Raw genomic sequence first — 56,382 nt, forward strand, 5'->3', positions numbered from 1 at the left:
TTACTGTAATCCTCGTTTCAAAAACAAGGAAGAGGCTTACAATGCCATTTTTCAGTACATTGAATTTTACTACAACCGCAAACGAATGCACGGTGCGCTAGGGTATCTCTCTCCCGCTCGCTTTGCACAGCAATTTACTAAAAAATCCGTTGCGTGACTGTCCACTTTCTTGACAGAGGTCCATTTTTGCACTTAATTTCCATTAACCCTTAGCGGAAGAGGATTTAAGATACGATAATGTCGTTAATTACACTTCGAGACTTCTTCTTCTGACTTTTGCATGGTGATCCCATGAAAAAAAGCTTTTATATGTGTTAACGATTCTGAGCACAGCACAATCTCAGGGTAACGGCCCCCATAACGCTCGGGTCCAGGCAATCCGTAGTCCCGCACGCTCCATATTATTCTGGCTGACACTGCCATATGCAGCTTGTCCAGCTACCAGTTCACAGCCTGCCCTGTAGGCTTCATGCAAGCGTCTTTGCAGCAAAGCGCTCTGTAGCCCACGCCCCCGGAACGCTGGCAGTGTCGCAGCGAGTGCACAGGAAGCAACACCTTCATGAATATGCATTGCCGCTACAGCCGCAGCCTGGCCTTCCCAGTAGCCAAGGAATAGCTTCCAGCCAGAACGATGGAGCAGCCCGATATTATTGCTAATGAAATGCCCTTTAGCCTCCAAGGACATGCCGGAAGATAGACAATGTACCTCAGCATATGTGTCAAAGAGGTCCTCATCCACCACCTCAGCAACAGTGATATTCACGGGAAGCTGGGCTGGCTGCGCAAGCGGCAGTCCATATAACACGGATTGAAAACTGTGCTGGTACAGCCCGAGTGACGCTAATGTTCCCAGCAACGCCGGGCTGCTCTCCGGAGGATCAATTTCGATCTGAAAATTCCGCTCCCTGGCCCGGTAGAAATCTGCAATCGCTCCAAGCTCATCTTTCTCAGCGTCCGTGATCCCTTTGACTGAGTTAAAAAGCGCCCATGGCATCTCCTGTATGTAATAAGCTGTTGCTGCCCCGAAATGCCGAATCTCCACACCCATGGGGTTGCCAGATCGTTCGCCGATCGAAGTTATTCTTGAGGTGAAAAAGCCGATTTCTGCTTGCTGTAGCCGCTTGGCCAGTTCCTTGTTAACTACGGGTAAGCTCATGCTCATTCTCCTGTTCTTTTTCAATAATGCTTGCTATTCCACGTCAAAATCAAAATATTTCCCGGGGTAAGGTTCCTTCTTTAAAGTAAAATGCCACCATTCTTTGCTGTAGGGCTGGAAACCCTCCTTCACCATGGCATCCTTAAGGATTTTGCGGTTGACCATTTGTGTCTTGCTGATCAGCTTCGTATCGTAATATGAAATGGGACCGAAAAAATCATAAGGGCTACCCATGTCCACCACCGCACCGTTTTTTAGATAAGCCAATGTCAGATCCACCGTACTACCTCGTGAATGACCGGATTTACTGGAGATAAAGCCGAGTTTGAACAGATTCTTTTTATCGAGTGCGGGGTAATACTGCTGTTTCATCTTTATGTCTCTGGCGTCCTTCGACCATCGGATAAAATGATTAACCGCCTTTTGCGGTCGGTAGGTGTCATAGATTCTCAGAATATAGCCTTGGCGAGCCAGGTTCTCGCTGACTGCCTTAAGCGCATTAGCTGCGGGTTGTGCCATAATCGCTAGCGGCGCTTTATAGCCATCGATACGTTGTCCGACAAAGTTGTTGCTGCTGTAGTAGCGGATCTCATATTGCGCCGAAGGAATGATCTCGTCCAGGTAAACAAAACCCTGGGGTAGTTTATATTGCTTCTCCGGCGTAGACAACGGCTTGGATTGGTCGGCACTCTCGGAGTTGTGTATACTCCCGGAACTTACCTCAGCATACGCGGCTGAAGCATACCCTCCCAAACCCAAAGATGTCGTTAATAGCATGAGAGCTGCGCCTATACATGACAATCTTCTCAGCGCCTTTGTCTGCTGCTTCATGGTTACAATCTCCTCTTCCCTATCATTACGTTTACCTACTCTGTCGATCATTTTACTAGAAAAATACAATAAAATAACCCCCTAACTTCCGTTAAGGGGCGGAATTCATTATTTCACGTGTTTATCGAGGAACTGTTGCACCTCTGGTGTCAATTCTTCATTCGCACTATCCAGTAGTACCAATAGCTTCTCAATCGTCTGCAACAGCTCGCTACTACCCGGACCATTGATCAACACGGCCTCATACGCAGCACGAAGCTTTGGATTCAGCTTAGGAGTTTCTCCTACAGGTCCATCATAGGCGGGAGTATTGCTGGCACCAAAGAATACACGAGACAGCGACAGGTTCAGCTTTACAGCTTCCTTTCGGTTCGAAGCCGGGTATTTCTTAACAAAAGCTTCTTTGGAAAGCGCCCGTAAGATAACCTGATCCCAGCCAATAACGATCCCGCCATCACGGGTCATCGGCTGATTGGATTCGGCCGCCATAAGATCAATATACTCGGCAATATCCTTTTGAATAAAAGGCTTAAAGATCTTGAATCCTTCATAGTGCATAACCGGATAGTACATGCCTTCACTGCTATCCAGTTTGTAGCCTTTATCACGAGCTTCAATCAGTACAGCTCGAACACTGGGATCAGTAATTTTGCTCAGGAGGCCAGAGTAAGTCAGCTCCTTGGGGCGGGCAGCAGTTCTAATCGCCATCTGCACCTTCTCTCCATACATTTTCTCTGAGAAGATCGGGAGCTGCGCCACTTGGGCATTTTCCAGATGAAGTGTCATTACTGTAGCATACCAGACATCAACATCTTTAATGTGATTAATTAGATAATTGCGTGCTTGGGCCAAGCTGTCTGGGTTCTTCACATATTTTTCGAATTGCTTATACACAGTGTCCGTCTGCTGTGCAGCCGCAGCATGGGCCGCTTGAGGCTGAAATACAGCCGCTCCGGTTCCTGTCCCAAGCAGGACAGAGACTCCCAACAGAATGCTCCTGCTCCATACGCGCCCTACCTGATGATGTGGATTCATAAGTGCCCCCTCATGATAAATTCCAACTCATATTAATGTAGACGTTTTCCAGATATAGAAGGTTACACTTATTTTATTGGACGGATTGGAGCCTTAGGAATCATGTCTTTTCTCCGGTAGATACCGAGTAACAGCCCGACCGCAGCGAATTCGATAATGACATGACTTCCATAACTAAGAAACGGAAAAGCAATGCTGCTCAGTACCATCTTTCCACTCACAATAGACACCCCATAGAGTAGCCGTATAACGAGCATAATGCCGAGTGTCAGAACCAGTGCTCTGCCAAAAGGCTCTAGAATCAGATGTAGAGTCTTGAGCAGCCTGGCTGTAAACCATAACACCATCCCTAGTAGCAGCAGACCGCCTGCCCACCCAAAGCAATTGATGAGGTAAACGGGGAGCATGTCCGAGTGAATGAACCGAGTATTTTCCATAGTACTTCCAAACCCTTGTCCCCACCATCCGGCAGATGAAACTGCATTCTGAACCTGTAAATATAGATACCCATTCCCCTCTGCATAAGCTTGAGGCTGAAATGCACCTATGAGTCGGTCTTGAAGATAATCGGACCTCCAGATTTTCATACTGCCGAGCACCAGTAACGATCCTCCAGCTCCCAGTGCCCAGCGCCATTTTCCAGTACACCAGACATAAATAATCAAGGCAAGCAATGAATAGATGATTAGTTCAGCAAAGGAATGGGCAGCAGCCAATAAAGGAATCGGAAGCATTACTGCTACAAACTCCACCCAATGTTGAGTTAAGTTTGACCCGCCCTTGGGTTTTCGCTCCCCAGTCAATATTCCGGCTAACGCAATCCCCAATAGATATGGAATCCATGAAGTTAAATTAAAAATCCCGATACTTATGAATTGCAGCCTACCATTGATTGTGGAGCCTCCTGTTATAGAGGATATGATCATGGCGTTTAATAATATTAGGTACAATGGCCAAGAAAGCTTTTGCAGTTTGCGGAAATCAACAAAATACAATCCGGTCATGACCACAAGACCAATTACAACATAGACCGACTGATGATGGAACAGGCTTCTCCCCTGCATCGCACTGTCCGCACTGGCATCAGCGGATAACATTGCAATCAAGCTGACTACCGCAAACAACAACACAACTCCCAGCAGTCCCCAATTCATTCGCGGTTTATGTACACGGTTCAGCGTCTTGCCCAGCGACTGCGCATCGCCCATCTGGGCAACTGCCCAAGCCTCTGACTCCGCCAAGGAATAGCCATGTGCTTGTCGATCCTGAATTAACTCTTCCAGATGCCCGGCTAGCTCCTCCCGGATATCGTCATGCATGTCTTTGGCCCGTACCTCCCGGCACACCTGATCCAGAAAAAGCTTACGTTGACTCTCTTCGCTCATCATGCCCCTCCCTCCCCCAGCACGGTGTCTACAGCCCGTCGGAACAACAGCCACTCCGCTCTCTTCTCCTTAAGCTTCGCTCTTCCCTCATCCAGTATCCGATAATACTTGCGCTTCCGTCCATCTACTTCCATCCAGTAAGCTTCCACCCAACGTTCACTCTCCATCGTGTGCAGAATGGGATACAGCGTGCCTTCCTTAAGCGAAAATACACCTTGGGATCGGCTCTCCAGCTCTTTGATCATTTCATATCCGTACAGAGGCTTGTCTAGCAGCAGGGTCAGGATCAACGTCGCCGTACTTCCCTTCAGCATTTCTTTGCTGACTTTCATATGCTAACACTCCTTTCCATAACTGGTTGGCTAAAATAATACCTAGAATCACTATACATAGATTTACTATGTATATAATACACCAATATATGTAAAACGTAAAGACACAAGTAGAAACGGCTTTGCCGTCCTTTAAGGGACGGTATCCGTTTCAGCTAGAAATATAAGGATGATTTATAGCGTTGAACATATACATTCTTATAATTAGAAAAAACACACCCGCCGCAGCGAGTGTGTTTTATTTTTAATGAATATTAGTGCATTGGAGCTTGCGCTTTATGCTGAACAATAACACGTCTAATGAAGAATGCCAGTACCAATCCAACTACAGACATGATCAGACCGAATACAAATGCATTCTGTACACCCTGCGTGAATGCAGGAAGCAGATTGGCCGGATCGGCAGGATTGTCGACACCCTTCAGGTAGTTCTTCGAGCCTGCTGTCATGATGCTGACCGCAAGCGCCGTACCAATGGCACCCGCTACCTGTTGCAGAGTGTTCATGATAGCTGTACCGTCAGGATACAGCTCCATCGGCAACTGGTTGATACCATTTGTCTGTGCCGGCATGAAGATCATCGATACCCCGATCATCAAGGCGCTGTGCAGGACAATAATGAAAGCAACGGTCGAAGCCGCATTGATGCTGGAGAAGAACCACAGTGTAACTGCGACAATCACAAGACCTGGAATAACCAGCCATTTAGGACCGTACTTATCGAAGAGACGACCCATAATTGGCGACATCAGACCATTGATCAGACCGCCTGGCAGCAGCAGCAAACCTGCTTTGAAGGCTGTATAGCCTTGACCTTGTTGCAAATACATCGGCAGAATCAACATGGACGACAGGATAACCATCATACAGATGAAGACCATCGCCACACCGACAACGAACATCGGATATTTGAAAGCACGCAGGTTGATCATCGGCTTCTTCATTGTGTTTTGACGAATAACGAAGAGCAGCAAGGCAACCACACCTACGATGATAGACAAGATTACTTTCGGGCTGCCCCAGCCCTCGGCCTCACCAGCACTACTGAACCCGAAGACGATTCCGCCAAATCCTAGAGACGACAGGATGATGGACAATACGTCGATTTTCGGCTTGGTAACTTCGGTTACGTTCTGCATGTACACCATACCGAACAGCAGAGCAATGACCAGGAACGGCAGCGACAACCAGAAAATCCAGTGCCAGCTGAGGCTTTCGATCAACAGTCCCGCAATGGTAGGCCCAATCGCTGGGGCCACCATGATAACCAGACCGATCATCCCCATTGCAGCGCCTCTTTTTTCAGCCGGAATGATGACAAGGATCGTATTGAACATTAGCGGCAGCAGCAGCGACGTTCCCATCGCCTGTACCACTCTCGCCGTCAACAGAAACTCAAAGTTCGGCGAGATCGCCGCCAGGAAGGTTCCTATAATCGAAAAAATCACTGCAGCCGCGAACAACTGTCTCGTTGTGAACCATTGCAGAAGCATACCGGAAATCGGTACGAGAATACCTAGTGTAAGCAAGTAGGCCGTTGTCAGCCATTGTGCAGTTGACGGTGTAATTTGTAGTACATTCATCAGATCGCTTAACGCGACATTGAGTGCCGTCTCACTGAACATCCCGATAAAACCGCTGAGCAATAAGGAAATCAGAATCGGCATTGTCCTGATTTTTTTTTCTTCTGACTGTTGTTGCTTGTGTAAAGTTGTCTCCACTCTCTAATCCTCCTGAAAATCTGTATTATTCTCTCTCTGTTATGCCAAGCAAAGCCGGAACAATCTTGGCCGCTGCAAGCAGCGGTTGCTCATCCCGGTAAGTCAGCGCCTGAAGCAGTGATCCCTCTAGCAAGGACACCACTGCGGACGCCTGAGTCGTCGCCATTTCTTCTTCGGTACCTTCTGTCAGCAGACGTTCCATAATCACCTCCTGCCAGTCTTTAAATACAGATTGACACGCGGCTCGCAGCTCCTCGCTTATACAGGACGTTTCCACCGCCAACCAGAAGCTGAACGGAACTAAGCCTTCGAACGAAGTATCCACAGCATCCTTGGCCATTCCCAGAATAAAATCCTGTATCCCCCTCGCGGCAGTTTCCCCTGTCACCATATAATGTCTAAGCTTGCAGGCTACAATCTCACTGGTGCGGTTGATGCAATTTAAGGCCAATTCCTCCTTGCCATGGGGAAAATAATAATAGAGCGACCCCTTCGGCGATTCACTGTCCTTAATAATCTGGCTCAGACCCGTTGCATGATAGCCTTGCGTGAAAAATAGCCGCGAAGCAGTATCCAGTATGGCTTCACGTGCATTCGGCTTATTAGACAACCCGACACTTCCTTTGCATTATAACAATTGGTCTACATAATAAAACCACAGCTCAGGAGATGTGTCAATTTTTATTTTCTTAATGTTAAGACATTTTACACCAAGAACGATTTAACCATATCTTCCTCCATCCCCTTCTTTGTTTCGATTACACATCATTTACATAAAAAATACATTTATAAAAAAAAGAAGATGTCTTCCCAAACGTCAGAGCCACCGTTATACTATAATTATTCCAATATGATAGGTGTGATTAACGTGAGCAATGGTACCAAAGGTATTCCGCGACCACTTGTGAAAACCAACCAGAGCTTTATTGTTCTTTCTGTCCTTCTAACCTGGTTCACCGGGCAATACTGGATTCTTGCACTACCGCTCGCAGCCGGATTATCCGGCCTGATCTTCGGATATAACCCTGTTATCAAACTGGCTGCCCCTTTTCTTAGAAAAGAACGTTCCGCTTATGTCCTGGAAGATTGGGATCAGCAACAGTTCAACCAAAGTATCGCTGTGGGCTGCCTTACTGCCGGATTGCTCAGCTTCCTTGTGGGCTGGACCGTTGCCGCCTACATATTCACTGCACTGGTTGCTGTTGCCGCAACTGTAGCCATTCTCGGCTTCTGCATCGGCTGCTTCATCCACTATCAATGGAGAATGTATACCTACCGTCGCAAGCAAAGCAGCACACATTAAGACAGAACAAGAACCCCGGCCGGAGTTATGGACACGATTCCATATTTCTGAGCGGGGTTTATTTAATATATCAACAGGATCATTCGTCGGCTATATCCCAGCGATGGCGATACTTTTCCAGACGCGAATGGAGAAATGTCGGCGCTTCCGACAATAGCAGGCGAATCTTCACAATCCACTCTTCAAAAGAGGAGAATGAGGCGAACTGGTTCGCCATCTCTGGTGTCAGGTATAGAAAATACGGAGCCTTATATCTCTCCGTCAGATGACGAAGTGCAGAATCCAGTGGCGTATACTTCTTCCTCTTTCCTTCCCAGCCTTCAACCGTTATGAAGGATAATCCCTGTTCTCTTTTCCATTCATGCAGCCGATCCTCACGCTTGTAAAAAGATTGGACTGGCTCTTTGGACAAACGGCGCACGGTCTCTTCATGCAGCGGATAAAGCACCAGCTTCGTGAATTGGCGGTCAACAGCAGTCTTCGCCGCAACCGCAAGCTCCTGGTCTTTAATAAGCTCAAATGAATCGTAGAAAATCAGCGTACCTTTACGCTGCTCCACTGGCGGCTCGTAGCCGTAAGGGACGTGAACAATATCTCTTGGCATCATTTTCCTCCTATTTGATATGGTTATGTAGATATAAATGTATGAGTCACTCTTGTTCCAAACAAAAAGGAATGCGTTTACCGCATCCCCTATATATTTACTTCATCATCATTTGATTGTTGTAGTTTTGGATAAAATCGCGCATGCCTGCTCTAACTACATCCATGGAAACATCCGTTTCAGGAATAATCATCACACCTGAATTTGGACCTAAATATCTGGATGCACTAGCCCGTCGGCGTCTAAGGTAATATAATTTTGCCTGACTAGATGGACGTGTCTGTCGTGATACAGATACTACTCTCAACTTATCATTTATATTATGTCTAAGTCTTACTACCATGTAGATCACCGTCCTTATACATAGTATAACTCAATCAGTCGACGTGCTTCAAGGGTACCTATGGCCATTTGGCCCATCCCTGTATAAGCAGCATTAAATTCAGTTATGTAATATTTATCCAAATTACTTTTAGGCTTAAAACAAATAAAACCATCAAATCCAGCTTCGAAGCTTTTCCGGCAAGCTTCACCTAATAATATACTCGATACGTTAGTAAACGTTCTTGAAGGATTGTTGTGACGATTGGTAGGAGCGCTTTCAAGAAGTTCGACATAAACAAACCCCTCATCATATTTATAGGCGATTGCTCCCTGTATAGTTTTATTAGCATCTCCTAATACGAGGAGTTTATACGGTTTTGACAAACTTCCCTTTTGAAGATACTTACTCCAAGTGATTTTTCTTTCCCAGCCCAGACGCTTAAGAGATCGTGCCTCATCTAACTCCAAATCTAATATCTCTGAGTCGTAACTCTCACCGTCACTATGTTTCAAAACCCATTTCCCCATGAGTCCGCCTACTCCCATTAAATTTACTAATTGAGATTATATCACAGACATGGAGAGCTAAGGTGTGATCTTAGTGAAAGGCAACTAAAAAAGATACGATCAGAATATTCGAGGAATTCTTAAGAAATTTGCTAGAATAAACACAAAAAACCGGAACTTCCCTGCAAAGGGCAGCCCGGCAGTTAATCCTACAATTCTTTTTCCCTAAAAAGTTATGTTGTTCTATTCAGCATTGATTACCAGATTTACTTCTCACTGCATTGAGCCATCTGCCGTTCTTGAACAGGCGGTAAGCCCGTTCAATATCAACAGTCTGATTGCGGTCCTCCGACAGGAAAGGAATTTCGGAACGCAGCAGCTCATAGCCCGCCCCGGTACCCTCACCCAAGCGCAAGTCGCCACGAAGATCAATGGCCTGGGCAGCATGAATAGCTTCGATCGCCAGGATGTAAGTTAAGCGGTCAGCAATCTCTCGGAGCTTAGAGACGACATAAGGCGAGTTAGCTGCATGATCTTCAATATCTCCCGCCAGCGACATATAATCGGCAGAGACCGGATTGCTGAGATGACGGATCTCCGCATCTAGTGAAGTAGCTGTTTTCTGCACTGTGCAGAAGCCGACCGAACGGCTTGGATCAGCAGTCAGGAACCGGCTTAGGCCGGTAAAGCCAGGATCACCGAGCTTGATCATCCGGTAGCAGGAGCTTTTGGAGACATGATGCAGAGCACTGCCAAGCATCTCAAACCCCAACGTCCATGTCACAGGATCAAAGTTGGCACAAGACAAAATTCGCCGTTCTTCCGTTAGAACACAAGGATTATCGTCAGAGCTGTTGAGATGAAGCTCCAATTGCTGACGCGTGTAATCCAGAGCGTCCCGAGCGGCCCCGTGAATCTGGCAGGCATCCCGGAAGCTCAGCGGATCTTGCAGCGATTCCGGATTGAATCCGCTCCACAGATCGCTGTTCTTAAGGGCATCCCGAACCCGAGACAGACTTCCCAATTGGCCCGGGAACGGTCGCTTGCGATGCACCGATTCATCCAGCGGGCTGATATTCCCGCGAATGGCTTCCAGGGACAACGCGTAGACGTAATCTGCAGCCTCTAGCAGATTACGAATTTCGACCAGAGCCAAAGCCCCATGGCCTGCGGAGAGTGCATTGGAGCTTACGATGGCCAGCCCGTCCTTTGGACCGAGACTTAGTGGCGCCAGACCCGCTGCCGCCAGTGCTTCAAGAGCAGGCAATCGGCGACCGGCAACATCGACTTCTCCTTCGCCGATCATAGCCAGACCAATATGCGAAATAGTGGTGATATCCGCTGCGCCCACAGACCCGCGTAGCGGCAGAACCGGATGGATACCGAGATTCAGAAATTCTGCATAACGCTCGGCAATTTCCGGCTGGACGCCCGTCGCACCCGCCAGCAGGCTGTTGAGACGGGCCAGCATGACTGCCCGGACCACTTCCTCCGGTGCGTCCGGCTTTACACCCGCACTGTGCGATAGCAGCAAGTTGCGATTATAGGCTGCAAAATAATCAGAGTCGATTACCTTGTCCTTGTTCCAGCCCACTCCCCGATTCAATCCATAGACTGGCACACCTTCGGCGGCGAGTTCAAAAATCACCTTACGAGCCGCTTCCAACCGCTCCTGGGCCTCAGCGTCAATAACTACAGGTATGCGTTCCCGTGCTACACGGTCAACATCGCCAATGCTCAAGCTGTAGCCATCTAATATCAAGTGATTAATCCCATTAACTGAATGATTGGAAACTGCATGATCTCCTGTATCTACTGTTCCAAAGACTGCTGTGTCCTTAGGCATGAACCTCTATCTCCTTACTCTCCTTCTTCTCTTTACTCTCTTTACCTTCTTTCTTCTCTTTACTTTCTTTCTTTTCCTTGTCGAAAGCATAGCTTTGCAGATCAATACCGAGTGCTTCTTCGACTTCAGGATATACGCTAGGGTCTTTGACGCTGGAACTGAGCGGGAGCTTGGATTTATCGATGGAAAATACTGCAATCTCCATCCCCTCTCTTATATCACCTACGCTGACCGGCAATCCCGTCTCCAGATCGAACGTAGTAATAACATCCGGAAAGCTTGTCAAACGCTTGCCCTTCTGATCATCCACAGCCATATATTCATTCATGACATGAAGAATCAGCGTTTTCTTGGGGATTTCTACTTCAATGGTACCGATGTCAAAAGCTCCAGAATAACGCACTTTCTTAGCACTCACTGTGCCTCTGCCGAGGATTTTGCCCTTCGTCTTGCGAACGATCGCCTTCAGCACAGCCTCCGGTCCATCCGGCTCAGCCTTCAGGATCACTCTGCCGAGATCCAGAGCAATAGAAATGCCCCCGATTGCGGCATGCTCCTTGATATACTTGGCTGGCAGTGGATGTCTGGCGGCAGCAATGAAACCGCCTGCCATGTCCGAAGCCGTCCGCAAAATATTGGAAGTTCGAGCGGGTGTTCCTTTGACCACCAGCTCGATATAGCTGCCGTTCTCCGGATTGCCTCCAGCTACAGCCTGTATAGTCTCGTATTCAATGGAGGATGCAAGACCAAGCGAACCCATTTTGCCTGTAGGATGCGCGCGGATATCCCCAGTGGCATCAATGACTGCCAGGCCAAACGCAGCCGCAGGCAGCCAGCCGTTAATCGTACTGGACATGCCATTCTGCGGTGTCATAAATCCGGCTATCTTGCCGTCATATTGGTCAATCACAAGTTGTACTGCTTTGATGTAATCTTTGCCGAGCATTTGCCAATCCCGACCCGCCGGAGCACCTATGGCTGTACAGGTCAGAATGATTGCATTATCTGGCAGTTCATCTACGGACAACAGCTTGGGCCGCCCGAGACCAAGAGCGGCATGGCCGATCTCCAATCCGTGATCGACCCACCCGCCGCCACCGCTGGCGAATACGGAGCCCCCTTTAACCGCTGCTTCCACATCATCTCTTGTCAGTTCACGCATGTGTATTTCCCCCTTGTGTCAATTATGCATTTTCTGAGCTGGGACTTTAGGTTACGCACTGCGTTATTCCGCTGGAATGACCTCATAGCGCGTCGTATCTATCCGTGCGATGCCTTTGTCTTGGACTTCTTCCAGTGACTCGTCATATCCGGCATCCGCATACCGAAGGACTCCGAGGCCTGTATCGTTGTCAAGTGCGGTACGGAGGCGCAAATCACTTGCCTCCGATCCATCAGCCACAATGGTGACGCCTGCGCTGGTCATGTAGCCCGAATACCCGCCGCCACCGGAATGGATCGCCACCAGATCAGCCATAGACGAACAGTTCAGCATCGCGTTCAACAGCGGCCAATCGGAGATGGCATCACTACCATCCTTCATTCGCTCCGTCATAATGTTGGGATGCGTCATGGCTCCGGCATCCAAATGATCACGGGAGAATGCAATTGGACCAGCAAGCTTACCTTCACGAACCAACTGGTTAACCGCCAGTGCCAGCTTGCTGCGATCCTGATGGCCGAACCAGCCGATACGGGCTGGCAGGCCTTCGAACGGAACATACGTATTGGCAAGCTTGATCCAGTTGGAGACGATCTCATTGCCGCTGAATTCCTTCAGGATGTATTCATCAATAATTCGAATATCCTCAGCTTCACCGCTGAGCGCGACCCAGCGGAACGGCCCAATCGCTCTTGCAAACAGCGGGCGCAGAAAAGCTTCTGTAAAGATATCAATATCAAATGCGTTGTCAACGCCGTATTGCACCGCTTGGGAACGGATGTTGTTGCCGTTGTCGAAGACAACCGCCCCCCGTTCCTTGAACGCCAGCATCGCCCGGACTTCCTTGGCGATGGACGCTCCGGCCGCGGCTTGCAGCTCAGCCGGGCGCTCCTTGCGAGCCGCGGCAGCTGATGCCGGTGTATAGCCGCTTGGAATATAGCCGTACAGCAGGTCATGTGCGGACGTCTGGTCCGTCACAACATCAGGCTGTACGCCCCGGCGCAGCAGCTCGGGGTAGACATCGGCGGCATTGCCCAGCAGGCCGACCGATACACTCGTGCCATTGGTTACCGCCTCCTTAATCCAGAACAATGCCTCATCGAGGCTGTCTGTCTTCCGCTGCAGGTAACCGGCCGCGATCCGCTTGTCGATTCGCTCCTCCGCCACCTCTACACACAGGATTGCCGCATTCGCCATATTGCCAGCGAGCGGCTGCGCGCCGCCCATGCCGCCGAGCCCGGCGGTCAGAATGAAGCGTCCGCGCAGAACGCCGCCGAAATGCAGCCGGGCAATACTCTGAAAGATCTCATAGGTTCCCTGGATAACACCCTGTGAACCAATGTACTGCCAGGCAGCGGCGGTGAGCCCGCCCCAAATGATCAGCCCTTTGTCCTGCAACTCGTAGAAGTTCTCGCTGGTCGCCCAGCGGCCCACGAGATTGCAGTTCGCCATGACAACCAGTGGAGCCTGTGCATGTGTCTTGAAGATACCGATCGGCTTGCCGGACTGGATGACAAGTGTCTCATCCTCTTCCAATTGCTTCAGCGTCTCCACGATGGCCCGATACGAAGGCCAGTTCCGCGCCGCTTTTCCCAGCGAAGCGTACACAATCAGCTCCTTCTGATTCTCACCGTTCTCCAGCACATTCTCCAGCATACGCAAGAGCGCTTCTTGCCTCCAGCCCTTGCAGCGCAGTGTTCCGCCTCTCTTCGCAGTAATCCTTGTCACTGTCATCCCCGCTTTCTGTCTGCTATTCTGTCATTGAGGTATGACGGTTTCCGGCGCTTTGGCATACCGGCTTTCCGGCTTGCTGAGACCCAAATGTTCACGCAGTGTGTTACCTTCATATTCCCGGCGCAGCAGACCTCTCTCCTGAAGAATCGGTACTACCTTCTCCACGAAATCATCCAGTGATCCCGGCAAATGCGGGAAAGCGATATTGAAGCCGTCGGCAGCACCACCGTTGAACCAAGCTTCAATGTGATCGGCAACTTGCTCTGGTGTTCCGGCGAAGACTCGCTTGGTGGTGACCCGTTTCGCAAGTTGGATGAGTGTTAAATTCTCATTGATTAGAAGCTCACGAATGCTTTGCAGTCTAGATTTACTCTGATTGAATCCTTCTTCCTCCGGCAGAAACGGCAGCGGCTCATCCAGCGGATAACCCGATACGTCAACCCCAATGTAATGGGATAACAAATCCAGTGCCAGCCGATCAGGGGTCAGGTTCTCCACTTCAGCCAGCCGCTCCGCAGCCTCTTCCTCGGTGTCTCCGAGAATAGGCATCAGACCCGGCAAGATTTTGAGTTCATCCGGCGAACGGCCATATTTAGCCAATCTGCCCTTGATATCTGCGTACAATGCCTGACCCTCAGCGAGCGTGCCGCCAGGAGCGAACACGACTTCAGCTGTAGCAGCAGCCACTTCTTTTCCCGCCTCAGAGGCTCCGGCCTGAATCAGAACCGGATAGCCTTGCGGCGGACGGCTAACATTCAGCGGGCCTTTGACTTTAAAGTGCTTGCCCTCATGATCGAGATTATGAAGCTTATCTTTATCCGCGAAATAGCCGCTCTCCTTGTCGAATAGAAGCGCATCCTCGTCCCAGCTATCCCAGAGTCCTTGAGTGACATCTACAAACTCCTTAGCCCGTTCATACCGCAGCTCATGCTGCAAATGACTTTCCTTTCCGAAATTACGAGCCTCCTCGTCCGTCTGGGAAGTCACAATATTCCATGCAGCTCGCCCGCCGCTGAAATGATCCAGCGTTGCGAGCTTGCGCGCAATATGATACGGGTCGTTATAGGTCGTGGAGATCGTTGCAGCCAGTCCGATATGGCTCGTTACTGCCGCAAGCGCGGACAGCAGGGTGAATGGCTCCGGCCGAACACTGTTGGAATGGCTAACCCCTGACTCAAAACGGTCCCAGACATAGAGCTCATCTGCGTAGAAGAACAGATCGAATCGTCCACGCTCCGCCGTTTGCACAATTCTTTTATAATAATCAAAATTCAGAAGTCCCTCAGCCTCAGATCTTGGGTGTCTCCAGCTAGAAATATGCTCTCCCGCCGGAAAAAACAACATTGCCCCCAGCGCAAGCTGCCGTGTATTATTACTCATAACGTATATCCCCTCTCATTGGTTAATTGTTGGATTATGTCTTTGTCAAGCCGTCAATCGGTTATGAAAAAGCTTACTTGATTAGCCCCTGTGACTTCAGCCATTCACGGGCCACATCAATAGCCGGCTTCTGATCCTGCTCCACCTCAGCATTCAACTTCTGCATAGCACTTTCATCCAATTTCCCTGCCAATTTGTTAAGGGTTGCTTTCAGCTCAGGATGCTTATCCAGCGTCTGCTCACGCACAATCGGGAAAGCGTCATAAGGCACAAACACATGCTTGTCGTCTTGGAGGGCCACGAGATCGTTGGCCAAGATTTGGCTGTCCGTGGAATAAGCGAGCATCACATCGATGAGCTTTTGCTTGATCGCCTGGTACTGCAAGGAACTATTTTGAATGGACTTCGTTTCCTTGAACTTTGGCTTATAAATACTTTCTACGTATGGCCAAGCATCCGGACGGTTCAGGAACTCTTCACTTGCTCCAAAGACCAGTTCGCCTGATTTCTCGACAAGTTGTGATGTGTTCTTTAACCCGTACTTCTCAGCGGTTTCCCTACGTACGGAAAAGACATAGGTATTGTTAAAACCGAGCGGATCGAGCGCAATCAGCTTGTTTTTTTCCTTGAGCTGAGTTACGACGGTCTTAAATGCTTTTTCAGGATCAAATTCCGGCTGCTGCTTTAAAATATTGATCAGTGCCGTCCCGCTGTACTCCACATACGCGTCCACTTCCCCTGAGCCAATGGCATTCCAGAGTAACGTGTTATCCAGTGTCTTGACCTCTGTCTTCAGCTTCGTATCATTCTCGATCAGAAGTTTGAAGGCATTTGCCAAAATATCCGACTCAGCAAATCCTTTCGTGGCCAGGATAATCGTATCCTTGCCCTCCGAAGCCTTGGAATTGGAGCAACCCGCTGCAGTAAGCACAGTAGTGAGTACTAACCCTAGGGTGATAAGCAGCTTGCTTCCTTTTGTTACCGTCCATCTTTTCGGGTTTACAGTTGTCATGATTCATTCCACTCTCCCTGGGTAAGTTCTTAAAATTTATTCAAATGCCGCAGGCCTTTCGGGGTAAGCGCCCGATTTAGCAGCAGCAGTATGAAGTTAATAGAAATTACCAGCAGTGAGACGGGAATGGCCCCCTCCATAATGGTAACTGTGTTGATCATGGCAATGCCTCTGGTGATGATGTCTCCCAGCCCTCCGGCGGCAATATAGGTCGCAATCGTTGCAAGACTGATCGTCTGTACAGCAACCAGCCTAACTCCGGCCATGATGACACTACGCGCAATCGGAAGCTGAATCATTCTCATCATCTGCCATTTGGTCATACCCATTCCGGTTCCTGCCTCAAGAAGAGAAGGATGAACCCCATTGATGCCGACGTAGGTGTTCTGAAGCATCGGAAGCACAGCATATAAGGTCAACGCGATAATGGCGGGGGTAGTGCCGATACCTACCAGTGGAATCATGAACCCGAACAGCGCCAGACTCGGAATAGTCTGAATGGCGGAGACGACGGTAATGATCGTGTTCGCCATCCGCTTGCGGCTGGTCAGAAAAATCCCGAGGGGAACCGCAATAAATCCGGCAATGAGAACGGCAATGAGCGACAAATACATGTGCTCTCCAGTTTTGTGCAGTATCATCGGCCAGTCGGCGGCTAACGTGTCCCATATATGATTCATGCGCTGTGCTCCTCCCGCCCGGTTACAGTCAAAGCTTCGGCCCTTCCAGCTCTCAGTAGTTCAAGAGCTTCTTCGGTTGGAGCCTGATGGTCGATAGATAAACCGTCGATCATGATTTGATGGGCCGTTACTAGCGACAAGTCGTTCTGGAAACGCTCCGGGCCCAGGAATTCAACCACGAATCCATTAGCCGGGTGAGCCAGTAGTTCGGCTGGCGTACTATTCTGCACCACTTCTCCTTCATTGAGCAGAATAATCCGGTCAGCGATCTTCAGCGCTTCATCAATATCATGGGTGACGAAGACAATCGTCTTGTGCAGACGCTGGTTGAGATTAATCAGCTCTTTCTGGAGCTGGACCCGGCTGATCGGATCGAGGGCACTGAACGGCTCATCCATCAGAATGATTGCGGGATCAGAGGCCAGTGCCCGGGCCACCCCGATCCGCTGCTGTTGTCCGCCACTAAGCTCATGGGGATAACGGTTGCGGTACTGCTCCGGCGCAAGACCGATCAGTTGAAGAAGCTTAGTTACCTGCTCTCTGCGCTCCCCCTTGCTAGTGCCTTTGAGTCTCGGAACAATCCCGATATTCTCTTCGATGGTCATATGAGGAAAGAGACCGATTTGCTGAATGACATATCCGATATCCCGTCTCAGACTCACAGCATCCACAGATCCGATATCGTTCCCTTCAACAAGAACTTGTCCCTCACTAGGCTCCTCCAGCCGGTTGATCATTTTAAGCAGTGTAGTCTTACCGCAGCCGGAAGGTCCGATAATGGTTACTATCTGTCCTTTTGGTACCGTGAGGTTAAAATCACGCAGCACTTTTCCTGAACCATAATCCTTGCTTACATTTCTGAACTCAACCGCTACAGCTTCAGCCATACTGCTTCCTCTCCTCTCAAAATGTATTATTCTCATAAGCAAACTTGGTTTTTAGACAAAAACATACCCTGAAATAGCAGAAGAGGCCTTATTCTTCGTCTAAGACGAAAAACAAGACCTCCACAAGTATGGTCAGTCATATTATTGTTATGCGATAATCAACTACCGTAAGACAATAATATTAGTGTGGTACTCTTTTGTCAATCATAATTTAAACTATTCTAATCGGAATTAAAGGCTAATTTCCGCCCCCCATTCGACGTGACAGCTCCGCTGCCGCTTTGGTCACTGCTTCGATGTTTGTCTTGTCCTGCTCGTTGTTGCAGCGGAAGCTGGGTCCGGCTACGGCGAGACTTGCAATAACAGGACCTTGACCGTCCGTAATCGGTGCCGCTATAGCGTACACATCGGGGTCAACTTCACCTTTGGTAATGCTGTAGTTCTGGGCACGAATGGTCGCAAGTTCAGCAGTGAGCGCTTCTCGCTCCTTATCACTATTAAGCAGCTGCAAGATCCGCTCTGTTACCTTGGCGCTTTCGAAAGCCAAAATGCATTTGCCCGAAGCCCCCAAATGTAGCGGCAGAATCCGCCCGTTGTCGATGGAGAATTGAATCAGGCCACGGCTTTTCACATTCTGAATACATACGGCATTGTTGCCTGTTCGGACAAACAGAATCGAAGTTTCCTGTACCTTCTCCGTCAACTCCTCCATAATAGGGAGGGCCAGCGGCAGTAAATCACGTTGGAACTGCATGTTTAGACTCCGCGCCAAATCAAGGATACGCAGGCCGAGGCCAATCTGGTTTTTCCCCCTCCTCTCAATAATTCCATTCTGTTCCAAGGTCTGCAGAAAACGATAAGTTGTGCTCTCTGGAATGGAGACCTTCTGGGCGATTTCACTCACCGTCAGTGTTCCGCTCTCTTCCGCCAAAGCGAATAAGATATCCAGCGCACGGCTTAACGTCTGCGTCCCGTTCATTTTTTGCACTAGCCAACGACTCCTCTTTTATCCAATAGAAGACTTGTAATATTGTGATTTTAGCCTATTTCACGGCAAAATTACAGTTCACTCTGATTAAAAATCCAGCACGCTACGATTTATCTTTACATTCAATCGTAGGACTTTCAGCTGGCGGCTCTCTTCAAGCTTCTGGGCACTGACGCTCTATCTCCTTTGTTATCATTATTAGAGAAGCCTTTATTTTTTCACGATAATATCACGACTCCCTAATATTAACAACTAGTATTTTTATCGGATTAAATATAAATAAAGCGATTTCTCTCTTAAAAATGAATAATTATGCCATTGACATCTAGGGAATTCGACTTAGAATATAATTTATTAATCCTATATATACACTTGGATTTAATGATTCGTCTGTAGCTGTTGTTTCTGCTTAAGTGTCTTTACTTCAACAGCTCGCTATGTACAAAGGGGGAGTAGGGTTCATATTTTCATTGCACGTCTATCTGTAAAGTCACAAGACAAATTATGAATCCCTAGGAGGACAGCGTCATGAATCAAAAGACACTTGTAATCACACTGGGTGCGCTCGCGATTGCAATCAACGTCATCGCAGGCACCGTCGTCAGCAATCTGAAAATTCCTTTTCTTTTTCTTGATACTGTAGGTACCATCTTTATTGCAGCTGTATTCGGACCATTATGGGGCGCACTGGTCGGCTTGCTGACCAACCTTGTGCTCGGCGTCACCTCCGGCTATACCGCCATCCCCTTTGCGCTGGTAAATATTATTGTTGGACTTGTCGTAGGATACGCTGCACGCAAGAACGGCTTCCGTTTCTCTTCCGCATTAATCTCCGGTATCTTACTTGGTATTCTCTGCCCTGCAGTCGGCTCCGTGATCGCCATTGGTCTCTTCGGCGGTTTAACTGGAGGTGTGCAGGACGTTGCTGTACTTTGGTTGAAACAAGCGGGTTCTAGTCTCTTCGCGGCTGCTTTCCTGCCCCGGCTTGGCGAGAACCTGATCGATAAAATTCTGTCTGCACTGCTTGTCTACTATGTAGTTAAAAATCTGCCGCAATCACTAATCAAACGTCCATCTCTGAAAAAGAAAGCTTCCCGTGCAGCGTAGTAAACGTATCGTTGTCGCCTCCCACTGCGTCATTAACCAAAATGCCGTTGTGGAAGGCGAAGCCCGGAGTCCAGGCGTCATGAAAGCGGCAGTCGACTGGACCTACGAGCAAGGGTATGGAATGTTCCAATTACCTTGTCCTGAATTCACATTTCTGGGGCCTAAGCGGCCTCCAATGACCGTAGAAGAATATGACACCCCGGAGTTTCGCGCGCACAACCGCAAAATTCTGCTACCTGTGGTTGAGCAGCTCAAGACTTATCAGGACCATGGATATACGATTGTAGGCGGCCTTGGAATTTCAGGAAGTCCTTCCTGCGATCCTGGCAAAGGTGTGTTCATGCGCGATTTTCTGGAGCTGGCCGCCGAGGGCGGCGTGGAGATTGATTTCTTCTGGCAAATCCCGAACACGGCTGATGGCACCTTCAATCCTGATGATGCCAAAAGCGTATTCGGACCTGTAAATCAAGGCCATACCGAACGGAAGGCGGCCACCATCAATGATTGATATCCGGAACGCCACCTTCTATTACAATGAACCTGATGAAGACGAAGATAATGCCGGCCACAAGCCGGCATTATCTCATGTATCCCTTAAAATTCCCTTCGGCGAATTTGTCGCTTTTCTGGGGCGCAATGGCTCGGGCAAATCTTCCCTGTCCCGGCTGTTAAATGGCATAGAGCTGCCGACCGAAGGAACGGTACTGGTGGAAGGCCATACCACGTCTGAACGCTCTTCCCTACCAGCGATCCGCCGATCCGTCCAGATCGTGTTCCAAAATCCCGAGAACCAACAGGTGGGCATCACTGTCGGAGAAGACATCGCCTTTGGGCTCTCCAATATCGGCTGGCCCCAGGAGGATATCGCAAGCCGTATCGCCTGGGCCATTCAGCTTGTCGGGCTGGAAGCAGATGAGGAACGGCCAGTCAGCAACCTGTCCGGTGGCGAAAAGCAGAAGCTAGCCCTAGCCTCCGTTCTCGCTCTGGCACCGCGGTGTCTCATCCTGGATGAAGCCACCTCCATGCTCGATCCTGTAGCTCGCCGGCAGTTCGTTGAGACCTTGCACGAAGTCAGGAAACAGGTGCCTTTCACCCTTATCTACATTACACACCATCTGGAAGAGGTCACCGGTGCGGACCGCTGGGTGCTGTTCCGCAGCGGCGAGATCGTAGCTGAAGGTACACCCGCCGAACTGGAGCAGGACACCGTTTTACTGGAGAATTGCGGATTGGAGCTGCCTTATTACCACAGGCTTGCCGGGCTATTGCGCCAGCAGGGCGTCTCTGTTCCGGCTGATCTGAACGAACAGAAATTGAGGGATTTATTATGCAGATAAAGCTGAATAACGTTACCTTTACGTACAGCAAACGCCGCAGGAATAAGCCACTTACAGGTCCATTTGTACTGCAGCATCTGGGTCTGAGCGTGGACAGCGGAGAGATGCTCGCCATTGCCGGCAAATCCGGCTCTGGCAAGTCCACCTTTCTCCAGCTTCTTAAAGGATTCCTGGCTCCGTCAGAGGGCACGGTAGAACTGGACGCCACAGATCCGCATCTTGCCCGCCGACCACAGGTGTTTGACCGGGTCGGATTTATTTTTCAGTATCCAGAGCATCAGCTCTTCTCCACCACCGTGTTCGAGGACATCGCCTTTGGCCTCCAAAGCGCCAAGCTCACAACGGAAGAGAAAGACGCCAAAGTGCGTGCAGCCATGGAGGCTGTACAGTTGGATTACGAGCAGTTCAAGGACCGTAGTCCGTTCGAGCTGAGTGGTGGTGAGAAACGTAGGGTCGCCATTGCAGGTGTCGTCGTACTGGAACCAGAAGTGTTGATCCTTGACGAACCAACAGCTGGACTGGATCTTCAGTCCCGGACCGCCCTCTTCGATTTGTTGCATACGATGAACCGGCAACGAGGAATGACTGTGATGTGGGTAAGCCATCAGTTGGAGGAAATTCTGGAGCATGCCTCCCGGCTCATCGCCCTGAAGGAAGGACAATTCCTGGCCGACGGGCACCCCACCAACCTTTTGTCAGATCCGTTGCTACTGGAGGCCTTTGGATGGGAAGAACCGCCCGCTTTGGCTGTAACGCGGTTGCTGCGGGAGCTGGGGGCCGTCTCCAGCAATGAAATCCTCTCCCCGCAGGAAGCAGCAGATATCATCACCAAGCTGCTGAGCAGCCGACAATTATCAGTCTAAAGAAAATGAGGGAATAGTATGTCCGGAAAAAGCTTTTTACTCTATCAGAAACGCAATTCCTGGCTAGAGCGCTGGGACCCGCGGATGAAAATACTGGCAGTGCTGCTCTTCGGAGCGGCGCTTCTACTTACCCATAGCCCGGAGCTGAAAACAGCTCAGTTAATAATTCTAATTATTTTATGGGGAGTTGCCAAGCTGTCTTGGCGGGTATTGGCCTTTACCCTCTTGTCGCTATCGCTCTTCTTCGTTTCGACAATGATTTATCAAGCTTTACTGGTGACCAACGTTGGTGATGCAATGATCACATGGGGACCGCTTCACTTCTCTAAGCCAGGGGCCATCAAGGGGATTATGATGTGTGAACAGATTGCGGGGATCGTGCTGCTGCTCTCGCTACTGGTGCGGACGACTTCCCCCATTCTGCTCGCAGAGGGGCTGGAAATTTTGCTGAAGCCTTTGAAAAAATGGCGATTACCCGTACACGAAGCCGTAATGATGTTCTCCATCGCCCTGCGCTTCCTGCCCATCCTCATGGAGGAATTCGACAAAATTCGCAAGGCGCAGTTAGCTCGCGGAGGCGGTTTCCACCGAAAGGGACTCACCTCCCGCTTCAGCGGCGTGCTGCCGATGCTGATGCCCTTGTTCGTGATGTCCATTCTCCGTGCTAAGGATCTGGCGGTAGCGATGGAATCCCGCTGTTACCAGGGTGACGAAGGTCGTACACCGATCCGAATCTATCGATTCCGTCTCAGCGATTATGCCGTGTTCACCTTTTCACTGGCTAACCTGTTGTTTATTTTTGTGTGGTAATCGATATCTTATTTATAAAAGGGCAGAACCGGATGTTATTCTTTCGGATCTGCCCTTTTCGAGGTAGCTTATAATGTTAATTTTGATAGAGCGTGGTCCTGCATAATCAATGGTTTGTTGTAACAAATTTCTCATGAGCATATAGTGCTGCACCAACCGTACCCGCCCTACTCCCTAGCTCAGCCTGCATAATCCTGCATTTGCTTCCAGAAAGTTTAAGAGCACGGGAATTTACAGTGTCCCGCACACTGTTTAACAATCGGTCTCCAGCTGCCGCCATACCTCCGCCGACAATAATAATCTCAGGATTAAGCAGATTCACAACATTGGCCAGTCCATAGCCAAGCAAAGTTCCAGTTTCATGCATCACTTCAATTGCCAAAGGATCACCAAGATCATAAGCCTCGGAGATCATTAATGCCGTTATGCTTCCATATTCATTCCGAACCCAATTCTGAATGATACTGCTTGCTCCATTGTCCAGCTTATCTTTGAAAGTGTTTACCATACCTACCGCAGATACATATCTGCCTAGACAACCGGAACTTCCGCATTTACACTGTCGTCCATTCCGATACATATTCATATGACCGATTTCTCCTGCACTATAGCTTGTACCGTACATAACCTTTCCGTCATTTACAATTCCCGAGCCAAGGCCTGTCCCCAGAGTAAGCAAGACCAGGTTACGATACCCTCTTCCACTCCCTAGCCGCCACTCCCCATACAAATTCACGCGCACATCGTTGTCAATATAAATAGGAAAATCATAAAAAGGTTCCAGTTCATTCACAATATGAATCTGTTCCCAGTCCGGAAAATTTGGCGAGAAAATTGAGAGGCCCTCTTGCGGGTCCAAAAGGCCGGGAATACCGATTCCCAGGCATTGAATTGAATTAATTCTCACTCCACTATCAGTGGTTAGAATCGTAAGGGCATCCCGAATACGACTCAAGACATGCTGCGGACCTTTAGCTGCTTCGGTGGGTATTGATATTTCTTTTATTACATGATAATCAGTATCAAATATTCCTGCCTTGATGTTGGTTCCTCCCAGATCAATACCAGCTATGTATGGTTTCATCACAATCCTCCTCGAAATTAATACTATCAACTCCCCGATTATACAACGGGCTGACATAACGGTAAATTTAGTTGTCCTTATTGTTGTTCTTCTATTACCAGTCACGCATCGTTCTAAATCTACCAAATCCGAATCAACACCACATTCACAATGCATTCAGTTTGTTTCGCAGCATACTTCGTTGTTTTCGAGTAAATGTGACAAAAGTCATTTGAGTCGATTACTTTTTACACTTATTAATTATTCGGAATTCCTCCATACTAAGCACATACAAAAAACAGACGAGGTGTTCATCATGAATCTATTATCTCTAACAATCTCATTACTCATTATCGTACTTATTTTGCGGGGCGTTATCCAGGGCAGTAAGAAGCCATTGCACGAGTCTGGTCGGAGACTTTTGATTCCGGTTCTCTATATCTCTTCATCTTTGTTTGAATTGTTCGACCCTACGTTGGTGCTTACATCTGGCAGAATTATTAGCTCTATTGCTATAGGTGCGATTCTGTCGATCCCATTAATTCTGGTGACGCAATTTGAGCGTAAATCGGATGGCAAGATGTATTACAAAAGAAACGTATCTCTTTATGTTTTAATTATTGTTATCTTCTCGCTCCGCTTACTTGACTTCTTATTCATTTCTGGGATCGATCCCAAGACACTTGGTTTCCTGAATAATGTATTCACCCTAACCTATATTGCCATTTGGCGAATGGCCAGCTTCATCAAATTTCATAATGCAAAGTCTATCTCTAGCAAAAGGTGGAACAAAGCCGCTTAATCTTAGATTTCTCGTAGCCGGCTGTACCCTGCTTTGATCGACTTTAGTGCAAATTTAAAAAAACAGCTCGGAACCATAAGTTCCGAGCTGTTTCAAATTGGATAACAGGCTGCTATTTTACGAGCCAGCGCCTTTATAACGTCTTACCCCATAATTCCAGGCCATCAGACCAATGCCCAGGAATACCAAACCAACTACAGGCGTCAATAACGCCATGCTCTTCATCTCGTCACGCTGCAGGAAGAGCGCCGCCGGATAAATACCCACAAATGCAAACGGGATAATCCAGGTAAGCAGCACCTGAATCGCCCGGTTATAGATCGTCACCGGATAACGGCCGTACGACTGAATGTTGTACATCAGCGGAAGAATCCCGGTCGGTGCATCCGAGTAGAACGACAGCGAAGTTAAGGCGGTATAGATACCTGTATAGATCGCTACCGCGCTCAGTGTAAAGATGATAAGCACCGGTATTGTCCACCACTCAAACGGAAGGCCAAGATTGGACCCGCTGATGGCCATGATGATAAGGCCGATGAAGGAACCCACGAGCGCTGGCGGGTCGACATTTTCCAGGAAAATCTGAAACAGGTTATGCGCCGGACGCGTCAAAATACGGTCCATCTCACCCTTGACAATATAGCGCTCGCTGAAGCCCCACATGTTCACAAAACAGCTGAACACGCCGAACGGCACCATAAAGAAACCGTAGACGAATACCACTTCGTTCTGATTCCAGCCGCCAAGGCTGTTGGTATGCATGAATATAACAAGAATGAAAATAAAGTTCGTTGCCTGGAACAACAGATCCGATATAACCTCTACCCAAAAGTCGGCACGGTAGGTCAGCCGGGTCTTCATATAATTTTTAAGATACTCCATCACTAATCCAAAGTAATACAAGCTTCCTCAACCTCCCTGCACGAACAGACGCTTCCGCGCCGCATGGTATAGCCAGACAATTGGAATTAGAAGCAGCAGGAACCAAAGAACCTGTACTCCCAGTACATTCCATATTCCAACGCCCTGAACCCGTCCCGTGAATACGGAACCCGGCAGGTACGTGATTGCCTGAAACGGCAATACCTCAAGCACAGAGGACAGCCAGCCTGGGAACAAGCTGATCGGTACGATCAGACCCGAGAACAGATCGACGACAACACGTTTCATCCGCATCATGCCCTCATTATTTTCCACGAAGAAGGCTAGCAGACCGGTGATCACGTTAATCTGCGAGTTAATCAGGAAGCTGAAGAACAGCATAACCAGAAATCCGATCCAGGCAGACGGCTCTGTCGGCAGATTCACCGGGAACAGCAGCATGGCAATGGCCATGCCGGGGATCATGAACAGCATAAAGCGGAACATTCCCTCTCCGAGTCCCTGCATCATTTTGACCAGTACATAGTTATAAGGCCGTATGAATTGGATAGCGATGCTGCCATCCCGAATATCTGTCGAGATTTCCCTATCTAGGTTGTTAAAATAAAACGCACGCGCCATCCAGGAAACTGCAACATAGGTGGTCATCTGGGCAGCTGTAAAGCCACCAAGTGCCTGTCCGTCGCCGTAGATTGCTTTCCAGGTAAAATAATTGACCCCGATATTCAGCGTATAAATCAGGATACCCGAGTAGTAATTCACCCGGTAAGCCAGCATCGTCAGGAAACGGATGCGAATGAAATCCATATAGGCACCGAGCAGCAGCTTACGGCTGTTGCCCCCGGAATCGGGCCTGCGGGTGGAACCACCCGGGGATGAAGCGGCCACACCGAGCATTTTAGACATGAACAGCCTCTTTCCCGGCCTGCGCCCCTTGTGGTTTCTCGGCCGTGCCGGACTGGTAGATGCTGCGCACGATATCGTCCGTATTCGTCTCAATGATCTTGATGTCTGTGATGTCAGCCTGTCCGACCACGCGGCCCAGCACATCAGATACGTTCAGGTCCAGCGGAATCCACGCTTTGGCATTCAGGTCGTTCTCTGCAGACCAGGTCACCGGCATGCCATCCGTCCAATGGTTAAGCTGTCCGAGCTTGGTCGCCGTTCCGAATTGGAACAGCACTTCCCGGCCGGTCCCCCAGCGCTGCTTCAGCTCCTCCAGACCTCCGTCATAAATGATTCGTCCGTCGTCCAGCATAATGACCCGTGAGCACAATGCTTCAATATCCTGCAAGTCATGTGTCGTCAAGAGAATGGTCGTGCCATGCTCACGGTTCATATCCTTGAGGAAGTCGCGAATCTCCGATTTCACAACAATATCCAGTCCAATTGTCGGCTCATCGAGGAACAAGATCGAAGGATTATGCAGCAGCGCCGCCACAAGCTCACAGCGCATCCGTTGTCCCAGACTAAGCTTGCGCACCGGACGATTCAGCAGATCTTGCAGCGCAAGCCGTTCCACCAGCTCGTCCAGTCGCTTCTTGAAATCAGCTTCCGGTACACGGTACACCTTGCGCAGCAGTTGGAACGATTCGATGACGCCGATATCCCACCATAGCTGACTGCGCTGACCGAACACAACGCCGATATTACGTACAAACTTCTCGCGCTCCTCGTAAGGAATAAACCCTCCAACCGAAAGTACGCCGGAGGTCGGCACAAGAATGCCGGTTAGCATCTTGATCGTAGTGGATTTCCCCGCTCCGTTCTCCCCGATATATCCGCAGATTTCCCCTTCAGGAATCGTGAAGGAAATGTCCTTGACCGCAGTTACTTCGGTGTATTCCCTTTTAAATAAATCAGCGAAGGCCCCTTTGAGGCCCTCGCGGTTTTTCTGGACTTTAAATGTCTTTCTTAAGTCCTGCACTTGAATGGCAGCCATAATATACCTCGCTAAGCTAAGAGTTGAATGAACAGATTAATATTATAATGCACAACGTGGAAAAGCACTAGCCAAAATAAGCGGCTTCCAGTTTGTGTCTGGAAGCCGCTTTAGAAAATACTAGTATTAGACGATTCTAATATTGTCGCGCAGCTCACTGTTGGTATCGTCGTTTAGATGACCAGAGCGGGTAACTTTGGTGCGCAGATACTTCTCGTTGAAGGAGGAAACATCGCCCCAGAGCGGTACTCTCTTCACAGCATTCATTCCCGCTGCCTTCAAGGCTTCGAGCTTTCTCGGATTGTTGGTAATCAGAGTGACAGGTTTGTGGCGCAGATGCTGCAGCACGCTGATGGCATCGGAGTAGTTCCGGGAATCATCCGCAAAGCCAAGCTCCAGATTAGCCTCTACCGTATCATATCCTTCTTCCTGTAAAATATAAGCCATCGCCTTGCTGAACAGGCCAATACCTCTACCTTCATGGTTGGCGAGATAGAACAAAGCGCCTGAGCCATGCTCTACAATCATTTTCATAGATTGATGCAGCTGGAAGCCGCAATCACAGCGCTTGCTGCCGAAGATATCCCCGGTATGGCAGATACTGTGCATACGGATTAGCGCATCCTCAGAACCTTCAAAGTCGCCGTAGACCAGTACGCTCGACTGTTGACCTTCGGCAAGATTCAGAGAAGATAAACGTTTAATCAATGCTTCTGTAGCTTCCGGACTGTCTTCTTGAATTAGTTCTTCATCGGTTACTTTCATCCAGTTATACCATTTAAAAGTTACCGTCTCCCCGTCCAGGTTAACTGGCAACGTAATCGGGCCTACCAATATATTGGTGGACTCATCCATCGTAATCTTCTTGATCTTATTTTGCAGAATAGAAATGATATCAGGTTTAATCATGAGTACACCTTCCTTAAGTTCATCTATAGATTATGTTCGTTAAGCAAAATATTGCTGCAATTAGGCTGCACTAAACAAGTAACTATTTGTAAGTTAGTTTACCATTGTAATATAACTTCGTCAAGTTATAATATATATTTTAATATTTATAATTACTTTATGTAAGTTTATGATATAATGAATGCAGAGGTGATGCCAATGAATGATTTCGACATGTGTCCGCGCTTCGAGAAAGCCGTTGATCTTTTGAGCAAACGGTGGGTGGCCCTGATTGCTTTCGTACTCATCCCAGGCCCTCGTCGTTTTGGCGAAATTGAGAACTGTCTTTCGAACCTCAGCGGTAAAGTCTTGTCCGACCGTCTGAAGGAAATGGAGAATGAGGGAATTATCGAACGCAAGGTCTATCCGGAAATGCCGGTACGAATCGAATATTCGCTTACGGACAAAGGTCAAGCGCTAGCCCCAATTCTTGGGGAAATCAGCAACTGGTCTTCCGACTGGATCGAGCTTGGTGTAAAGATTTGATTCCCCGCGGCAAGCAAAAGCGCCCTTTATGACTTCCCATCATACGGAAGCCATAAAGGGCTGCTATTGTTATTGGAGGGATTACTGCGTCCATTGCGCTCACTCACAGATCTTTGCGCTGAAATATCCACAGGCCTACTATTAAGGCCACAATGGTATATCCAGCCGCATACATAACAAAAGTACCCGAAGGAACATTGGCAAAATTGTTGATTCCGAAGGCAGCAGTTTGCAGAGAAACTACGCTCCCCAGCTCTTTTAAATTGAATAGCTCGGATAACATCTTACGCTGCATGCCGTCTACCGGCATTAGTAGTGAAATGATTCCGGTCATATTTTTCAGTCTATCCATAATCTCAGGCTCCAGACCAACAGAGAACGCCAGCTTTTCAATCATTCCCCCCAGCCAGCCTGCTCCATATAGCATGGTCATGAATACACCATTCCCCAGCGCGGAGAACCAACCCGAACCCAGCATGGATACCGTCACCAGTATAGGAACCGCAGATGCAAACAATAGAAACGACAGGATCCATGCCACAGGTTCCATTGGTATTGCGGCATGGAATTTCGTGATCAACATTATGGCAACATATAAGAGCAAGGCATAACCCAGACCCAGTGTAACAAAACCCATCCAGCGACCCAGATACCATTTCCAGCGCGGGAGTGGCCGGGGCAATAAGGCTTGCAGCACCCCTTGCTCCGCTTCTCCGGCTATAGCTGAGAACGAACTGAAAATCGCCAAGAATGCCAACACGAACGAACCGAAGAAAAATCCTAGCGTCAGTATTATAGTACCGTTGGTAAACTTGGCGATCAGTAGTTCCGTATTACCTACTACCCATCTCTCTGGAGATATTCCGTGTTTACCCAGACTGGCTGCCACAAACCAAAAGGCTAGTAGAAAGACAACGGTCATCAACATTGTTAATACCATAACCCGCTTGCGAATCATTTCTTTCCAGGTCATTCCCATGATGATACCCATTATCGCTCACCTCGATGGTTAAGCCCTGATAGAGCGTTCACGAACCATTCTTCCAGACGTTCTTTTTTGCGTGAAACTTCATATAGTGTCATTCCCTGCTGGGTAATCAGCGAATTCAGCCAGCCCACCTGCTCTTCACTATCCAGCTCGGCTTCCAGCCAGACCACACTGTTCTCCTCTGCTTGCACTGGAGCAAAGCTATTTTGGCCTCGCTTCACTTCATCGGGGATGGCTGTTCTGATCTCAAATCCGGTCGTCTCATTCAACCAGGACAGCAAAAAAGGCGAATAGCCGCCAACTTTAAAAAGCCAGCTCATTCGCTTGTAAAGTACTTCGGATACACTCCCATGCCGCAGGATAACGCCATTATTCAGCAGCGCCATCTGGTCACACAGCAGCTCAACGTCCTCCAGAAGATGAGAATTAAGGAATAACGTCTTCCCTTGGCTTTTCAGCCTCTTCAGAATGCTGCGCACTTCACTCCGTCCAATCGGGTCCATAGCTGAAGAGGGCTCGTCCAAAAAGACGATTTCGGGATCACTCACCAGAGCACAGGCCAGTCCCAGCCGCTGCTGCATCCCCTTGGAATAGTGCTTGACCTTGTCACGGCTACGGATGCCGATCCCAACTTCATCCAGAACCTCGCGAACTCTCCTCTCAATGGAAGTGGACTCCACTCGGCTGAGCCGGGCATGCAGCCTGACCACCTCGTAGCCTGTCAGCCACTCCTGGTAACGGTACAATTCCGGCAAATAGCCGATCAGTGACTTGGCTTCCAGTGTACCGATTCTGTGTCCCATCAGAGAAGCGGTGCCGCTCGTTGGCTTAATCAGTCCCACAAGCATTTTGACAAACGTGCTTTTGCCCGCCCCGTTAGGGCCGAGGAAGCCAAAGGCTTCCCCTTTCCCTACAGTAATGGTGACATTTTGGCAGCCACGGCCGTTATCATACATCTTGCCAAGTCCTCTAGTTTCGATCGCAGCAACACTCATGATTGAATCAGCTCCTGCAGCTTCGCTATCATTGTCTCTTTACTACTAAACATGTTGCCTCCATTGAAGTTGAACAGCTGTCCATCTTTCACCCAAATAGCGTTGTAATAATTAGTGTCCTTACCCATAATGTATTTTTCCAGCATAACCTTAACACCAGCGACTTCAATCTGTTCGTTATTGTTGCCCACAACAACCGGCATCGGAATTTCACCTGACAGAACCCCGGTTTGTTCAAGGCTGCGCTTCAGGTTATCCGGAAGTAACGGAAAGTTGATTACAGCTTCCAGTGCTTCCTCTACTTCAATAGAAGGATCTACCGTCAAGATCGGCGTCTTCATTTGCTGTAAGCTTGCCCAGTCCGTTTTCTTCTCTCCTAATTGGTAGTTTACACTTTCAGGGATATGCAGCGTGATCGGCTTGCCATTCACTGATTCCGGCAGCAGCTTTACAGCTCCTAGACGCTTCATAACTTCATTTACCTTGTCGATATTCAAATCAAGTAAAAGATCTTGCGAAGGTGAAACGAATAGTGTTTTTTGAATGTTGTTCTGGAGTGCTGCACTTAAAGGAGAATAGCCTAAATTGTCCTGTACTTGTTCCGGAGACATTTCACCGTAGAAGGTACCTGGAGTACTTGTGAATGTTCCAAAACTATTTACAGCTTCATGAAAGTTGTCCGTGTCAGAAAGCTTGTAGAACATATCCCGCAGTTCGTTCTCGTTGACCGTTGTTACCGTCTCCATGCGGAACTGGTTCAGGATCGCAGCCATAGCCGTGTTGCCAATTGGAGTGGCAAGTATTACGGCAAGAGCAACCACACCAGCTGCGACTGTCACCCATTTGCTACGACGGGTCATTGTCCGGCGAGGTGCTGGCACTTTGTTCTCAATCGAGACATCCGAATCCGCGCTTATCCCGTCTTGCAGCGTCTCTTCTGTTGTTACTCCGGGAAAAACGCTTATCGCAGCAGCTCCCTCATCTATCGCCTGAGTCAACTCCCATTCACTCCAGCGGGGGTTCATCGGCTCCCCGGCAAGGGTGGCTTGCAATCTGGCCCATGCCTCGTCCGTTGCTTGTTTCTCTCTATCGTCGTTATTCAGGGGAAGTTTCGTCATCGGTTTCACCCTCCTTTAATCTGAATGAATTCACTAATCGATTTGTGGCTGAGATTTGGCTGCCGTTTTCCTCAATCTTGTCGTAGCCCGGTTAAGCAGCGTACCTACCACAGGAGCTTTTACCCCTAGCTCACCAGCGATTTCTGCATAACTGTAGCCTGAGTATTTGAGGAGCAGGACCTGTCGGTCACGCTCCGGCAATTCATCCAACCATTCCCGTACATCCTCCTGGTCCAGCTTACGGAGCATTGCGTCTTCACCAGTCAGGGGACCAGCTTCACTGCCTAAGAATAGTTCCTGCTTATCCTGCAGCCGTCGTTCTCTGGCCTTCTTGGTCATATAGTCATATCCGATCCGGGTAAGTACCCTATGGAGCCATGCGCCCAGGGCTGCAGGATCATCTGGCGGACTACGATACAACCTCAGGAACACATCCTGTGCCAAATCGTCCGCAGCACCCTCATCTCTGACCAGCGCAACCAACTTACGCCTTACAATGGGATAGTGTTCATAGAATATATTTTGAAATATTTCTGATTCCGGAATATTCATTGTTTATACCTCCTTATCCGCTGCAGCTATAAGTAAGACGGCTAACAGCCTTTTTTTGTATCAGAAGGATTAGAAAAAAATCATTTTTATCTTAACACATGCAAAAAGACAGCCCTTTAAAAGAGCTGTCTTTTACTTTTTCCAGTCTAATGCTGGAATAAGCTAGAAATCTTCACAATTTGCTATTGAATTATCTAGTAAAATATAGTAATTTTAAGTAGGCAACTAAACCAAATCGAGAGGCGGAATTAAAATGGAAAAAATGTGTATGGAAATGATGATGAGTATGTGTATGGAAGACATGATGGCTAAGATGAACACCATGAAGATGTGCATGGAAAAGATGTCTGAAATGAACATGATGGACATGGATATGGACATGATGATGAAGAAAATGCAAGACTGCGATGAAATGATGACAATGTGCATGACCATGATGCGTGAAGGAATGCAAATGTCTAAGTAATTCCATTGTCTGATTTATTTTTCTTAATCAAGTGAATCCCCAAAATTCACTTTACAAGAAGACCATCTAGTCTTGGCAGAGCAGACAACTGCATGCCATTTTTTTATGTTCACCTATTTCTTGCGTATCTCTTCCCCTACTATCTAATACCGATATATTTACTCTGAATCACCTTCGCTAGTCTGATCCGTTCCAGCTTAAGCTCCCAGATCTTCTCTTTCAGCGAATTCTGATCCTCTGTAGGCTCATTCTCACGCAGCTTGTTGAACAACTCCACCAATACTGCATTAACATCGTCAAATTGTTCCCACAATTCCCGGACACTTTCTTCTCTTTGACTCTGAGCGGATGCTGCCGGAAGGTTCTTCAAAGTCTCGATGATGTCAGCCTGCCACTGTCCATCGTTAATTGCTTTGGCGTAATTTAAAAGATCCAGATAATCATCGACTGACATGTGTACCGACTCCTTACTCTCTGTATACCAAGTATTATACTCGGTATTAAGGAAATTGCAATGCTTTATTCATAAAAAATTGTAAAATCTTCTTTTCTACTATAAAAAAGCCCGGCCCCTCCACACGGAGGAAACCGGACCTGACTTTAGTGAACCTATTACTTGCCTTGTTTATTATGCCAGATTAAGGCATGTAATTGGGGTAGTACCCGCACTCGATTCAACGCAGGGTCGGCGATTACCTTGTTGAACAGCCATTCCAGGCGCTTTAGAAGCCTTCCCGAGATGTCACCAGCCTCCGTAACGTCTTCATTGCCCGGTTGTAAGAAGAGCTGTACATCCTCATACCTTCGGTGAACGGATTTGGCATATTCCAAATCTTCCTCTCCAAAGACCACGACCTTCAGGTTATGTGTCGCGCGTTCATGATTCCTCATGTTTCCCAAAATGCGGTCCAGCACATCCCAATCCGTCTTCATTCCCGAGCTTGGCGGCTTCGGACTGATGGTTAAGACATCCACATCGTAGAACCAATCCTGCCACCGGCTCCCTTGCGTTTCGATTGCTACCTGGATGCCTTTTCTATGAAGAAGGTCGATGAAATGCTTCATCCCCTCACCAATTAGTGCCGGGTTGCCTCCAGAAATTGTGACACTATCAAAATTGCCGTCAGCCAGGACCATCAACTCTTCTACAATCGTTTCCGGTTCCAGCATGCGGAGCTTGTCTTTAGCAGACCCATCCCAGGTAAAAGCCGAGTCGCACCAGCTGCAGCGGTAATCACAGCCGTATGTGCGTACGAACATCGTTTTCACCCCGATGACCGCACCTTCGCCCTGAATGGTCGGACCAAAGATCTCGATGACCGGTAGCTTACTCACAGTCACACCCCCCATAGCGGCGGTAGGACGGCCCTTCTAGCGGAATATCTTCCGCCAATACTTCGGCCCATGACGTTGGCGTCTCCCAGAGCTTCACAGAATATAGCGGCAGCCCGGCTTTCTTCAACTCATAGGCCGCATAGGCTGACAAATTCTCGGCTGTCGTGCGGAATGAGAGATGTGCGACTTTGGAGCCAGAGCTGTACAGTGACTCAAGAACAGGTTCATTGCCTGTGGCGAGAAAAGCATGATCCAGACGATCAATCAGCACCTCCCGCACCCTTGCCTTGATCTCGCTAAAGTCAATAACGAAGCCTTCGTCAGAATGCCCCTCCTGCACTGAGGGAATGCCTTTCAGAACGACCTCCAGCTTGTAGGTATGGCCGTGAAGATTGCTGCACTTCCCCTTGTGGCCGACAAGCTGGTGGGCAGCGTCAAAAGTGAAGATTTTACATACAGAAACCTCGTTCAGCATGAGTCACCCTTCTTTCGCTCCCCTTCATACTGCGTCAGCCCACGACTGCGCAGCAAGCACGCGGGACAAGTCCCGCAGCCGCTTCCAATGATCCCGTTGTAACAGGTCAGCGTGCGCTCACGGATATAATCAAAGTGGCCCAGTTCGTCGGCCATTTTCCAGGTTTCTTTTTTATCCAGCCACATCAGCGGTGTATGAATTACGAATTCGTAGTCCATAGACAGATTTAGCGTCACATTCAGCGATTTCACGAACATATCACGGCAATCCGGATATCCGCTGAAATCAGTCTGGCAGACGCCTGTCACGATATGGTGGTACCCAAGCTGCTTAGCAAGAATTGCCGCAAAAGATAAGAATAACAGATTGCGTCCATCCACAAAGGTGCTGGGAAGCTCATTCTCCACTCCATCTTCAATAGCGATATCCTCCCGTGTCAATGCGTTGGGTGCCAGCTGATTTAACAGTCCTAAATCGAGAATATGTTGCTTCACTTTAAAATCGGCGGCGATTTGCTGTGCCACTTCAATTTCAGCGGCATGCCGCTGATTATAATTGAACGTGACTACCTGGACTTCATCATAGTGTTGAAGCGCCCAGATCAGACAAGTCGTGCTATCCTGGCCGCCGCTGAAGACAACCAATGCTTTGTTATTCATTTTCGAAATCTCCTTTTTTTACAAAATAGGGTTAGCGGTTATCCACTTTCTCCGGGTAGAGGTCATGATTCAGCAGGCGGTGCTCCGCCATAGCTTCATACTTCGTTCCCGGACGTCCCCAGTTGCAATAAGGATCAATCGAAATGCCTCCACGTGGGGTGAATTTTCCCCAGACTTCAATGTAACGTGGGTCCATCAGGCTGATGAGATCGTTCATGATGATATTGACGCAATCCTCATGGAAATCCCCATGATTGCGGAAACTGAACAAATACAGCTTCAGCGATTTGGATTCCACCATTTTTTGCTCCGGGATGTACGAAATGTACAGTGTCGCAAAATCCGGCTGGCCCGTAACTGGGCACAGACTGGTGAATTCCGGGCAATTGAACTTGACAAAGTAATCGCGTCCAGGGTGCTTGTTATCGAACGACTCCAGCACTTCTGGCGCATAGCCAAATTGGTATTGTGTTCCCTGATTGCCCAGCAGTGTAACTTCCTTCATTTCATCTTTCAATCTTCCTTCGGACATGACAAAAAATCCCTCTCTTTTCCTTCGGCCAACGCCGGAATTGGAAAGAAGAACGAGATTTCGAAAACCTGGCTCTACTAAGAATAAACGAGTGCCGACCAATGGACAGAGCAATCCCGTTTATACGCGGAACATCATTCGCTATAGCATCTGACGTCCCTTAAGGGTCTTAGTTTTTTATAGAGGGAGTTTGCGAACCTCTCCTGCGCACATGGCACAGACTTCTTCTTTAACAGATATACTGCGTCTTGAACTATACCATGGGGTATGCTGGATGACAAGTATAAAAAATATAATGATTAAATGGATTGATCATTAATGTGATAAACTATTTTGCCAGCGAAAAAATGACGGATTCATTCTTGGCGAACAGGGTAACTTATAGCCTATAGATCATCTTGTAAAGGATGGGATTAGGTTATGGAACAGCAGGTACAGCAGTTCTCGGATTGGCTGAATACACAGGTGAACAAGACAATTGTCATTGAGAAGCAGGAGCTTTCCGATACGGACACCATTCATTTCAAGCTGGAAGCCGTCGATTTTCGTGATGCGGATGATGTCATTGATGATTATCTGGACAGTGCACTGATTCTCAGGGGCTCGGGAAGCACCTTGAACAGAGATGGCGAATTGGTGCGCTTGCCCCAGGCCAACTTTGAAATTGCAGTCAGTGGGCTGCAGCTGAATCGCTCGGACGCGGAGATCGCAGAGGTGAAGACAGACCGTGCCCATTACACCCTGTCTAAAGAATGACACCTCGGGCTATATAACACCCTCATGTATTTTGTAACAAGAAAACAGCGCTTAATTCGATTAGGACGACAAAGAGGCTACGGATACTTGCCCGCAGCCTCTTATTCCATATTTCACTACTCTTCGCCGATAATCTCCACTTCGGTTTCCAGCTCTACACCAAATTTATCCTTCACGATTTCTCTGACATGCTGGATCAGACCGATATAGTTGCTGGCCGTGGCGTGATCAACATTTACGATAAAACCAGCGTGCTTACGGGACACCTCGGCACCTCCAATGCGAGTTCCCTGAAGCCCGCTTTCCTGGATCAACTGCCCGGCAAACCGTCCTGGAGGACGCTTGAAGACACTGCCACATGATGGATATTCCAGCGGCTGTTTCGATTCCCTAAGGAACGTCAGTTCATCCATAACCGACTTGATGGCTGTAGCTTCCCCCGGCTGAAGAGCAAACCGTGCCTCCAGAACAACGTATTCGCCGCTTGAGAAGATGCTCTTCCGGTATCCCCACTGCATTTGGTCACCCTGAAGCGTAATCAGTTCACCGGCCTTGTTCAAGACAACAGCGCTGTGTAGTACATCTTTGACCTCACCACCGTAGGCTCCTGCGTTCATATAAAGAGCGCCTCCTACTGTGCCAGGGATACCGCAAGCAAACTCTAGACCCGCCAATCCCTGATCCAACGCATAGCGCGATACATCAATAATTTTGGCACCGCATTCTGCATACAACAGTCCGTCACGCACTTCCATGCCTGTCAGGTCCGAGGTCTGCAGCACAATGCCGCGTATTCCCCCGTCGCGAATAATGACATTGGAGCCATTGCCAAGTACCGTGAGCGGAATATGCTGCTCATTCGCATATGTAACAATTTTCTGAATTTCCTCATAAGTAGCGGGAGCTGCCAGTATATCTGCTCTTCCCCCCATTTTGGTAAAGACCCGGTCCTTTAATTCTTCATTACTTTTAACGACGCCTGCTGTGACCAGCGCTTGCAGATCGTCCTGAACTTTACTGATATTCATATTGCATACCCCTTTGATGGAATAGAAATAAACCCGCTTGACGGGACATAAACATGTAACTATAATGATTACAGGTCAACCATTAAAAATTAATTTCATTATGGAAAGGAAGTTAACTCATGTCAACTTTAGTTATCGTAGCACACCCCAACCTTGAACAGTCCAAGATCAATAAATACTGGCAGGAATACCTCAAAGCGAATACAGATGTTACAGTGCACAATCTTTATGAAACGTACCCTTCGGAGACTATTGATGTGGAGCGTGAGCAGAAGCTGGTAGAACAGTATGACCGCATTGTGCTTCAATATCCCTTCTATTGGTACAGCACACCGCCGCTTTTAAAAAAATGGTTTGATTCCGTACTTACCTACGGCTGGGCTTATGGCGAGAACGGCAATAAGCTGCATGGCAAGGAATTGCAGATTGCATTGTCTACCGGCGGCAACAAGGAAGCTTATTCACCAACCGGGTATAACAAATTCAGTATTGAAGAGCTGCTTAGACCTATTGAAGCTACTTCCAATCTCATTGGCACGAAACTACAGCCTTACTTCGTTCTCGGTGGCGCAATGACCATTACAGATGAAGAAATTCAGGCTTCTGCAATCGAATATGCCAAACTAATCACTACTTAAGATATAAGGGTAGATGATCAGGCAACCACAACTTTAACAACGAACAGGCTCCCTTGTCAATGACGGGAGCCTGTTCTTCTATACATATATTCATATTATGGATGATTTTATGGCAATATGACCTTTTTCCGCCTCAAGGCTGCTATAATCCAACAGCTTTGTAGGCTGCAAGCTCATACGGAAGGCACAACGGCACGCCCGTGCGCGGATCAGGTACGATATCGGCCTCGATTCCGAATACTTCACGCAAGACCGGTGGGGTCATTACGTCAACGGGTGCTCCTTCGCTAATCACTGTACCGGACTTGATCGCCACCATATGCTGAGCGTAGCGGGAAGCATGGTTCAAATCGTGAACCACCATGATGATGGTACGGCCCTTCTCTTCATTCAGCTTTTGCAGCAATTGCAGCACTTCCAATTGATGCGCCATATCAAGGAACGTTGTCGGTTCATCCAGGAACAGGATATCTGTCTCTTGAGCCAATGCCATGGCAATCCAAGCCCGCTGACGTTGTCCCCCGGAGAGACGATCAATCGGGCGGTCATGGAAGTCCGCCATACCGGTCTCAGTGATCGCATTAGAGATAATCGCACGATCTTCCGGTGTCAATGTACCAAAGCCCTTCTGATGCGGATAACGTCCGTAGCTGACCAATTCCGCTACGGTAAGTCCGTCTGGTGCTGTTGGATTCTGTGGCAAAATCGCCAGCTGACGAGCTACTTCTTTGGTGGAGAGATTATGAATGGATTTGCCGTCCAGCATTACACTGCCGCTCTTCGGCTTCATGATCCGTGCCATCGTCTTTAGAATCGTCGACTTCCCGGAGCCGTTAGCCCCAACCAGCGCTGTTATTTTCCCTGTTGGAAGTGTCAAGTTCAATCCCTTGACGATAGTGGCTTCCGAGTACCCGATACTTAGCTGTTCTGTATTCAAACGTTCTGACATGATCTTCACTCCCTGTAGTTTTTCGGGGGATGCCCGTTATTATTGGATTTGCATAGTATATTAAGCTCTTGACTTGACTAATAAGTATAAATAATAAGGTGCGCCGATTACAGCCACTATATATTGGTATAATCTATAGAATTCGAATCCTGAGATGAAGCCGTTCAACGACTTGTCTCGTTAATGAGTAATAACAAGAATCATTCTCATTATCGCAAATATATGAAATATGTACAATATCCTAATGACGAAAAACTTCAGCAGATCCATCCAGATCAGCATCAGAGCTGCTAAACTCGCCATCGCCAGCTTTGTACTGCCAGCTTTATTTCTTTTTAATGCAAATATTCAAGATCCCCCTTGTATGCACTTCCCTCATATTCTAGAGTCATTCCCTCTTATCTTAACTCTTTTAAATGATATTGATTCTCATTATCCATGTCAACATAAATATTAAAAATTCTGCACGGTTAGCGCTCTTTGACACAAACAATACAAAATAAAAAAGAAGCCGCATCGCGACTTCTCTTATAGAGTACAACTACTTCCGAGCTATTTGTTCAAATGATAAGGTACTGTGGCGACCACAACATCCTTTTGGTTCATTAAGTAGGAACGAATCAGAAAACTGGTCTGATTGTGCAACAGAGCCTGCCACCAATGCTTCGTAATGAACTGCGGAATCAAGATCGTGATATGATCCGTTGAAGCGGTCTTCCACTCCACGGTATCGATGAACTTAAGCAGCGGGCGGATAATGCTACGGTACCTGGAGCGCAGGACGATCAACCGCACACCCGGATTCCATTCTTCCCACTTCTGCTCCATCCGGTGAATCTCCTCTTCATCAAAGCCGACGTACACAGCAACCACATTATCCGTTAACGACTTGGCGTAGCTGAGCGAATGCAGAACGGCACGAGTAACGCCAGCTACCGGCACAACCACGGTGCTTCCTTTAATAACTGGTTTATCTTTGTCGAGACAGATACGCAGCTGATCCGCTGTATTCATGTAGTGACCATGTATGCGGTAGAACACGAACATTACAATTGGCAGGAAGATAAAGGCCATCCACACACTGGAGAATTTGGTGATGATAAAAATAAGCGTAATCGTCAATGTCGTCAGCATGCCGATGGTATTGACAGCAAATTTACTTTTCCAGCCTGTCGGCTTCAATTTATACCAGCGAACCATCATGCCGAGCTGCGACAGTGTAAACGGAATGAACACACCGACAGCATACAGCGGGATCAATCCTTCTGTATTCCCGTGAAATGCCGCTACCAAGAGTGCAGACATCACACCGAGGAAAATAATCCCATTCGAGAAACCGAGCCGGTCACCACGGACCATGAACGCATGCGGCATGTATTTGTCTTTAGCGAACATGCAGGCAAGCAGCGGGAACGCTGAGTAAGCGGTATTCGCTGCCAGGAACAATATAACAGCGGTAATCCCTTGAATGAAGAAATACAGCACACCGCGTCCAAAGGTGGATTCCGTGATCTGGGATACAACAGTAGCTTTCTCGTCAGGCACAATGCCATACCAGTAAGCCAGGACGGTTATGCCCGTGAACATGATCCCCAGAATGATGCCCATGGCCATCAGGGTTTTTGCCGCATTTTTCTCAGCAGGCGCTTTAAAGTTCGGAATCGCGTTAGATACTGCCTCGACCCCCGTCAATGCTGAACAGCCGGAGCTAAACGCCTTCAGGAGCAAGAACAAGCTGACATTGGATACCGCCGTCCCGATCTCGGGAACATGAGCATGAGCACCGCCCGTAGCATATTTTATAACCCCTGAAATAATTAAGACGAAAATGGAAATAACAAACAGGTATACCGGAACAGCGATAAAGGATGCGGATTCGGTTACACCGCGTAGATTAAGTATCGTTAGAATGATAATTACGGTAACTGCAATAAGAACGGTATGACCATGCAAGCTTGGAAAAGCCGATGTAATCGCATCTGTACCTGCTGAAGCACTTACTGCAACCGTTAGAATGTAATCCACTAACAAAGAGCCGCCAGCCAAAAGCCCGGTCGGAACGCCTAGATTGTTCTTAGCTACGATATAAGCACCGCCGCCTTGTGGATAAGCAAAGATCGTCTGCCGGTAAGATAAAATCAGAATCGCCAGCAGGCCCAATACGGCAAGTGCAATTGGCAGTGAGTACCAGATCGCGGTGAACCCTGCAGCGACCAGTACAATCAGAATTTGTTCCGTTCCGTAGGCCACAGACGAGAGCGCATCTGAAGACAGAACAGCCAGTGCTTTCACCTTGGATAACTTTTCATGATCGAGTTCGTTGGATTTCATCGGACGTCCGATCAAAAGTCGTTTTACTTTGCTTACCATTGTAGAAACAGTTCCTCTCTTTGTGAGTTGAATCGGTCATACCGTGCGCCGTTTTCACGGGTGGATTTCATAAATGCAGGCACAAAAACAAGCATACGGAAATGATCCGCATGCCTGGGGCATGGTCATTATCCCACCTTTGCTTACGAGGTTAGCTGGCGGATTCGGGCTGTGGTAGCCCTACGGTTCGGCCGTATAGGCCCGTTCCGATTCACCCCTTTGGCAACGCTCTGCCAAGATTGGTTCCCCCGTTTTTCCTAGGAAAATTCAGCGCATATTCAACTTCTCACAAGGTCTAATATTAGTCTACAAAGTGCATCCAGTAAAGCGGTGAAAAAAATGAAAAAAGAATGAAAAAACATTCAAAACCCGCAAATTTTATATCGGGAACTGTCCGCTCTTTCATTCTCTTCTATTATCCCTTCAGCCCGTGTTTTTATAACATTTTTACGTTATTTGTGACGAAACAGCAGGGAATATTTATTGGTTGTACTTGCTTATGCTTCTTCTGTTTCCTGCTCCAGCGGCTTGCGGCCGAACCAGAGCAAAATCGTGATCAAAGTAAAGGCGATAAGCGCCATAAACGGAATGGTGATAAAACCAAAATAATTCAAATAATCTTTGTTACAAGGTACTCCCACTGTGCAGGGAATAATCTTACTTAGAGCAGGAATCTTCTGTTCTGCATAGTGATACAGTGAAATGCTTCCCCCAATAATGCTCAGCGGCAACACATAAGGAATAATGCGCTTGTCTCCCCGGTACGTAGCGATCCCTAGCAGAAATAACTGAGGATACATAAAGATGCGCTGGAACCAGCAGAGCTTACAGGGCTCATACTTTAGAACCTCGCTTAAATAAAGGCTGCCTGCCACGGCCACCACTGACACAAACCAGGCCAGGTAAAGAGCGTTACGGCGGCAAAATAGGGAGAATTTATTCATTTCACTTGGCCTCCGCCGCTTTGGCTGCAGTATTTACTTCCGCCGAAATGGCGTCAAAGTTAAACGGTTCTGCGGACTTCACGCCATTAATGAAGATGGTTGGCGTATTATTAACCCCTGCGTCGGAAGCTGTCTTGATGTCTCTTTGCAACTCGTCATAATACGTACGTTCCTTAATATCCTTACGTAGCAGCTCCAAATCAATGTTCAGCTTTTCCTTCTCAGCTAAGCCTACCAGATAATCCTCAGTAGCCCACTTGGCATTCTCATCTCCTTGATTTGCATATACAGCATCAAAGAACTTCCAGAACTCATCGGCATTCTGATGATAAATGGACAGAGCGGCGAGTGAAGCTGTTTCGGAATCAGGACCGATAAAGGCCATATTCACAAAATAAAAAGAGGCTTTTCCTGGCTCAACCAGTTCCTTCACGATTTGCGGTTTGATTAACCCCGTGAATTGGGCACAAGCGGGACATTTGAAGTCTCCAAACTCTACAATTTTGACCGGCGCATCCTCTTTACCCAGTCTAGGCAGCTCACTGTAATTGAAGCTCGTTGGTTCTGCCGCTGTAGTGGTGGAGGAAGAATCCTTCGCTGCCATCATAAATAGGACTACAAAAATAATGACTACAAAGGCAATCGTACCAATAACAAACATTCTGTTCGTCTGTTTCTGTTTTTCTTGTTCGTCGCGGTTTCTCTTCTGATTGCTCATCTGAGAAGCCGCTGGACTCTTCTTCTTAGGTTTGCTCAAGGATCGTTCCTTTCTGTCCTTTGTGGACGGGCGTAGTATAATATTTTAAAATTATATAATTAAAGAACTCTCTTTGGCAATCGATAGTATTGGTTTGTGGCAGGTAGCGTGTCAACGTAACAAAAAAAGGCACAGCGCCATTAAATGACGCTATGCCTTGTTCTATTTATCTATGGGGTGCCGAACTAAGCTCCGGCTTCTTCAGCGAGAATCTCTACCTTGAGCAGCTTGATTCGGGAGATCCGCTTATGGTCCATTTCCTCAACACTAATCAAATGATTATCAAATGTTATGGACTGACCCTTCTGCGGCGGATTCACTTCCAGCTTGGAGTACAGCCAGCCACCTAGGGTGTCATAATCATCGGTCTCCATGTGAAGGCCCAGAAGGTCATTGATCTCCTCGATCAGCATCAAGCCATCGATGGAGTATTCATCCTCCCCCAGCTTCTCCACGCCGGGGCGCTCCTCATCGAATTCATCCTGAATTTCCCCTACGATCTCTTCCATAATGTCTTCCAGGGTAACCATCCCAGAGGTGCCGCCATATTCATCAATGAGGATGGCAATCTGGGTCTTGGCCCGCTGCATCACCTTGAGCAATGCACTGATCTGAATCGATTCTGGTACGGTAAGGATTGGGCGAATCAATTCATGATACTGGGGAACACGTTCCCTGATCAGGTCCTTGATGTGAATGAAGCCTAGAATATGGTCCTTGTCGCCATCACAGACGGGGTAGCGAGTTCGCATACCTTCAAAAGCAATATTAATGTTCTCTTCCACGGATAGATGATTGTTCAGACAAATCATTTCTGTACGCGGAATCATGATCTCTCTAGCCATCGTGTCGGCAAATTCAAAGATATTGTCAACCAGCGTCATTTCAGTGTTGTCGATCAGTCCGCTTTTATTGCTTTCCTGCATCAGAATCCGAATCTCTTCCTCCGTATGGGCTGTTCCAAGCTCAGATGGAGGCGTCAGGCGGAACAGGCGTAGCAAACCAAGTGCGAGATTGTTGACAACCCAGATGAATGGAAACATCAGCTTGTAAAAAACATTCATCGGTCTCGCGGTTAGCAGAAGTACAGCTTCAGCCTTGTTGACAGCAATCGTCTTCGGTGCAAGCTCGCCAAGCACAATATGCAGCACAGTAATTAGCATGAAGGCAATAATCAGAGAAATGACATAAACAGCTGTTGTGCCAAAGCCTATACTGACCAGTAGCGGACCAACCAGTGTCGCAATAGCCGGTTCACCGAGCCAGCCCAGCGCGAGTGATGCCAGGGTAATTCCAAGCTGACAAGCCGACAGATAGGCATCCAGGTTGTGAACAATCGGTTTTGCAGACAGCGCTCGTTTGCTGCCCTCTTCAATAAGCGAATCAATGCGCCCGCTGCGCACTTTCACCATTGCATACTCCACGGAAACAAAAAATCCGTTCAGCAGCACCAATACAATCATTAAACCTACATTTAATATACCGGGTAAAGGATCACTCAAATTTTGCTCCTATCCACCGTTCTCACACGGGCGGATAGGCCCACCTCCTTCGTTTTCTCAAAATGTCAGCATGTAAATCGTCAGTATTCACCATCAATTCCCCAATGCTTTCAGCTCCTGTCTATAGTCACGAATATAAATATATACATTATTATATATTTATAATCTACACAGTCAAACCGCAGCGTATGACGGCATAATGAGGTTTCGCCTCAATTCTTTGACTTTTACTGATGAATTTGAGCTCTCAAGCGATATTCAAGCTGTTTCCAGCCTTTTCATAACAAAAGCCTCTCTCCAGTAGAGCGGAGAGAGGCTTAAAAATCAATTTTAGCGATAGTAACGCGTACCAACGTTGCCAGGAACACCAGGATATTGATAAGTAAGAGGTTCGTCGAACGTCGCGTAATCGAAATTGATCATAAGTAACATAATGCGCTGTCCTGTTGTCGGGTCGCTGATGATGATGTGGTCACGTCCGGCCGCTTCTAATTTACCCTTGAAGATTTTGGCGTTCCAGTCCTTGTTGTTCTCATAGGTCATGTAGAATGTGCCAACCTTGCCTAAATTCAAGCGCAAAATATTCTCGATGTAGGATTGTTCATAGACAGGGGGGGCTGGAGTTGAAACCACAGTTCCTGCTGGAGTCATCGGACTCCCACTGGTTACCTGGGGAGGTACCGCTTGCATTGTGCCACCCATTGTTCCCATTGTTCCCATTGTTCCCATTGGGGCCATTGGCATGCTGCTTGTCGTACCCACGCTGCCTGAAGATACACTTCCGATCGTGTAAGTAACAGGACGGTAAGGTTGTTGAGCGATCATTGATAAAAAACCTCCTAAAAATTATTCGGGAGCTTGCGCCCCCGGGCCTAATACACGGCTGGACAGTCTCCGGCGGTCGGAGCAAAGAAGCAATGGGCTTTAAAGCGGCCGGTGTTATCCTGATTGTACCAGGTGTCAGGGCAATCGCCCGCCGGACGGAAGAACCAAAGAGCATTACTGGCAGGCCACGTCCGTTCTCCACCGATGGCTCTTCTGGCCAGACGGATATCGGCATCTCTCGCTCGCTGGTAAAAGTAACCCTTCGTCGGCGCTTCAAAACCTCCCGGACTTTGATACACCATATCATTGATATTGCGGATGTTTTTGAAGTCAAGGCAATTGCCCAAAATGCGGTTGACGCCGACATTGCCTACCATCAGCATCCCAAGATCTCCATCCTCCTCGGCTTCCGCTCTCATTAGCCGTGCCAGTACTCTTACATCTGCCGAGTTCGCTTTGATGACGGCCACACGCGTCCCTCCTTGTATAATGGCTACTTCGCAGAACAGCAATTTCGCTCTTTACTGCACGTTGTATTGTATGTGCATTCGCCTAAGAGGTGACAGTCCGCAGGCAATTTTAGCTTCACGGCCTTAATTTCAGTAGATTATGATTATCCTATGGCTCGTAGATCATCTTGCGGGTCATCCCGCCATCAATCACAAGCTGGGCGCCCGTCACGAAATTATTGCCTTCTGCGCTAAGGTATAGACAGGCACGGGCAATATCCTGCGAGGTGCCGACCCGGCCCGCTGGGTGCTGTTGGTGATCGATTTCACGCAGGCCGCTATAATCCTCTGTTTCAATCCAGCCTGGACTGATACAGTTTACAGTGATACCATCCGGCCCCAGTGAAATCGCCATGGCATGTGTAAGCGCGGTGATCGCGCCTTTGGAAGCTGCGTACGCTTCTGTATGAGGCTCTGACATTAGGGAACGTGTAGAGGAGAGATTGATCACAGCGCCCCCCTGCGGGTTCCCCTTCATGATTTTCGCTGCCTCACGGGTTGCCAGAAAACAGCTTCTTGCATTCGTATTCAAAACTTTGTCCCACGCCTCAGTCGAGAGCTCGTATATCGAGGCGGTATGTGGATTAGCGATCCCGGCATTGTTGATCAAAATGTCAATGGTACCAAAGGTTTCGACTGAACGCCGCATTAGAGCGACAATATCGGCCTCCCGGCTCACATCACATAAGACGAAGAGTGCCTTTCCCTCATGACTGGTAATTTCATTCACCGTCTGGCGCCCCCACTCTTCTTCCAGCTCAGCAACGACCACGTTTGCACCTTCCTTGGCATAGCTTATAGCTATGGCCCTACCGATTCCACGCCCTGCCCCCGTTACAATAACAGTCTTGCCCTTGAAGCTCATCCCTGTCACGTTCCTTTCATCTATATGAATTAGTAGACATCATAAATATCCCCCTGCTCCGTGAACCGGAAACAAGGGGATTGTACAGGAAGCATAAGAGTATTGCAACGGCTACCTAGAGATCTTTAAGAATGTCCGGCAGATGTAAAAGAAGGCAGGCGGCGGAATCCGTGATATCTGGTGCCCTGATAGCTAAGCAGTCCCCGGTCTCCTTCCACACTCATCCCGTATTCTGAGCCGTCCACCTTGAACTCCATTCGCGTTCCGTCCTCCAACTCATAGGTCAAATAGTAGTATGTTGTACTGGTCCGGCTCGATCCGCCTTCGTCCTGAAGCTGCTGGTGTTTGACTTCGCTTCGTTTGCTCACGATATGGGCAGGGGCAGTCAGCTGGGGCGAGCTATTGTTCCGACTCCATTGCAGCAGACCCCTGCCTGCAGATATAGCGACAATGCCAACCATCACAACGAGAAAGATCGGTATCACTGTTCCGGCAAAATCAAACATCCATGAAGGATCTGGGCCCATTCCCATGACATATTCCTCCTTATTCCCTGCGAGATTCCTCCGGCAGCCTGCTCCGGGCGTTCCTGTACATGTATATGCCTGTTCCAGCTCATACAGCATCAAGAGTTGCTTCGCGGCACAAGAAAATATACCATAGCTACAAAAAACACAAAAAGACCACTTCCTTCTTCTATCCTACAAGAAATGAAGTGGTCTTTAGTTATTCGATTGTGCTTCCAGGTTAAGCATGTACTAGGTCTAGAAAGTGCTTGGTTTCATCTTCTTCGATTGGAAGCATTCCGTTCTCTGCCCAACAGGCTCTGCATTGTTCTTCGGTCTCACACAAGTGTGCATCATCACAGTTGTAGCATAATTGCAGAAGGTTTCTAGTCATATAATCCGTTTCAAAAGTTGTCATAGTAATCGCTCCTATCGGATGGTTAGTTTGTGAAAAAAATAACTTTCTTTCTATGTGTTAAATATATCACAAGGTGAAGACTTTGTCATGTGATTTTTTTCACATTTATGAGGAAAATTTTAAATAAGTTTTTTAGAAAAAATAATACAAACAGCAGGCTCTCATTGAACCTGCTGTTTGTCGTTAAATATATTATAATACCCGCCAGCTTGCCCCACCGTTGGTGGTCTGTAGAAGAATAGATCGCTTATCTTCTTTCTTCTCAATCAAGAGCCAGCCTACCTCTGCGGAGAAGAATTGCAGCTTGACGATCTCCGGGTATTCCAGCAGTTTGGACTCTAGTACACTGCTTGACTTGAGGGCAGTCCAGGTCGCCCCCTGATCTTGCGTCTGATATAACGTGTTCCCATCCAGAATCCATCCAGTCGACAAATTCAGGAAGGTAGGGCCGAGATGGCGATTACCGCCCGTTCTACTCTTAAAACCAAAGGCCATGAACTTCCAGCTTTCCCCGCCGTTGGCTGTGAAATAGCCGTTGTAAGTAATGCTGTTGTCCTCATCCTTCTGGCAACCCACAGACATCCAGCCTGCGGTTCTTCCCCCACCGAAGAATTCCGGCCTGCCGGTAATCACCCGGTCACAATCTTTAAAACGCTCGTTCACTTGAAAAGGCGCACCCTGCTGCCAGGACTTCCCACCATCCTTGGTTGTATAAATCTTAGGCAGTCCTCCCGTCTGCAGCGTGACGAAGCCATGCATGCTATCTCTGAAGATCATCCCCGTTGTTACACCCGTCATAGGAATCGCCGGGTTCGGCAACTTAGGGTTATATTGTTCATTCTGCATCACATTCTTCCAGGTCGCCCCGCCGTCTACCGTGGAGTACAGTGCTTTACTCTCTTTGGTAGCGGTAGTATCCCAAGAGGTCATCAACCAGCCGTGGGTCGGAGAATAGAAGTACATCGACGAAATCGGATTGGCATCTGGTAACGAGGATACTTTCCAGGTCTGCCCCCCATCCTTCGTTCGTAGCACGATCGTCTCCGTCATCCCGTAGGCACTTCGGATGATCCAGCCATTACTTGGATCGGTGAAGAATATTTCCTTACCATAGACAGGATTGGAAGGAAACTGCACATTGGCGGAGGGCGAAATATTGGCCCAGGTCATGCCGTTATCCTTCGTTATATACATACGCAGTTCATTCTTAGTTACGCCCCAAGCCAGTCCTTCAGCTTCGCTGAGCAGCTGAAAATCTGTCAGACGGGTCTGAATCTGATACTTGGGATTATTCTCCGCATCGACATTCCGTGCATCAGGTGTAATCAATGTAATCGTCTGCCCTTCTTCCGGGGGCTCCGTAGGCTGCGGTGTCTGAGCAGGCGTCGCCGGCTTAGACAAACAGGCGGTCAGGATCAGCATGGACAGCAGGAGCAGAAGCCCAACGCTCAGAATCTTGGAACCTTGAGTTTTGGACGGCAATGCGCTCTCTCCTCTCAGTTAATGGAATTACATGATCGTTCGTTACGTTATTTGCCGTTCTCGTTCAGCTTGCTGTTGCGATATCCATACAGTGCATAGATCAACAGGCCGATGACCAACCAGATTAGAAATCCGATCCAGGTCGTACTGCCGAGATTGTACATCAGATAGGCGCAAGCTGCAGCACTAAGCAACGGAAGAAAAGGTACCCAGGGTACCTTGAAGCCCCGCTTCAAGGTGGGTTGATTATAACGTAAGGCAATGACGCCAATGGAAACAACTAAGAAAGCAAACAATGTTCCAATACTAGTCAGATTCGCCAGGCGGCTAAGCGGAACAAATCCGGTCAAGATCGCGCTGACTATTCCCATCATCCAGATGCTGCGATTTGGTTGCTGTGTGGCCGAGTTGACCTTAGACAGGCTTTTCGGCAGCAAACCATCACGTGATATTGCATAGATCAAACGAGTCTGTCCATACATCATAACAAGCAGCACTGTAGTCATTCCTGTAATGGCTCCCAATGAGATCAATCCGGCAATCCAATTCTGGTTAACAAGCCGCAGTGCATAGGATACCGGGTCGCTTACATTCAGATCGTAATAAGGAACAATACCGGTTAGGACCAGGGACACGGATATGTACAGCACCGTACAGATCACAACGGATGATATGATCCCAATCGGTATATCTCGCTGCGGACTCTTGACCTCTTCAGCAGCATTGGAGATCGCATCGAAGCCGATATAGGCAAAGAACACGGTCGCGGCTCCATTTATGACCCCATGCATACCGAAGGGGAGGAAAGGTGACCAGTTCTCCGGCTTTATATAGAAAATCCCCGTGAAGATAAACAATAAAACTACCGCCAGCTTGACTACAACCATAAACGCATTAAAACGAGCCGTTTCTTTCGCTCCGCGGGTTAGCAGCAAAGAGATTAGAAGAATAATAATGACCGCAGGCAGATCGATAAAAGTACCTTTGTCCGCATTATACGCCCCGGAGAGCAATGTAGGCAAATGTATACCGAACCCTTCTAGCAGTCCCTGAATATATCCAGACCAACCACTACCTACCGCTGCGACTGCTACTCCATACTCGAGCACCAAATCCCAGCCAAGAATCCAGGCAAGCAACTCGCCAAAAGCAACATAACTGTATGCGTAAGCACTCCCGGATACGGGTAATGCGGAAGCCAGCTCCGAATAACATAGGGCGGAGAGCACGCAAGCAAAGCCTGCCAGGATAAAGGAAAGAATAATTCCCGGTCCTGCATGCTCGGCTGCTGCAACTCCGGTTACGACGAATATTCCTGTTCCGATGACTGCCCCCACACCAAGTGCTGTCAAATCAAAGGCACCCAATGTTTTGTTTAATTTGTTCGTGTCGCCACCCAGGACTGCGGTCAGCGATTTTTTGCGAAATAAATCCATTTCTTACTACTCTCCTGTCAATTAATTAAATTATACAACTAGATGCTCATTCCAGCCGGAGATTTGCCCCCGATATCAGTATGAGCACCATAGCAGCTCTCATAAACAACATTAATGCGGAAAAAGTAAACATGCCCCTTCTCCTCTATCCTTAAATTGTACGTCGACAGGTCCGCTTTCGGGTATTGGATTAAATGCAATCCTCTTGAAAACACTATCTGTAACGATTATGATGGATAAGATTGGACACAAAAAATTCGCAATTCGGAGGAGATGGAACAATGGCCCCCCCAAAGCCCAACCGCGTAGTCGTAATCGGTACAGGCGCCGTCGGAACGACAACCGCCTATACTTTGTTGTTGCGTAGACGGATGCAAGAACTGGTATTGATTGACGTTAATCATCAGAAAGCGCTCGGTGAAGCGCTTGATATGAATCACGGCATGCCTTTTGTTGGCGGAGTGAAACTATGGGCAGGTACTTATGAAGATTGCCGAGATGCGGATATCATTATTGTGACCGCCGGCGCCTCCCAAAAACCGGGCGAGACCCGAATTGATCTGCTGAGAAAGAACATTTCAATTTTCAAAGACATCATTCAGAAAATTGCGAAATACAATCAACATGCCATCCTGCTGATTGCTACGAACCCGGTTGATATTTTGTCCTACGCGACATTGAAAATAAGCGGTTTTGACCGCAGACGCGTCATTGGCTCCGGTACCGTGCTTGATAGCGCAAGATTCCGTTATCTGATCGGACGCCACAAGGAGATTGATCCGCGCAGTATCCACGGCCAGATCATCGGTGAGCATGGCGACTCCGAGCTACCAGTGTGGAGCCTCGCGAATGTGGCCGGGATCGAGCTTGGTTTTGACGAAGAAGAACGCAAAGAGATTTTTGAGGATACCAAGAATGCCGCCTATGAAATCATCGATGCCAAGGGGTCCACATCCTATGCAATTGCCCTGGCACTCGACCGGATCGTCGTTTCGATCCTTCATAATGAAGGTGCGGTCCTGAACGTCTCGACACTGCTCAATAACTACAATGGCGTCTCCGATGTGTTCCTTGGTGCACCTTGTATTGTTGACCGCTCCGGCGTGCGCGAGGTCCTTGATCTTCCACTAAATGAAGAAGAACAAGCCCTCTTCCAAAAATCCGCTGAGAAGCTCAAGTCCGAAATTGCGAAGCTTGAATTGTAAGCTCTTGTACAAGCTGCTGCCAGTCTTTGGACTGGCGGCTTTTTGTTTACGCCTCTATTCTTCCCAGCTGCCGTCACGATCCCCTAAATCTACCCAAAGTCAGTTGTTGCTTCATCAATCTAACGGAAAGGCCTTATTGGCTTGCAATTAAGCAATTAGTTAGCTAACGGACTCCAGCGCCCTTATGGGCAGAAATGTTGTGCAAAATCCGCTGTTTGGGAGGAAATAGCGTCATCTGTGTCCACTGCATGTTCTACAACCAGCTTCCTCTGCAAATAACGGCGATAGGGTCCGTTAGCTCCCTTGCATAAGCTTCAACCTCTGAACGGTTTGTTTTGAAAAAATAGGTTTGGCAAGCACTGATGATGACGTTGATCTTGATAGCTTTGAGCCGCCATTCGCTAAACGAATCGATCAAATGAATTTCTATGGTCAGCAATTAGATTCTATAGTCTGATTCTGTAGTCCTTTAGTTCAGGTACGAAGTTAACATAATAATTATTATGTAATTATAAGAACACTAACGGACTACCGCTGCGGCAACGAGATTTGCAGTCTCGCCATAGCTTCTTCCTTCTCCCGGCTCGTAATATGCGTATACACCGTTGTCGTCTGGATCGATGAATGGCCCAGCAGCTCCTGAAGGGTTCGCAGATCCGCTCCTTTGCGCAGCAGCATAGTTGCGAAGGAGTGACGCAGCTTGTGACTGGAATACGGTCGCCGCTGAGAAGCCGGAATCTCTTTCTGAAAACGGTCGAACGTGTCTGTAGCGATCTGCTGAATGGCTCGGATCGAGAGCCGCCGCCCCTTTTGCGAGATGAACATGGCCTCTTCTTTGTTTCGCCATGGCTCCAGACGCCCGGTCAAAGCCTGATCCAGAAAAGGCACAATATCCTCTGGCACCGGGATGTTCCGCCACTTCCGTCCTTTACCGAACACTCTGAGCGAACGTCTTTCTACATTATAATCACCCATATTCAGCGTATGGACCTCCCCTACCCGAAGACCCATATACGACATCAGCAAAAAGATGGCCAGGTTGCGCTGTCTGTACTTTCCTTCAATGGCAGTCATAAAGCGCTGTAAATCGCCTTCATCCAGATAGACGGGCTCCCGATTCTTTTCGGTTTTAGATTTCTTGATACCTGCCGCAGGATTGTCTCTATGCAGTTCCAGTTCGATCAACGCCTTGAAAAAACAGTTCACCGAAGCATGCTTGCGGTTACGGGTGGCATCACTGACCCCACGTTCGCGGACAGAAGTCAGGAAGGAGACAACATGCAGCTTCTTCACCATATCTAGTCTTTTACCGTTCAGACTACCCAGAAACTCCCTAACATCAGCAAGATAGGATTTCTGTGTATAAGGGGTGTATCCGGCATCCTTCATCCAGATGAGGAAGGCATGCAATTCTTCTTCATATTCTTCATTCAAATCGTCCATGCCTCAGCAGCCCCTCTCTGTGATTTCGACAATCTATTGTACCATAAATTGCCCCTCGCTGAAGTGGTCTTTCTTCCTGGTAGGATATACCCTATACGCTTGCTATCGCTTGATTCCACTCTATCCCGTGACTTTGCACTGTCAATAGAAACTCGGATAGAGCAGGTGATCTCCATTTTTTATGATGATAAGCAATTTGTGTAGCTACACGCTGAGATTCATCATTCCAGTTCAACTTGGCCATCTTTCCTTCAGCAAGCTCATTTTTCACTGTCACCAGTGGTAAAAAAGATAAACCCAGTCCTGCCATCACACACTGCTTGATTGCCTCAATGCTCCAGAATTCCAGATTGGGGTCGGGAAAAACACCATGACTGTTCAAATAATGCTCGAACAACGTCCGGTAAGTACAGCCAGTCTCCGTATGAAGGATGGTCTCCCCTTTTAAATGAAGCGGGTGTACTTCTTCATGAATCAGCAGCGGGTGATCCAGCGGAGCAATCAGTGCCATCTCTTCATGGATCAAGGTCTCCACATACAGATCTTTATACTCTGTCTCAGGTTGCAGTAGAAAAGCTATATCCAGCTCTCCGGAACGCAAAAAGTCGGTCAGTTCCCAGCAAGCCCCCGGCTTAAGAATAATCTGGACCTGCGGATAGCGGCCACGGAATTCCCGAATAATTCCCGGCAGGCGAAAAGCTGCCAGCGATTCGGGCGCGCCGATCCGCAAGGTACCCGAGATTTCACTACCAGAGCGCAGCGCATCCTGAGCCATGGTATGCATCCTGGAGATTTCCAGGGCATAGGGCAGCAGACGACGTCCCGCATCGGTCAGAATGATTTTTTTGCTGATCCGGTCAAATAAAGGCTGACCTAACTCTGCTTCCAGTGCCTGAATCTGAGCGGTAATACTGGATTGTGCATAATCCAGCTTCTGCGCCGCACGGGTAAAGCTGCCGGTCTCAACCACGACTAAAAAGGTAAATAAATGACGTGATTCCATAGGACCTCCTGTCTATGAATATACCCATCGGTTTTTTAGATGGATAAAATTTAATAATTCTGTTTTTCCAATGGATCTATTATCTGATACGCTATAACAAAATACAAGGAAAGCAGGATCAATATTAATGAAGCAAATATTTCAACGCCATATTGGCATGCCACAAGCAATCGCACTTTATATAGGGGCTGTACTGGGTTCTGGTGTCCTGATCGTTCCCGGACTAGCTGCGGAAATGGCGGGACCCGCCTCTCTCTTGGCCTGGGGATTCATGTCACTCCTGATCTTGCCAATGGCACTCTCCATGGGGCTGCTCTCAGCCAAGTTCCCCAATGCCGGAGGGGTGTCCCACTTTGTCACCTTGGCCTTCGGACCAAAGGCAGGGGCGCTGGTAGGCTGGTTCTTCCTGATGTCCGTCCCGATTGGCGGCCCTGTCGCAGCCTTGACCGGAGCGGGTTATATGACTGCCGCTATGGGCTGGGACAACAATGTCAGAATCGCTCTAGCCGCTGGCATCTTAGCTATCGGGCTAATCACCAACTGGATCGGTATGCAGCTAGCCGGTAAAATTCAGGTGGCCGTCGTCATCGCTATCGTAGCTGTGCTCGTATTCTCTTTTGCCGCGGCGCTGCCTCGCATGGAGAGTATTCATTTTACGCCTTTCCTGCCGCATGGCTGGATGAGTGTCGGGCAGGCCGCAGCCATATTGTTCTGGTGTTTTATTGGTTGGGAGGCGGTTTCTCATCTTTCCGAGGAATTCAAAGACCCGCAACGTGCAGCCGTGAAAGGGGTCACGATTGCTGCAATTATCGTCGGCGTCTTGTACTTTCTGTCTGCATTAGCCACCGTAGGCACCCAAAGCTATCTCCAAGGCGGCTCTGACGCATCGCTCATCTGGATTATCAGCCAACCGCTCGGTCGCTGGGGCGGATTCATTGCCGGACTTACCAGCATGTTCATCTGTACAGCGACTATTATTGCTTATTCCGGCGCAGCTTCCCGGGTTGCTTTCGCTTTATCTCGGCAAGGGTATGCGCCCAAATGGATGGGAACTCTGTCAACACGGTATAATACACCCACTGGAGCCATCGGCTTTCTGTTGGGATGCTTTGTGATTGTGTTCGTACTATATGGAAGCGGCCTGCTCTCCATTACAACGCTGATCCAATTTCCGAATGCAACGTTTATCCTGACCTATATTGGCGGTTGTGCCGCCGGGATTCGTCTTTTGCGCGGCAATCAGTTAGGCGTAACGATCAGTTGGATTTCTTTAGTGGCCACGCTGGCTGTCTTCCCGTTTACGGGTTGGGCGATTGGTTACCCCTTGATTATTTCACTAATGTTTGTTTGGGTGGTTTATCATAAAAAAAGTAAAGATGAAACTCTAACTATACATTAGACATAAAAAGCTCCCCGCACAGTACCAGGCTTTGATCATTTCACCTGTCTACCGTATGGGGAGCTTATCAGCTTTTCTATAAATTTCTGTCAGTATTAGT

General features: G+C 48.2%; 61 protein-coding genes and 2 riboswitches (1 of these 63 only partly in view). Of the genes, 14 read left to right on the forward strand and 47 right to left on the reverse strand.

Going from position 1 to position 56,382, the window contains the following annotated elements; all coding sequences use genetic code 11:
- A partial coding sequence (locus ACFORK_RS23305; protein ID WP_379203961.1) for an IS3 family transposase occupies positions 1-157 on the forward strand: 157 nt, incomplete at its 5' end.
- A gap of 183 nt (positions 158-340) precedes the next feature.
- Here ACFORK_RS23305 and ACFORK_RS23310 read toward each other — a convergent pair.
- The 7 genes from ACFORK_RS23310 to ACFORK_RS23340 form a co-directional block, all read right to left on the reverse strand.
- Positions 341-1,156, reverse strand: a complete 816-nt coding sequence (locus ACFORK_RS23310; RefSeq protein ID WP_379203564.1) for a GNAT family N-acetyltransferase — start codon at positions 1,154-1,156, stop codon at positions 341-343.
- A 33-nt stretch (positions 1,157-1,189) separates the two neighbouring features.
- Positions 1,190-2,038 (reverse strand): M15 family metallopeptidase, encoded by an 849-nt coding sequence (locus ACFORK_RS23315; protein ID WP_379203566.1) that lies wholly within the window; start codon positions 2,036-2,038, stop codon positions 1,190-1,192.
- A gap of 57 nt (positions 2,039-2,095) precedes the next feature.
- The gene (locus ACFORK_RS23320; protein WP_379203568.1) at positions 2,096-3,022 is read right to left on the reverse strand and encodes a hypothetical protein; all 927 of its coding nucleotides are present in this window, start codon (positions 3,020-3,022) and stop codon (positions 2,096-2,098) included.
- A 68-nt stretch (positions 3,023-3,090) separates the two neighbouring features.
- Positions 3,091-4,410 carry an FtsW/RodA/SpoVE family cell cycle protein gene (locus ACFORK_RS23325; RefSeq protein WP_379203570.1) on the reverse strand — a complete coding sequence of 440 codons (1,320 nt, stop codon included), beginning with the start codon at positions 4,408-4,410 and terminating at the stop codon, positions 3,091-3,093.
- The gene (locus tag ACFORK_RS23330) at positions 4,407-4,739 is read right to left on the reverse strand and encodes a PadR family transcriptional regulator (RefSeq protein WP_379203572.1); all 333 of its coding nucleotides are present in this window, start codon (positions 4,737-4,739) and stop codon (positions 4,407-4,409) included. Before ACFORK_RS23330 ends, ACFORK_RS23325 begins: the two co-directional genes overlap by 4 nt.
- 254 nt (positions 4,740-4,993) lie before the next feature.
- A complete protein-coding gene (locus tag ACFORK_RS23335; protein ID WP_379203963.1) occupies positions 4,994-6,406 on the reverse strand; it encodes a DHA2 family efflux MFS transporter permease subunit in 1,413 nt (470 codons plus the stop codon).
- A gap of 79 nt (positions 6,407-6,485) precedes the next feature.
- Complete coding sequence (locus ACFORK_RS23340; protein ID WP_379203574.1) at positions 6,486-7,070, reverse strand: TetR/AcrR family transcriptional regulator; 585 nt, start codon at positions 7,068-7,070, stop codon at positions 6,486-6,488.
- Positions 7,071-7,328: 258 nt separating this feature from the next.
- On the opposite strand from ACFORK_RS23340, the gene ACFORK_RS23345 reads away from it, so the two are divergent.
- Complete coding sequence (locus ACFORK_RS23345; RefSeq protein ID WP_379203576.1) at positions 7,329-7,763, forward strand: DUF4395 domain-containing protein; 435 nt, start codon at positions 7,329-7,331, stop codon at positions 7,761-7,763.
- Positions 7,764-7,842: 79 nt separating this feature from the next.
- Here ACFORK_RS23345 and ACFORK_RS23350 read toward each other — a convergent pair whose 3' ends face one another.
- From ACFORK_RS23350 to ACFORK_RS23395, 10 genes are all read right to left on the reverse strand, one after another.
- Positions 7,843-8,367, reverse strand: coding sequence for a hypothetical protein (locus tag ACFORK_RS23350; RefSeq protein WP_379203577.1), 525 nt, complete (start codon positions 8,365-8,367; stop codon positions 7,843-7,845).
- 357 nt (positions 8,368-8,724) lie between these two features.
- Positions 8,725-9,219, reverse strand: coding sequence for a hypothetical protein (locus ACFORK_RS23355; RefSeq protein ID WP_379203579.1), 495 nt, complete (start codon positions 9,217-9,219; stop codon positions 8,725-8,727).
- Positions 9,220-9,445: 226 nt separating this feature from the next.
- On the reverse strand, positions 9,446-11,044 hold the full coding sequence (locus ACFORK_RS23360; protein ID WP_379203581.1) for an HAL/PAL/TAL family ammonia-lyase: 1,599 nt from the start codon (positions 11,042-11,044) through the stop codon (positions 9,446-9,448).
- Positions 11,037-12,206 (reverse strand): thiohydantoin desulfurase, encoded by a 1,170-nt coding sequence (locus ACFORK_RS23365; RefSeq protein WP_379203583.1) that lies wholly within the window; start codon positions 12,204-12,206, stop codon positions 11,037-11,039. The genes ACFORK_RS23360 and ACFORK_RS23365 overlap by 8 nt, the downstream gene beginning before the upstream one ends.
- Positions 12,207-12,269: 63 nt before the next feature.
- Positions 12,270-13,940, reverse strand: a complete 1,671-nt coding sequence (locus tag ACFORK_RS23370; RefSeq protein ID WP_379203585.1) for a thiourocanate hydratase — start codon at positions 13,938-13,940, stop codon at positions 12,270-12,272.
- 24 nt (positions 13,941-13,964) lie between these two features.
- Positions 13,965-15,320, reverse strand: coding sequence for an LLM class flavin-dependent oxidoreductase (locus ACFORK_RS23375; protein ID WP_379203588.1), 1,356 nt, complete (start codon positions 15,318-15,320; stop codon positions 13,965-13,967).
- 73 nt (positions 15,321-15,393) lie between these two features.
- Positions 15,394-16,332 carry an ABC transporter substrate-binding protein gene (locus ACFORK_RS23380; protein WP_379203590.1) on the reverse strand — a complete coding sequence of 313 codons (939 nt, stop codon included), beginning with the start codon at positions 16,330-16,332 and terminating at the stop codon, positions 15,394-15,396.
- A gap of 29 nt (positions 16,333-16,361) precedes the next feature.
- Positions 16,362-17,012 carry an ABC transporter permease gene (locus ACFORK_RS23385; RefSeq protein ID WP_379203592.1) on the reverse strand — a complete coding sequence of 217 codons (651 nt, stop codon included), beginning with the start codon at positions 17,010-17,012 and terminating at the stop codon, positions 16,362-16,364.
- Complete coding sequence (locus ACFORK_RS23390) at positions 17,009-17,899, reverse strand: ABC transporter ATP-binding protein (RefSeq protein ID WP_379203595.1); 891 nt, start codon at positions 17,897-17,899, stop codon at positions 17,009-17,011. The genes ACFORK_RS23385 and ACFORK_RS23390 overlap by 4 nt, the downstream gene beginning before the upstream one ends.
- Before the next feature lie 238 nt (positions 17,900-18,137).
- On the reverse strand, positions 18,138-18,878 hold the full coding sequence (locus ACFORK_RS23395) for an IclR family transcriptional regulator (protein WP_379203965.1): 741 nt from the start codon (positions 18,876-18,878) through the stop codon (positions 18,138-18,140).
- Positions 18,879-19,415: 537 nt separating this feature from the next.
- Between ACFORK_RS23395 and ACFORK_RS23400 the strand changes: the two genes are divergently transcribed.
- Genes ACFORK_RS23400 through ACFORK_RS23420 form a run of 5 tightly spaced genes read left to right on the forward strand, consistent with a single transcriptional unit; the run spans position 19,416 to position 23,004 of the window.
- Positions 19,416-19,994 carry a CD3073 family putative ECF transporter S component gene (locus ACFORK_RS23400; protein WP_379203597.1) on the forward strand — a complete coding sequence of 193 codons (579 nt, stop codon included), beginning with the start codon at positions 19,416-19,418 and terminating at the stop codon, positions 19,992-19,994.
- Complete coding sequence (locus tag ACFORK_RS23405) at positions 19,984-20,502, forward strand: CD3072 family TudS-related putative desulfidase (RefSeq protein ID WP_379203599.1); 519 nt, start codon at positions 19,984-19,986, stop codon at positions 20,500-20,502. The genes ACFORK_RS23400 and ACFORK_RS23405 overlap by 11 nt, the downstream gene beginning before the upstream one ends.
- The gene (locus ACFORK_RS23410) at positions 20,495-21,331 is read left to right on the forward strand and encodes an ATP-binding cassette domain-containing protein (protein ID WP_379203601.1); all 837 of its coding nucleotides are present in this window, start codon (positions 20,495-20,497) and stop codon (positions 21,329-21,331) included. Before ACFORK_RS23405 ends, ACFORK_RS23410 begins: the two co-directional genes overlap by 8 nt.
- On the forward strand, positions 21,322-22,194 hold the full coding sequence (locus ACFORK_RS23415; RefSeq protein ID WP_379203603.1) for an ATP-binding cassette domain-containing protein: 873 nt from the start codon (positions 21,322-21,324) through the stop codon (positions 22,192-22,194). Before ACFORK_RS23410 ends, ACFORK_RS23415 begins: the two co-directional genes overlap by 10 nt.
- An 18-nt stretch (positions 22,195-22,212) precedes the next feature.
- Entirely contained in the window at positions 22,213-23,004 is a 792-nt protein-coding gene (locus ACFORK_RS23420; RefSeq protein WP_379203605.1) for an energy-coupling factor transporter transmembrane component T family protein, read from the forward strand.
- Between the two features lie 106 nt (positions 23,005-23,110).
- Here the strand turns inward: ACFORK_RS23420 and ACFORK_RS23425 are convergent, their stop codons facing one another.
- Positions 23,111-24,088 carry an ROK family protein gene (locus ACFORK_RS23425; RefSeq protein ID WP_379203607.1) on the reverse strand — a complete coding sequence of 326 codons (978 nt, stop codon included), beginning with the start codon at positions 24,086-24,088 and terminating at the stop codon, positions 23,111-23,113.
- Between the two features lie 295 nt (positions 24,089-24,383).
- On the opposite strand from ACFORK_RS23425, the gene ACFORK_RS23430 reads away from it, so the two are divergent.
- Positions 24,384-24,869, forward strand: a complete 486-nt coding sequence (locus ACFORK_RS23430) for a CcdC protein domain-containing protein (protein WP_379203609.1) — start codon at positions 24,384-24,386, stop codon at positions 24,867-24,869.
- A gap of 117 nt (positions 24,870-24,986) precedes the next feature.
- Here the strand turns inward: ACFORK_RS23430 and ACFORK_RS23435 are convergent, their stop codons facing one another.
- The 4 genes from ACFORK_RS23435 to ACFORK_RS23450 form a co-directional block, all read right to left on the reverse strand.
- Entirely contained in the window at positions 24,987-25,751 is a 765-nt protein-coding gene (locus ACFORK_RS23435; protein WP_379203611.1) for an ABC transporter permease, read from the reverse strand.
- A gap of 27 nt (positions 25,752-25,778) precedes the next feature.
- Entirely contained in the window at positions 25,779-26,573 is a 795-nt protein-coding gene (locus ACFORK_RS23440; protein ID WP_379203967.1) for an ABC transporter permease, read from the reverse strand.
- 76 nt (positions 26,574-26,649) lie between these two features.
- Positions 26,650-27,693, reverse strand: coding sequence for an ABC transporter ATP-binding protein (locus ACFORK_RS23445; protein ID WP_379203613.1), 1,044 nt, complete (start codon positions 27,691-27,693; stop codon positions 26,650-26,652).
- Between the two features lie 126 nt (positions 27,694-27,819).
- Positions 27,820-28,602, reverse strand: coding sequence for a GTP cyclohydrolase II (locus ACFORK_RS23450; RefSeq protein WP_379203615.1), 783 nt, complete (start codon positions 28,600-28,602; stop codon positions 27,820-27,822).
- Between the two features lie 198 nt (positions 28,603-28,800).
- Here ACFORK_RS23450 and catR point away from each other — a divergent pair, with 198 nt between their 5' ends.
- Positions 28,801-29,127 carry a catDE operon transcriptional regulator CatR gene (catR, locus tag ACFORK_RS23455; protein ID WP_379203617.1) on the forward strand — a complete coding sequence of 109 codons (327 nt, stop codon included), beginning with the start codon at positions 28,801-28,803 and terminating at the stop codon, positions 29,125-29,127.
- Positions 29,128-29,230: 103 nt separating this feature from the next.
- On the opposite strand, the gene ACFORK_RS23460 is transcribed toward catR, so the two are convergent.
- From ACFORK_RS23460 to ACFORK_RS23475, 4 genes are read right to left on the reverse strand one after another with little or no spacing between them, the layout of a single operon-like run.
- Entirely contained in the window at positions 29,231-30,118 is an 888-nt protein-coding gene (locus ACFORK_RS23460) for an ABC transporter permease subunit (RefSeq protein ID WP_379203619.1), read from the reverse strand.
- On the reverse strand, positions 30,118-31,110 hold the full coding sequence (locus tag ACFORK_RS23465) for an ABC transporter ATP-binding protein (RefSeq protein WP_379203621.1): 993 nt from the start codon (positions 31,108-31,110) through the stop codon (positions 30,118-30,120). The genes ACFORK_RS23460 and ACFORK_RS23465 overlap by 1 nt, the downstream gene beginning before the upstream one ends.
- Positions 31,107-32,228 carry a hypothetical protein gene (locus ACFORK_RS23470; RefSeq protein ID WP_379203623.1) on the reverse strand — a complete coding sequence of 374 codons (1,122 nt, stop codon included), beginning with the start codon at positions 32,226-32,228 and terminating at the stop codon, positions 31,107-31,109. The genes ACFORK_RS23465 and ACFORK_RS23470 overlap by 4 nt, the downstream gene beginning before the upstream one ends.
- 33 nt (positions 32,229-32,261) lie before the next feature.
- Positions 32,262-32,780: a sigma-70 family RNA polymerase sigma factor gene (locus ACFORK_RS23475; protein ID WP_379203625.1), complete on the reverse strand. Its 519-nt coding sequence runs from the start codon at positions 32,778-32,780 to the stop codon at positions 32,262-32,264.
- 253 nt (positions 32,781-33,033) lie between these two features.
- Between ACFORK_RS23475 and ACFORK_RS23480 the strand changes: the two genes are divergently transcribed.
- On the forward strand, positions 33,034-33,246 hold the full coding sequence (locus ACFORK_RS23480) for a hypothetical protein (protein WP_175370154.1): 213 nt from the start codon (positions 33,034-33,036) through the stop codon (positions 33,244-33,246).
- Positions 33,247-33,385: 139 nt separating this feature from the next.
- On the opposite strand, the gene ACFORK_RS23485 is transcribed toward ACFORK_RS23480, so the two are convergent.
- The 5 genes from ACFORK_RS23485 to queF form a co-directional block, all read right to left on the reverse strand.
- Complete coding sequence (locus ACFORK_RS23485; protein WP_379203628.1) at positions 33,386-33,700, reverse strand: hypothetical protein; 315 nt, start codon at positions 33,698-33,700, stop codon at positions 33,386-33,388.
- A 158-nt stretch (positions 33,701-33,858) separates the two neighbouring features.
- Positions 33,859-34,581, reverse strand: coding sequence for a 7-carboxy-7-deazaguanine synthase QueE (gene queE / locus ACFORK_RS23490; RefSeq protein WP_379203630.1), 723 nt, complete (start codon positions 34,579-34,581; stop codon positions 33,859-33,861).
- Complete coding sequence (locus ACFORK_RS23495; protein WP_379203632.1) at positions 34,574-35,056, reverse strand: 6-pyruvoyl trahydropterin synthase family protein; 483 nt, start codon at positions 35,054-35,056, stop codon at positions 34,574-34,576. The genes queE and ACFORK_RS23495 overlap by 8 nt, the downstream gene beginning before the upstream one ends.
- Positions 35,050-35,715, reverse strand: coding sequence for a 7-cyano-7-deazaguanine synthase QueC (queC, locus tag ACFORK_RS23500; protein WP_379203634.1), 666 nt, complete (start codon positions 35,713-35,715; stop codon positions 35,050-35,052). Before queC ends, ACFORK_RS23495 begins: the two co-directional genes overlap by 7 nt.
- 31 nt (positions 35,716-35,746) lie before the next feature.
- Entirely contained in the window at positions 35,747-36,247 is a 501-nt protein-coding gene (gene queF, locus ACFORK_RS23505) for a preQ(1) synthase (protein ID WP_379203636.1), read from the reverse strand.
- A gap of 163 nt (positions 36,248-36,410) precedes the next feature.
- A riboswitch (PreQ1 riboswitch) is annotated at positions 36,411-36,454 on the reverse strand.
- 213 nt (positions 36,455-36,667) lie between these two features.
- On the opposite strand from queF, the gene ymzB reads away from it, so the two are divergent.
- A complete protein-coding gene (gene ymzB / locus ACFORK_RS23510; RefSeq protein ID WP_379203638.1) occupies positions 36,668-37,003 on the forward strand; it encodes a protein YmzB in 336 nt (111 codons plus the stop codon).
- A 116-nt stretch (positions 37,004-37,119) separates the two neighbouring features.
- Here the strand turns inward: ymzB and murB are convergent, their stop codons facing one another.
- Complete coding sequence (gene murB / locus ACFORK_RS23515; RefSeq protein ID WP_379203640.1) at positions 37,120-38,031, reverse strand: UDP-N-acetylmuramate dehydrogenase; 912 nt, start codon at positions 38,029-38,031, stop codon at positions 37,120-37,122.
- A 119-nt stretch (positions 38,032-38,150) separates the two neighbouring features.
- On the opposite strand from murB, the gene ACFORK_RS23520 reads away from it, so the two are divergent.
- Entirely contained in the window at positions 38,151-38,669 is a 519-nt protein-coding gene (locus ACFORK_RS23520; RefSeq protein WP_379203642.1) for an NAD(P)H-dependent oxidoreductase, read from the forward strand.
- 142 nt (positions 38,670-38,811) lie between these two features.
- Here ACFORK_RS23520 and ACFORK_RS23525 read toward each other — a convergent pair whose 3' ends face one another.
- The 11 genes from ACFORK_RS23525 to bcaP all read right to left on the reverse strand — a co-directional run bounded on the left by ACFORK_RS23525 (position 38,812) and on the right by bcaP (position 51,232).
- Positions 38,812-39,618 carry an ABC transporter ATP-binding protein gene (locus ACFORK_RS23525; RefSeq protein WP_379203644.1) on the reverse strand — a complete coding sequence of 269 codons (807 nt, stop codon included), beginning with the start codon at positions 39,616-39,618 and terminating at the stop codon, positions 38,812-38,814.
- A 552-nt stretch (positions 39,619-40,170) separates the two neighbouring features.
- Positions 40,171-41,988, reverse strand: a complete 1,818-nt coding sequence (locus tag ACFORK_RS23530) for an APC family permease (protein WP_379203646.1) — start codon at positions 41,986-41,988, stop codon at positions 40,171-40,173.
- Positions 41,989-42,113: 125 nt separating this feature from the next.
- Positions 42,114-42,271: riboswitch (cyclic di-AMP (ydaO/yuaA leader) on the reverse strand.
- Positions 42,272-42,485: 214 nt separating this feature from the next.
- Positions 42,486-42,932, reverse strand: coding sequence for a disulfide oxidoreductase (locus ACFORK_RS23535; protein ID WP_379203648.1), 447 nt, complete (start codon positions 42,930-42,932; stop codon positions 42,486-42,488).
- Between the two features lies 1 nt (position 42,933).
- Complete coding sequence (locus tag ACFORK_RS23540) at positions 42,934-43,650, reverse strand: DsbA family protein (protein ID WP_379203650.1); 717 nt, start codon at positions 43,648-43,650, stop codon at positions 42,934-42,936.
- Between the two features lie 224 nt (positions 43,651-43,874).
- Entirely contained in the window at positions 43,875-45,191 is a 1,317-nt protein-coding gene (locus tag ACFORK_RS23545) for a hemolysin family protein (RefSeq protein WP_379203653.1), read from the reverse strand.
- A gap of 330 nt (positions 45,192-45,521) precedes the next feature.
- Positions 45,522-46,016: a spore coat protein GerQ gene (gerQ, locus tag ACFORK_RS23550; RefSeq protein WP_379203655.1), complete on the reverse strand. Its 495-nt coding sequence runs from the start codon at positions 46,014-46,016 to the stop codon at positions 45,522-45,524.
- Positions 46,017-46,063: 47 nt separating this feature from the next.
- The gene (locus ACFORK_RS23555; protein WP_379203657.1) at positions 46,064-46,486 is read right to left on the reverse strand and encodes a cell wall hydrolase; all 423 of its coding nucleotides are present in this window, start codon (positions 46,484-46,486) and stop codon (positions 46,064-46,066) included.
- 148 nt (positions 46,487-46,634) lie between these two features.
- Positions 46,635-47,390 carry an SDR family NAD(P)-dependent oxidoreductase gene (locus tag ACFORK_RS23560; protein WP_379203659.1) on the reverse strand — a complete coding sequence of 252 codons (756 nt, stop codon included), beginning with the start codon at positions 47,388-47,390 and terminating at the stop codon, positions 46,635-46,637.
- Positions 47,391-47,515: 125 nt separating this feature from the next.
- The gene (locus tag ACFORK_RS23565) at positions 47,516-47,917 is read right to left on the reverse strand and encodes a DUF2500 domain-containing protein (protein ID WP_379203969.1); all 402 of its coding nucleotides are present in this window, start codon (positions 47,915-47,917) and stop codon (positions 47,516-47,518) included.
- A gap of 589 nt (positions 47,918-48,506) precedes the next feature.
- The gene (locus ACFORK_RS23570; protein ID WP_379203661.1) at positions 48,507-49,796 is read right to left on the reverse strand and encodes a WD40/YVTN/BNR-like repeat-containing protein; all 1,290 of its coding nucleotides are present in this window, start codon (positions 49,794-49,796) and stop codon (positions 48,507-48,509) included.
- Between the two features lie 47 nt (positions 49,797-49,843).
- Positions 49,844-51,232, reverse strand: coding sequence for a branched-chain amino acid transporter BcaP (gene bcaP, locus ACFORK_RS23575; protein WP_379203663.1), 1,389 nt, complete (start codon positions 51,230-51,232; stop codon positions 49,844-49,846).
- A gap of 281 nt (positions 51,233-51,513) precedes the next feature.
- On the opposite strand from bcaP, the gene ACFORK_RS23580 reads away from it, so the two are divergent.
- Entirely contained in the window at positions 51,514-52,437 is a 924-nt protein-coding gene (locus tag ACFORK_RS23580; RefSeq protein WP_379203665.1) for an L-lactate dehydrogenase, read from the forward strand.
- Between the two features lie 253 nt (positions 52,438-52,690).
- On the opposite strand, the gene ACFORK_RS23585 is transcribed toward ACFORK_RS23580, so the two are convergent.
- From ACFORK_RS23585 to ACFORK_RS23595, 3 genes are all read right to left on the reverse strand, one after another.
- Entirely contained in the window at positions 52,691-52,876 is a 186-nt protein-coding gene (locus ACFORK_RS23585) for a hypothetical protein (protein WP_379203667.1), read from the reverse strand.
- An 89-nt stretch (positions 52,877-52,965) separates the two neighbouring features.
- Positions 52,966-53,880, reverse strand: a complete 915-nt coding sequence (locus ACFORK_RS23590; RefSeq protein ID WP_379203669.1) for a tyrosine-type recombinase/integrase — start codon at positions 53,878-53,880, stop codon at positions 52,966-52,968.
- 91 nt (positions 53,881-53,971) lie between these two features.
- Positions 53,972-54,883 (reverse strand): LysR family transcriptional regulator, encoded by a 912-nt coding sequence (locus ACFORK_RS23595; RefSeq protein WP_379203671.1) that lies wholly within the window; start codon positions 54,881-54,883, stop codon positions 53,972-53,974.
- Positions 54,884-55,010: 127 nt separating this feature from the next.
- Between ACFORK_RS23595 and ACFORK_RS23600 the strand changes: the two genes are divergently transcribed.
- A complete protein-coding gene (locus ACFORK_RS23600; protein ID WP_379203673.1) occupies positions 55,011-56,282 on the forward strand; it encodes an APC family permease in 1,272 nt (423 codons plus the stop codon).
- Between the two features lie 95 nt (positions 56,283-56,377).
- Here the strand turns inward: ACFORK_RS23600 and ACFORK_RS23605 are convergent, their stop codons facing one another.
- A protein-coding gene (locus ACFORK_RS23605; protein ID WP_379203675.1) for an ABC transporter permease crosses the window boundary here: on the reverse strand, positions 56,378-56,382 show its end. 1,144 nt of this gene lie beyond the right edge of the window; 5 of the gene's 1,149 nt are visible here — the last part of the coding sequence; its start codon lies off the right edge, out of view; the stop codon is at positions 56,378-56,380.

It is taken from the genome of Paenibacillus sp. GCM10012306, from assembly GCF_042649265.1.
Classification (GTDB): Bacteria; Bacillota; Bacilli; order Paenibacillales; family Paenibacillaceae; genus Paenibacillus_AQ.

What these genes read in the sequence shown, in the direction of transcription:
- ACFORK_RS23310 (WP_379203564.1), bottom strand. Translation starts at nt 1,156, where the DNA reads ATGAGCTTACCCGTAGTTAACAAGGAACTGGCCAAGCGGCTACAGCAA.
- ACFORK_RS23315 (WP_379203566.1), bottom strand. Translation starts at nt 2,038, where the DNA reads ATGATCGACAGAGTAGGTAAACGTAATGATAGGGAAGAGGAGATTGTA.
- ACFORK_RS23320 (WP_379203568.1), bottom strand. Translation starts at nt 3,022, where the DNA reads ATGAATCCACATCATCAGGTAGGGCGCGTATGGAGCAGGAGCATTCTG.
- ACFORK_RS23325 (WP_379203570.1), bottom strand. Translation starts at nt 4,410, where the DNA reads ATGATGAGCGAAGAGAGTCAACGTAAGCTTTTTCTGGATCAGGTGTGC.
- ACFORK_RS23330 (WP_379203572.1), bottom strand. Translation starts at nt 4,739, where the DNA reads ATGAAAGTCAGCAAAGAAATGCTGAAGGGAAGTACGGCGACGTTGATC.
- ACFORK_RS23335 (WP_379203963.1), bottom strand. Translation starts at nt 6,406, where the DNA reads ATGCCGATTCTGATTTCCTTATTGCTCAGCGGTTTTATCGGGATGTTC.
- ACFORK_RS23350 (WP_379203577.1), bottom strand. Translation starts at nt 8,367, where the DNA reads ATGCCAAGAGATATTGTTCACGTCCCTTACGGCTACGAGCCGCCAGTG.
- ACFORK_RS23355 (WP_379203579.1), bottom strand. Translation starts at nt 9,219, where the DNA reads ATGGGGAAATGGGTTTTGAAACATAGTGACGGTGAGAGTTACGACTCA.
- ACFORK_RS23360 (WP_379203581.1), bottom strand. Translation starts at nt 11,044, where the DNA reads ATGCCTAAGGACACAGCAGTCTTTGGAACAGTAGATACAGGAGATCAT.
- ACFORK_RS23365 (WP_379203583.1), bottom strand. Translation starts at nt 12,206, where the DNA reads ATGCGTGAACTGACAAGAGATGATGTGGAAGCAGCGGTTAAAGGGGGC.
- ACFORK_RS23370 (WP_379203585.1), bottom strand. Translation starts at nt 13,940, where the DNA reads ATGACAGTGACAAGGATTACTGCGAAGAGAGGCGGAACACTGCGCTGC.
- ACFORK_RS23375 (WP_379203588.1), bottom strand. Translation starts at nt 15,320, where the DNA reads ATGAGTAATAATACACGGCAGCTTGCGCTGGGGGCAATGTTGTTTTTT.
- ACFORK_RS23380 (WP_379203590.1), bottom strand. Translation starts at nt 16,332, where the DNA reads ATGACAACTGTAAACCCGAAAAGATGGACGGTAACAAAAGGAAGCAAG.
- ACFORK_RS23385 (WP_379203592.1), bottom strand. Translation starts at nt 17,012, where the DNA reads ATGAATCATATATGGGACACGTTAGCCGCCGACTGGCCGATGATACTG.
- ACFORK_RS23390 (WP_379203595.1), bottom strand. Translation starts at nt 17,899, where the DNA reads ATGGCTGAAGCTGTAGCGGTTGAGTTCAGAAATGTAAGCAAGGATTAT.
- ACFORK_RS23395 (WP_379203965.1), bottom strand. Translation starts at nt 18,878, where the DNA reads ATGAACGGGACGCAGACGTTAAGCCGTGCGCTGGATATCTTATTCGCT.
- ACFORK_RS23400 (WP_379203597.1), top strand. Translation starts at nt 19,416, where the DNA reads ATGAATCAAAAGACACTTGTAATCACACTGGGTGCGCTCGCGATTGCA.
- ACFORK_RS23410 (WP_379203601.1), top strand. Translation starts at nt 20,495, where the DNA reads ATGATTGATATCCGGAACGCCACCTTCTATTACAATGAACCTGATGAA.
- ACFORK_RS23415 (WP_379203603.1), top strand. Translation starts at nt 21,322, where the DNA reads ATGCAGATAAAGCTGAATAACGTTACCTTTACGTACAGCAAACGCCGC.
- ACFORK_RS23420 (WP_379203605.1), top strand. Translation starts at nt 22,213, where the DNA reads ATGTCCGGAAAAAGCTTTTTACTCTATCAGAAACGCAATTCCTGGCTA.
- ACFORK_RS23425 (WP_379203607.1), bottom strand. Translation starts at nt 24,088, where the DNA reads ATGAAACCATACATAGCTGGTATTGATCTGGGAGGAACCAACATCAAG.
- ACFORK_RS23430 (WP_379203609.1), top strand. Translation starts at nt 24,384, where the DNA reads ATGAATCTATTATCTCTAACAATCTCATTACTCATTATCGTACTTATT.
- ACFORK_RS23435 (WP_379203611.1), bottom strand. Translation starts at nt 25,751, where the DNA reads ATGGAGTATCTTAAAAATTATATGAAGACCCGGCTGACCTACCGTGCC.
- ACFORK_RS23445 (WP_379203613.1), bottom strand. Translation starts at nt 27,693, where the DNA reads ATGGCTGCCATTCAAGTGCAGGACTTAAGAAAGACATTTAAAGTCCAG.
- ACFORK_RS23450 (WP_379203615.1), bottom strand. Translation starts at nt 28,602, where the DNA reads ATGATTAAACCTGATATCATTTCTATTCTGCAAAATAAGATCAAGAAG.
- catR (WP_379203617.1), top strand. Translation starts at nt 28,801, where the DNA reads ATGAATGATTTCGACATGTGTCCGCGCTTCGAGAAAGCCGTTGATCTT.
- ACFORK_RS23460 (WP_379203619.1), bottom strand. Translation starts at nt 30,118, where the DNA reads ATGGGTATCATCATGGGAATGACCTGGAAAGAAATGATTCGCAAGCGG.
- ACFORK_RS23465 (WP_379203621.1), bottom strand. Translation starts at nt 31,110, where the DNA reads ATGAGTGTTGCTGCGATCGAAACTAGAGGACTTGGCAAGATGTATGAT.
- ACFORK_RS23470 (WP_379203623.1), bottom strand. Translation starts at nt 32,228, where the DNA reads ATGACGAAACTTCCCCTGAATAACGACGATAGAGAGAAACAAGCAACG.
- ACFORK_RS23475 (WP_379203625.1), bottom strand. Translation starts at nt 32,780, where the DNA reads ATGAATATTCCGGAATCAGAAATATTTCAAAATATATTCTATGAACAC.
- ACFORK_RS23480 (WP_175370154.1), top strand. Translation starts at nt 33,034, where the DNA reads ATGGAAAAAATGTGTATGGAAATGATGATGAGTATGTGTATGGAAGAC.
- ACFORK_RS23485 (WP_379203628.1), bottom strand. Translation starts at nt 33,700, where the DNA reads ATGTCAGTCGATGATTATCTGGATCTTTTAAATTACGCCAAAGCAATT.
- ACFORK_RS23495 (WP_379203632.1), bottom strand. Translation starts at nt 35,056, where the DNA reads ATGCTGAACGAGGTTTCTGTATGTAAAATCTTCACTTTTGACGCTGCC.
- queC (WP_379203634.1), bottom strand. Translation starts at nt 35,715, where the DNA reads ATGAATAACAAAGCATTGGTTGTCTTCAGCGGCGGCCAGGATAGCACG.
- queF (WP_379203636.1), bottom strand. Translation starts at nt 36,247, where the DNA reads ATGTCCGAAGGAAGATTGAAAGATGAAATGAAGGAAGTTACACTGCTG.
- ymzB (WP_379203638.1), top strand. Translation starts at nt 36,668, where the DNA reads ATGGAACAGCAGGTACAGCAGTTCTCGGATTGGCTGAATACACAGGTG.
- murB (WP_379203640.1), bottom strand. Translation starts at nt 38,031, where the DNA reads ATGAATATCAGTAAAGTTCAGGACGATCTGCAAGCGCTGGTCACAGCA.
- ACFORK_RS23520 (WP_379203642.1), top strand. Translation starts at nt 38,151, where the DNA reads ATGTCAACTTTAGTTATCGTAGCACACCCCAACCTTGAACAGTCCAAG.
- ACFORK_RS23525 (WP_379203644.1), bottom strand. Translation starts at nt 39,618, where the DNA reads ATGTCAGAACGTTTGAATACAGAACAGCTAAGTATCGGGTACTCGGAA.
- ACFORK_RS23530 (WP_379203646.1), bottom strand. Translation starts at nt 41,988, where the DNA reads ATGGTAAGCAAAGTAAAACGACTTTTGATCGGACGTCCGATGAAATCC.
- ACFORK_RS23535 (WP_379203648.1), bottom strand. Translation starts at nt 42,932, where the DNA reads ATGAATAAATTCTCCCTATTTTGCCGCCGTAACGCTCTTTACCTGGCC.
- ACFORK_RS23540 (WP_379203650.1), bottom strand. Translation starts at nt 43,650, where the DNA reads ATGAGCAATCAGAAGAGAAACCGCGACGAACAAGAAAAACAGAAACAG.
- gerQ (WP_379203655.1), bottom strand. Translation starts at nt 46,016, where the DNA reads ATGATCGCTCAACAACCTTACCGTCCTGTTACTTACACGATCGGAAGT.
- ACFORK_RS23560 (WP_379203659.1), bottom strand. Translation starts at nt 47,390, where the DNA reads ATGAGCTTCAAGGGCAAGACTGTTATTGTAACGGGGGCAGGGCGTGGA.
- ACFORK_RS23565 (WP_379203969.1), bottom strand. Translation starts at nt 47,917, where the DNA reads ATGGGCCCAGATCCTTCATGGATGTTTGATTTTGCCGGAACAGTGATA.
- bcaP (WP_379203663.1), bottom strand. Translation starts at nt 51,232, where the DNA reads ATGGATTTATTTCGCAAAAAATCGCTGACCGCAGTCCTGGGTGGCGAC.
- ACFORK_RS23580 (WP_379203665.1), top strand. Translation starts at nt 51,514, where the DNA reads ATGGCCCCCCCAAAGCCCAACCGCGTAGTCGTAATCGGTACAGGCGCC.
- ACFORK_RS23590 (WP_379203669.1), bottom strand. Translation starts at nt 53,880, where the DNA reads ATGGACGATTTGAATGAAGAATATGAAGAAGAATTGCATGCCTTCCTC.
- ACFORK_RS23595 (WP_379203671.1), bottom strand. Translation starts at nt 54,883, where the DNA reads ATGGAATCACGTCATTTATTTACCTTTTTAGTCGTGGTTGAGACCGGC.
- ACFORK_RS23600 (WP_379203673.1), top strand. Translation starts at nt 55,011, where the DNA reads ATGAAGCAAATATTTCAACGCCATATTGGCATGCCACAAGCAATCGCA.